We start from the raw sequence: 56,284 nt of genomic DNA, 5'->3' as shown, positions 1-56,284 counted from the left end.
TGTCAGAACCGATAGCAAGAACCAGCAGGCCGAACAGAATCGGCAACCAGATGGCAATACTTAAAATCGGATACGTGTGCATTGTGTGGTGTCCCCTCGCCTTCTCTTATTTGCCGCCAAGCGTTACAAACAGGGTCAGGAGCCCCAGCATGCCAATGATCATGGCAAACGCGTAGTGGTAGATGTAGCCCGACTGGAGGAAGCGGATCACCCCGGCAAACCAGCCGATAAAGCGCGCGCTGCCGTTGACGATACCGTCGATGACCACCACGTCGCCCTCTTTCCAAAGGCCCCGGCCGATTGCCACCGCGCCGCGCGCGAACACGACTTCGTTGATCTTGTCGAAGTAGTACTTGTTGTCGAGCAGCGTATAGATCGGGCCAAAGGCACGGCGGACAACCGCCGGCAGATCCGGACGCTGCAGATACAGGAACCACGAGACCACGATGCCGGCGAGCGCCAGCCAGACCGGCAGGCCCGACACCGAGTGCAGGCCCATCAGCGCCCAGCCCTGGAATTCTTCGGCCATCTCGGATACCGCCGGGTGGTTCGCGCCGATATAGATCACCTTGTCGAACACCACGCCGTGCGCGAAGAAGTCGCCGAACAGCAGCGGCCCGACCGCGATCGCACCGATGATGACCGACGGAATCGCCAGCAGCACCAGCGGCACCCACACCACCCACGGGCTTTCGTGCGGCTCGTGTGCATGGCCGTGATCGTCGTGGTCGTGACCGTGGTCGTCGTGACCGTGCGCGGCGTGAGCGGCGGCTTCGATCGCCATCGGCGATTCCGGATGCTTCGGCTTGCGGAAACGCTCCTCACCGTGGAACACCAGGAAGTACATACGGAACGAGTACAGCGCCGTGACGAACACGCTCGCCACCACCGCGAAGTACGCGAAGCCCGAACCCGGCAGATGCGACAGCTTCACTGCGTCGATGATCGAGTCTTTCGAGTAGAAGCCCGAGAAGAACGGCGTACCGATCAGCGCCAGCGAACCGATCAGCGACGTGATCCACGTGATCGGCATGTACTTGCGCAGGCCGCCCATGTTGCGCATGTCCTGATCGTGGTGCATGCCGATGATCACCGAACCCGCGCCGAGGAACAGTAGCGCCTTGAAGAACGCGTGCGTCATCAGGTGGAACATGGCGACCGGGTAAGCCGAAACGCCGAGTGCCACGGTCATGTAACCGAGCTGCGATAGCGTGGAATACGCCACCACCCGCTTGATGTCATTCTGGACAATCCCAAGGAAGCCCATGAACAGTGCGGTAATCGCACCGATGATCGTGACGAACGACAGCGCCGTATCCGACAGTTCGAACAGCGGCGACATGCGCGTGACCATGAAGATACCGGCCGTCACCATGGTTGCCGCGTGAATCAGTGCGGAGATCGGCGTCGGGCCTTCCATCGAATCGGGCAGCCAGACATGCAGCGGGAACTGCGCCGACTTACCCATCGCGCCGATGAACAGGCAAATACAGGCCACCGTCAGCAAGCCCCAGCTCGTGCCCGGGAAATTCATCGCAGCGAGTTCGTGGCTCTTGGCGAACACGTCGCCGTAGTTCAGCGAGCCGGCAAACGCCAGCAGGAGGCCGATACCGAGCAGGAAGCCGAAGTCGCCCACGCGGTTGACGATGAACGCTTTCATGTTCGCGTAGATCGCGCTTTCGCGGGTGAAGTAGAAGCCGATCAGCAGGTACGACACCAGGCCCACCGCTTCCCAGCCGAAGAACAACTGCAGCAGGTTGTTGCTCATCACGAGCATCAGCATCGAGAACGTGAACAGCGCGATGTACGAGAAGAAGCGCTGGTAACCGTCGTCGTCGGCCATGTAGCCGATCGTGTAGATGTGCACCATCAGCGACACGAAGGTCACCACGCACATCATCAGCGCCGTGAGCGAATCGACGAGGAAGCCGATTTCGAACTTCAACTTGCCGACCGACATCCACTCGTAGATCGTCGCGTTGAAGCTCGCGCCGTTCATCACGTCGAAGAAGACGATGGCCGAAAGAATGAACGAGATCGCGACGCCGAGAATCGTGACCGTGTGGGCTCCTGCGCGCCCTACCGCCTTGCCGAACAGCCCGGCAATCACGGAGCCGGCCAGCGGTGCAAGCGGTACCGCCAGCAACAGGTTTTCATTGAGTGTCGTTGACATAACAGTCTTGCCTCGAGATTAACCTTTGAGCTGATCGAGATCCTCGACATTGATCGTGTCGAGGCTACGGAACAGGGTCACCAGAATCGCCAGGCCGATTGCCGCTTCCGCTGCTGCAACCGTCAGCACGAAGAAGACGAAGATCTGGCCATGCACGTCGCCGAGGTAATGCGAAAACGCGACGAAATTGGTGTTCACCGCCAGCAGCATCAGCTCGATCGCCATCAGGATAATGATGACGTTGCGGCGGTTCAGGAAGATGCCCACAACGCTGATCGAAAACAGGATCGCGCCGAGCACAAGGTAATGAGCAAGGGTCAACATAATTTTTCTCCTGTCTCCTCTCAGCTATTTTTAGCCGTTGCGGCCGCTGCCGTTGCAGCTGCTGCGGCTTCTGCTGCAGCCGCCGCCTCTTCCGCCGCGATAGTAGCCGCGGTCTTTTCCGAAGGCATCTTCACCACACGCACGCGGTCTTGCGCGCGCACCTTGACCTGATCGCTCACGCGCTGGCGCTTGCTGTCCTTCGCGTGGCGCGTGGTCAGCGCAATGGCGGCGATGATCGCCACCAGCAGCACCAGACCCGCGACTTCGAACGCGAAGATGTAGTCGGTGTAGATCACTTTACCGATCAGGCGCGTATTCGACCAGCCCGCCATCGCGCTGCCGGCCGCAACCGTCGTGTCACGCAGCGGCGTGATCGTCGCGCCGTAGCCGTGCCAGAGGATCAGCGCGGTTTCGATCACGATGATCCCGCCCACTACCGTGGCCACCGGCACGAAGCGTTTGAAGTCGCGTCGCAGCACGTCGATGTTGATGTCCAGCATCATCACCACGAACAGGAACAGCACCATCACCGCGCCCACATACACCAGCACCAGCAGGATCGCGAGGAACTCCGCCTGCAGCAGCATCCAGATCGCCGCCGCGTTGAAGAACGCGAGCACCAGGAACAGCGCGGAGGCCACCGGGTTGCGCGAGGTGATCACCTTCAGCCCGGACACCACCAGGAGCAGAGCGAAGATGTAGAACAGTACGGTCGTGAATTCCATGATTACCGGTTCATCGTTAGGCCATCGTCAGGCATTGTTCTTTGGCGCAAACGCGCCACGCTACAGCGGTCAAGCAGCAGCCTACGGCCTGACTGCAGGCCGGTACAACCTAAAACGTCAAACTAAAGCGTATTCAACGGTACGGTGCATCGGCTGCCTTGTTCGCGGCGATCTCCGCTTCGTAGCGGTCGCCCACGGCCAGCAGCATGTCCTTCGTGAAATACAGATCGCCGCGCTTCTCGCCGTGATACTCGAGAATATGCGTCTCCACGATCGAGTCGACCGGGCAGCTTTCTTCGCAGAAACCGCAGAAGATGCACTTGGTCAGGTCGATGTCGTAACGCGTCGTGCGACGAGTGTTGTCTGCGCGCGTTTCCGATTCGATCGTAATGGCGAGTGCCGGGCACACCGCTTCGCACAGCTTGCAGGCGATACAGCGCTCCTCGCCGTTTTCATAGCGGCGCAGCGCGTGCAGCCCGCGAAAACGTGGCGAAATCGGCGTCTTCTCCTCGGGGAACTGCACCGTCACCTTGCGCTGGAACGTATAACGTCCGGTCAGCGCGAGGCCCTTGAGCAGCTCCGTCAGGAAGAAGGTCTTGAAAAAGTTTTGGATTGCGGTCATGAGTTCGTCCGCCCTTTATTTCCAGATATTCAACGGCGACATGATCCAGAAGCCGACCACCACCAGCCACACCACGCAGACCGGAATGAAGACCTTCCAGCCCAGACGCATGATCTGGTCGTAGCGGTAGCGTGGGAACGTGGCACGCGCCCAGATGAATACCGACAGCAGCAAGAACACTTTCAGCACCAGCCAGAAAATGCCCGGAATGAACGACAGGAAGCCGAACGGCGCACTCCAGCCGCCAAGGAACAGCGTTGATGCGAGCGCCGAGATGACGATCATGTTGATGTACTCGGCGAGGAAGAACAGCGCGAACGCCATCCCCGAGTAATCGATCATGTGACCCGCGACGATTTCCGACTCCCCTTCCACCACGTCGAACGGGTGGCGGTTCGTTTCGGCGATGCCCGAGATGAAGTAGACGACGAACATCGGCAGCAGCGGCAGCCAGTTCCACGAGAGGAAGTTCAGGCCGTAGCTGGCGAAAATGCCGCGCTCTTGCGACGTCACGATGTCCGACAGATTCAGGCTGCCCGAGGTCATCAGCACGACGACGAGCGCGAAGCCCATCGAGATTTCGTACGACACCATCTGCGCCGCGGCGCGCATGGCGCCGAGGAACGCGTACTTCGAGTTCGACGCCCAGCCGGCGAGAATCACGCCGTACACGCCGATCGACGAAATCGCGATCGCGTACAGCAGGCCCGCGTTGATGTCGCCGAGCACCGCGCCCGCCTGGAACGGAATCACCGCCCAGACCGCGAAGGCCGGCACCACCACCATGATCGGCGCAATCAGGTAGATCCAGCGGCTCGCCTGGGCCGGCTGAATCACTTCTTTCAGCAACAGTTTCAGCACGTCGGCAATCGGCTGCAGCAGACCTGCAGGGCCGACGCGGTTCGGCCCGAGACGCACATGCATCCAGCCGATCAGCTTACGTTCCCAAAGAATCAGGTAGGCCACGCACAGCAGGATCACGACGGCCACCACCAGGATGCGCACCAGCGCCCACACCGTGGGCCATGCCACACCGAGAAGTTGAGTGCCGCCCGAGTTGATCGATTCGAACATTTACGCCTTCTCCACCAGCAGTTCACCGAACAGGCTGCCCAGCGCTGCACCGGCAGGCGTGGCTGCCGATACGCGGACGACCGTCTCCGCAAGATTTGCATCGCGCACGGCCGGCAACTGGACCGAGTGCTCGCCCTGGCGCACGCGCACCGCGTCGCCGTCTTTCAGACCCAGCTTGTCGAACAGTGCAGCCGGCAGGCCGACCGTGTTCGCGGCGCGTGCGGCCGCCGTCAGATGCAGCGATTCCGCGCGACGCACCAGCGGGTCGGCGTGGTAGATCGGCACATCGGCGATACGCTCGAACGCGCCTTCGGCGGCCTTCGGCGCCGTACCGCGTGCGAACGCCACAGCCGTCTTGTTCGACAGGCGCGCACCCAGATCGCCGTCGCCCAGTGCCGCCGCGCGCACTTCTTCCGCGGTATCGAATTCGAAACCCGGTACGCCGAGCAGGCTGCCGAGTACGCGCAGCACCTTCCATGCCGGACGCGTATCGCCGAGCGGGCGCACCACACCGTTGAAAGTCTGCACCGTGCCTTCCGCACTGACGAAGGTGCCGGCCGTTTCCGTGAACGGTGCGATCGGCAGCAGCACGTCGGCGTATTCCGCACCGGTCTGGAACGGCGACAGCACCACGACCATTTCAGCCTGGTTCAGCGCGGCCAAGGCTTGCGTCGGATTGGCCGTGTCGAACTCCGGTTCGACGTTGAGCAGCACATAACCCTTGCGCGGCTGTTCGAACACTTCGCGAGCGTTCAAGCCACCCTCGGCCGGCAGCGCGCCGACGAGGTGTGCCCCCACCGTATTCGCGGCTTCCGTGAGGAAGCCGAGCGTTGCGCCGGTGGTGTCGGCAATCCATTGAGCCGCTGCATGAATACGGGCGAAGTCCGGATGACGAACCGCGCCGTTGCCGAGCAGTACGAGGCGCAGTTCGCCCGCTGCGAGCGACGCTGCGACCTGCTTGTGCGCGTCATTCGCCTGCGTGCCTGCGAAGGCTTCCGGCAAAGCTGCGCCGCGCGCTTCTGCGACCGCAGCCGCGATGCCGGCGATCTGTTCGAGCCATGCGGACGGCGCAGCGACCAGGCGCTGTGCTTGCGGGATCAGCGCGTCATCGTTGCTGGCTTGCACGAGGGTCAGCTCGGCGCCGTTCTTGGCAGCCTGACGCAGACGTGCAGCGAACAGCGGATGATCGCGGCGCAGATCCGAACCGACGATGAGCGCCGCGTCGACGTTCGACAGGTCGGCGATCTTCGTGCCGAGCCACGGCGCGCCATTCAGCGGCGCCGAGAAATCCGCCTGGCGCAGGCGGAAGTCGACGTTAGGCGTGCCGACCGCTTGCGCGAGTTGCTTGACGAGGAACAGTTCCTCGACCGTGCTGTGCGGGCTGGCAAGTGCGGCCAGCGCTTCTGCGCCGTGGTCGCCCTTGATACCCTTCAGGCCCTTGACGACGTAGTCGAGCGCGGTTTGCCAGTCGGTTTCGACCCACTTGCCGCCTTGCTTCAACATAGGCTGCGTGAGGCGTTCCGGGCTGTTCAGGCCTTCATACGAGAAACGGTCCTTGTCCGAGATCCAGCATTCGTTGATCGCTTCGTTCTCGAACGGCAGCACGCGCATCACGCGGTTGTTCTTGACCTGCACGACGAGATTCGCGCCGACCGAATCGTGCGGGCTCACCGACTTGCGGCGCGACAGTTCCCACGTCCGGGCGCTATAGCGGAACGGCTTGCTGGTCAGCGCGCCGACCGGGCACAGGTCGATCATGTTGCCCGACAGTTCGGAGTCGACCGTCTTGCCGACGAACGAGGTGATTTCCGAATGTTCGCCGCGACCCAGCATGCCCAGTTCCATCACGCCGGCCACTTCCTGGCCGAAGCGGACGCAACGCGTGCAGTGAATGCAGCGCGTCATTTCTTCCATCGAGATCAGCGGGCCGACGTTCTTGTGGAACACCACGCGCTTTTCTTCGCTGTAGCGCGAAGACGACTTGCCGTAGCCCACCGCCAGATCCTGCAACTGGCATTCGCCGCCCTGGTCGCAGATCGGGCAATCGAGCGGGTGGTTGATCAGCAGGAATTCCATCACGGCTTGCTGACCCTGCACGGCCTTCTCGGACTTGGTGCGCACGATCATGCCCGCCGACACCGGCGTGGCGCATGCAGGCACGGCCTTCGGCATCTTTTCGACATCGACCAGGCACATCCGGCAGTTGGCCGCAATCGACAGCTTCTTGTGATAGCAGAAGTGAGGAATGTACGTGTCGACCTTATGCGCAGCCTGGATCACCATGCTGCCTTCAGGCACCTCTACTTTCTTGCCGTCTATTTCAAGTTCAACCATGATGGTCAATCTTCCTTAACCTGTTACCGCTCAATCGTTCGCCCGTTCATTCGCCACATGGCGATGAATCCCGCGGTTGACGCTTCTGGTGTCTGGGCCGCTTATTGCTCTTTAAGCCGCCACCGTTTCCGAAGCCGTTGCTGCGCCGGCATGACCGCCTACGAGGCAGCGCTTGTTGGCGACGTGATATTCGAATTCATCCCAGTAGTGCTTGAGCATGCCGCGCACCGGCATGGCCGCAGCATCGCCGAGCGCGCAAATCGTGCGGCCCATGATGTTGCCAGCCACTGAGTTCAGCAGGTCCAGATCTTCCTGGCGGCCGAGGCCGTGCTCGATACGATGCACGACGCGATACAGCCAGCCGGTGCCTTCGCGGCACGGCGTGCACTGGCCGCAGGACTCTTCGTAATAGAAGTACGACAGACGCAGCAGCGAACGGACCATGCAGCGCGTCTCGTCCATGACGATCACCGCGCCCGAACCGAGCATCGATCCCGCCTTGGCGATCGAGTCATAGTCCATGTCGGTGTGCATCATCATCTCGCCCGGGATGACCGGCGCGGACGAGCCGCCAGGAATCACGGCCTTGATCTTCTTGCCGCCGCGCACACCGCCGGCGAGTTCCATCAGCGTCGCGAACGGCGTGCCGAGCGGAATTTCGTAGTTGCCCGGACGTTCGACGTCGCCCGAGACCGAGAAGATCTTGGTGCCGCCGTTGTTCGGCTTACCCATTTCCAGGTAAGTCTGCGGGCCGACCGTCAGCAGGAACGGCACGGCTGCGAACGTCTCGGTGTTGTTGATGGTGGTCGGCTTGCCGTACACGCCGAAGCTCGCCGGGAACGGCGGCTTGAAGCGCGGCTGGCCCTTCTTGCCTTCCAGCGACTCGAGCAGCGCGGTTTCTTCGCCGCAGATGTAGGCGCCGTAACCGTGGTGCGCATGGAGCTGGAACGAGAAGCCCGAGCCCATGATGTTGTCGCCGAGGAAACCCGCGCGGCGGGCCTCTTCCAGCGCCTGTTCGAAGCGTTGATACACTTCGAAGATTTCACCGTGGATGTAGTTGTAGCCGACCGTAATGCCCATCGCGTAGGCGCCGATCGCCATACCTTCGATCAGGGCATGCGGATTCCAGCGCAGGATGTCGCGGTCCTTGAACGTACCCGGTTCGCCTTCGTCCGAATTACAGACGAGGTACTTCTGCCCCGGGAACTGACGTGGCATGAAGCTCCACTTCAGCCCGGTCGGGAAACCTGCACCGCCCCGTCCACGCAGCCCCGACGCCTTGACGTCGGCAATCACCTGCTCGGGCGGAATCTTCTCTTCCAGAATACGGCGTAGCTGGACGTAACCGCCGCGCGACACGTAATCTTCAAGATGCCAGTTGTCACCGTTCAGGCCGGCGAGAATCAGCGGTTTGATGTGACGATCGTGGAGAGACGTCATTTCGAAAGTTCCTCGAGCAGCTGGTCGATCTTCGCGCGGCTCATGAAGCTGCACATGCGGTGGTTGTTCACCAGCAGTACCGGTGCGTCGCCGCACGCGCCCATGCATTCGCCTTCTTTCAAGGTGAACTTGCCGTCTGCCGTGGTTTCGCCGAAGTCGATGCCGAGCTTCTGCTTCAGGTACTCGGCAGCGCTTTCCGAGCCGCCGTCCGGACCGAGCTGGCACGGCAGGTTCGTGCAGAGCGTGATCTTGTGCTTGCCGACCGGCGCCGTCTCGTACATCGTGTAGAAGGTCGCGACCTCCTGCACGGCGACTGCGGGCATGCCGAGATAGTCCCCCACGAACTGCATCAGTTCGGGCGACAGCCAGCCATGCTCTTCCTGAGCCACGGCCAACGCCGCCATCACGGCGGACTGTTGCTGACCGGCGGGATACTTCGCGATCGCACGATCGATTTCTTTCAGGCCTTCAGCTGAGATCATTTTCAGACACGACTCTTTCAATTCCTACCGAACGAAAACCTGTCGCGTGCTGCAGGTTGCGACAGACCCGGCGTTCCTTTGCTTGACGCGCGCCCACAACGGCTGCGACGCGCACGCCACGATGAAAACCGCTCTTAACGATCGATTTCGCCGAACACGATGTCCTGTGTGCCGATAATCGTCACGGCATCCGCAATCATGTGACCGCGCGCCATTTCGTCGAGCGCGGACAGATGCGCATAACCCGGCGCGCGAATCTTCAGGCGATAAGGCTTGTTGGCGCCGTCCGAGATCAGATAGATGCCGAACTCGCCCTTCGGATGTTCGACAGCCGCGTACGCCTCGCCCTCCGGCACATGGAAGCCTTCCGTGAAGAGCTTGAAATGGTGAATCAGCTCTTCCATGTTCGACTTCATGCCGACGCGCGACGGCGGCGCAACCTTATGATTGTCGATCATTACGGGGCCCGGATTCTTACGCAACCATTCAATGCACTGTTTCGCGATCCGCGTCGATTGACGCATTTCTTCGACGCGAACCAGGTAGCGGTCGTAACAATCGCCGTTCACGCCAACCGGAATGTCGAAGTCCAGCTTGTCATAGACTTCATACGGCTGCTTCTTGCGCAGATCCCACTCGATGCCCGAACCACGCAACATTGCGCCGGTCATGCCCAGTTGCAGCGCGCGCTCCGGGCTGACCACACCAATGCCGACCAGACGCTGCTTCCAGATCCGGTTGTCGGTGAGGAGCGTTTCGTACTCGTCGACACAATGCGGGAAACGGGTGAAGAAATCATCGATGAAGTCGAGCAGCGAGCCCTGGCGTTGCTCGTTCATCTTCGACAATGCCTTCGCATTGCGAATCTTCGAAGCCTTGTACTGCGGCATGGCATCCGGCAGATCGCGATACACGCCGCCCGGACGGTAGTAAGCCGCGTGCATCCGGGCGCCGGACACCGCTTCGTACACGTCCATCAGGTCTTCGCGTTCGCGGAAGGCATACAGAAACACTGCCATCGCACCGACGTCGAGCGCATGCGAGCCGATCCACATCAGGTGGTTCAGCACGCGCGTGATTTCGTCGAACAGCACGCGAATGTATTGGGCGCGCACCGGCACGTCGATGCCGAGCAGCTTTTCGATGGCCAGCACATAGCCGTGCTCGTTGACCATCATCGACACGTAGTCGAGACGGTCCATGTACGGCACGGACTGGATGAAGGTCTTGTTTTCCGCGAGTTTTTCAGTCGCGCGGTGCAGGAGGCCGATGTGCGGGTCGGCGCGCTGGATCACTTCGCCGTCGAGTTCGAGCACGAGGCGCAGCACACCGTGCGCGGCCGGGTGCTGCGGGCCGAAGTTGAGCGTGTAGTTCTTGATCTCTGCCATGGCGTTCTCTTAGTGTTTCAGACCGCCATAGCGATCCTCGCGGATCACGCGCGGCGTGATTTCCCGCGGCTCGATCGTCACAGGCTGATAGACGACGCGCTTCTCTTCCGGGTCGTAACGCATTTCGACGTAGCCGGAGATCGGGAAATCCTTACGGAACGGGTGACCGATGAAACCGTAGTCGGTCAGGATACGGCGCAGGTCCGGGTGACCCTCGAAGACGATGCCGTACAGGTCGAAGGCTTCGCGCTCGTACCAGTTGGCCGAATTCCAGATCTCGACGACCGAGGGAATCAGCGGCACATCGTCATCGGGTGCGAACACGCGCACGCGCAGACGCCAGTTGTTCGACACCGACAGCAGATGCAGCACCGCCGCGAAACGCGGACCGTCGTACGCACCGTCGCCATAGGTCTGGTAGTCGACGCCGCACAGGTCGACCAGTTGCTCGAAGCGCAGCGACAAATCGTCGCGGAGCCGCGTCGCTACATCTTGATATTCTGTGGCACTCACGACGATCGTGAGCTCGCCGATTGCTTCGGTGACGCTCAGCAGGCGGCCGCCAAAGGCCGCCTCGAGGTTCGCTTTCAAGGTCTCGAGTTTGCTTGCCATATTGTGGGAGGAGGCTCTGGCCTTATTGACGGGCGATGGTGTTGGTACGGCGGATCTTCGCCTGTAGCTGGATCACGCCATAGACCAGCGCTTCTGCAGTCGGCGGACAACCCGGCACATAGACGTCGACCGGCACGATCCGGTCACAGCCGCGCACCACCGAATACGAGTAGTGATAGTAGCCGCCGCCGTTCGCGCACGAGCCCATCGAGATCACCCAGCGCGGTTCGGCCATCTGGTCGTAGACCTTGCGCAGAGCGGGCGCCATCTTGTTGCACAGCGTGCCGGCGACGATCATCACGTCCGACTGGCGCGGACTCGGACGAAACACAACGCCAAAACGGTCGAGATCATAACGGGCTGCACCCGCATGCATCATCTCGACCGCGCAACACGCAAGACCGAACGTCATCGGCCACAGGGAGCCGGTGCGCGTCCAGTTGATCAGCTTGTCAGCCGTGGTGGTGACAAACCCTTCCTTCAAGACCCCTTCGATACTCATTTGCTTTCCACTCCAGACGGGGCGGCTAGCGTTCGCCGCCCACGCAAACCGGCGATTAATCCATCATTCCCAGTCCAGGCCGCCTTTCTTCCAGATGTAGGCGAAGCCCAGCAGGAACTCGAGCAGGAAAATCATCATTGCCATGAAGCCGGGCCAGCCGATGTCGCGCAGGGCCACACCCCACGGGAACAGGAACGCGGTTTCAAGATCGAAAATGATGAAGAGAATGGCGACGAGATAGTAGCGCACATCGAATTTCATGCGCGCATCTTCGAATGCTTCGAAGCCGCACTCGTATGGTGCGTTCTTCTCGGTGTCCGGCCTGTTCGGACCGAGGATCTTGCCAATACTGACCAGTGCTACGCCTAAACCAGTGCCCACCAGGAGGAACAACAAGACGGGGTAATAGGCTGCGAGGTTCAAGACTATCCTCAATCGGTTGGTTCTGAGTGCCGCCAGGGACAGAATCACCCGGCACGAAATCACTTCGGCGCGCTTGACGCTGCAAGCTTAACGCAAACACCAAGCCAGAAGCGAAAATGCCAGCCGAAGCGAAGCAAGCGGCTGGCATTTAGATAACATTGGTGCCGACGGCGAGACTCGAACTCGCACAGCTTTCGCCACTACCCCCTCAAGATAGCGTGTCTACCAATTTCACCACGTCGGCACTACTGCAATCCGGGAAATCAACTTGTAAAACCCGCGAATCGCTTCAAGACTTGAATTGTAACTTGTTTAAACAGCTTGTTCAACGCACCGCAGCACTTTTCCCGAAAATTTATTTCGGCACGTCCTGGCCCGGCGTCGATGCGGCGACAGCCGGCACGGCAGCGGACGACGCGCCAGCCGGTGCTGCTGCGGACGACGCCACAACCGGAGCAGTCGCTACCGCGCCGAGCAAGCCCGCAGAAGGCTTGGCGCGATACGAACCGAGATAAGTCAGCGCCAGCGTGGTGACAAAAAAGATCGCAGCGAGCACCGCGGTGGTACGCGACAGGAAGTTCGCCGAACCCGTCGCACCGAACAGACTACCCGACGCGCCGCTGCCAAAAGCAGCGCCCATGTCGGCGCCCTTACCGTGCTGCAGCAACACCAGGCCGATGACCCCAAGCGCCGACATCAACTGAACGACGATAATCAATGTTTTCAAAACCAGCATCACACTCACCTGAGTCTTTGTTTAATCACGCGGTGCAAGAGGCGCCGCGCGCAATGGGTCTTCCTCACCCAGACACCCTGCCTACTGCGTGACGCTCACCGCGCCAGCGGCCTTGCAGATTGCCAGGAAATCCTGCTCCTTCAACGACGCGCCGCCAATCAGGCCGCCGTCGATGTCCGGCTGGCGGAACAACTCTTCCGCATTCTCCGGCTTCACACTGCCGCCATACAACAGTGGTATCTCGGCGACCGCAGCGCCTTTCGCTGCAAGACGCGCACGCAGGAACGCATGAACCTCCTGCGCCTGTTGCGACGTGGCGCTCTTGCCGGTGCCGATCGCCCAAACCGGCTCATAAGCAACGACGATACGCGCCGCTTCTTCGGGCGACAACTTCGCCAGCACTTCATTCAGTTGCGCGCCGACCACCTGCTCGGTCTCGCCCGCTTCGCGCTCTTCAAGCGTTTCGCCGACGCAGACGATCGGCGTCAAACCCGCTTCGAGCACACGCTGCGTCTTGACGGCGACCAGCTCCGAGCTTTCGCGATGATAGGCGCGGCGCTCCGAGTGCCCGACGATCGCGAGCGACGCAGCGAAATCCACCACCATCGGCGCCGCGACCTCACCTGTGTAGGCGCCGCTCGTGAAGGCGGATACATCCTGCACGCCCCACACGACCCGGCTGCCGTCCAGCAGTGCCTGGGCCTGCGCGAGATACGGACCCGGCACGCAGACACCGACCTGTACGTGCTCCGGCAATGCGCCGGCGCCGTACGCCACCGCCTCGAGCAGAACCGCGTTCCCGGCAAGCCGCCCGTGCATCTTCCAGTTACCGACTACCAGTTTCGCTCGTTGTTTCGGCATCGTCTCGTCTTGTCTTGGCGGCGAACTCGGGTTGCGCCGAGAAATTCAAGTTCCGCTTGTTCCGTTTGCAACCTTACTGCCCGCCTTTCGAATTCATGCGGCGCACGCAAAACGCGCAATTTTACTGTGACCAGGCGGATCGGGTCAAACTGCCCGTATCAAACCGACCTTGTCAAGCTGGCCCAGCCAAGCGCGCACCAGCGCCTGCGGCTCTCACCCAGGCGGCCTCGCGGCCGCCGCTACGCCGTCAGCCGGCGGGCTGCGCCGCGCCCCAATCCAGCATGATCTTGCCGACGTGCGTACTGCTTTCCATCAGCGCGTGCGCTTCGGCGGCCTGCGCAGCCGGAAACACCTGATAGATCACCGGCTTGATGCGGCCGTCCTCAAGATGCGGCCACACGTGCGCCTTGAGCTGAGCGGCGATCCTCGCCTTGAACTCCACCGGCCGTGGGCGCAGCGTCGAGCCGGTCACCGTCAGGCGGCGGCGCAGGATCTCGTGCAAATTCAGCTCCGCCTTCGCGCCGCCCAGCGTCGCGATCAGCACGATCCGGCCGCCGTCGGCGAGCGCGCTCAGCTCGCGCGGCACATAGCTGCCCGCCACCATATCGAGGATCACGTCGACACCGCGATCGTTCGTCAGCGACTTGAGGACTTCGACGAAGTCTTCGGTTTTGTAGTTGATCGCACGCTCGGCGCCGAGCTGCTCGCAGGCACGGCACTTGTCGTCCGACCCCGCGGTGGCGAACACGCGAAAGCCCAACGCATGGGCAATCTGGATCGCCGTCACGCCAATGCCGCTCGAACCGCCCTGCACCAGCAGGGTTTCATTCGCCCCGCCCTCGCCCGCGCCCAGTTGCGCGCGCTCGAACACATTGCTCCACACGGTAAAGAAGGTTTCCGGCAACGAAGCCGCTTCGATATCCGAGAGCCCCTTCGGCACCGGCAGACATTGCGCGAGCGGCGCCACCGCGTACTCGGCGTAACCGCCGCCGGCCAGCAACGCGCAGACACGATCGCCGAGTTTCAGGCCGAACGGGTTGTGCTTCTCCTCAATCACCCCGCCGACAATCTCCCCAGCCACTTCCAGCCCCGGCAGGTCCGACGCGCCCGGCGGCGGCGCGTAGCCGCCCTTGCGCTGGAATACGTCCGGACGATTCACGCCCGAGGCAGCCACCTTGATCAGCACTTCGCCCGCTTTCGGCTGCGGCGTAGGCCGCTCAGCGAGCTTCAAGACTTCCGGCGCACCGAATTCAGTAATTTCGATCGCTTTCATCTGCCTCACCTCCAAGGTTTGGATTGCGTTGCACACCCGCGATTCGCGCGGTTTGCAAGGCAATCCACCCTCTCAAGAAAACGCTGGGTCACCCCAGGTTTCTCGCCTCGCAGGAAGTCCCCCTGTGGGATTGCCCCCCTCGGGGGCCTGACGCGTAAGCGGCAGGCCTGGGGGCGCTCATAAGAAACGGCCGGCGCGCATTCACGCTACCGGCCGTTGTCTACCTTACCGCATTACTGCGGAGTCGGTTCGCTTTGCGGCGCACCCGACGCGCCGTCGTTCAGCAACGCCTTCGCCGACAAACGCACGCGGCCCTTCTCGTCCGTCTGGATGACCTTGACCTTCACTTGCTGGCCGTCCTTCAGATAGTCGTTGATGTCCTTGATGCGCTCGTTGGCGATCTCGGAGATGTGCAGCAGACCGTCCTTGCCCGGCAGGATGTTCACGATCGCGCCGAAATCGAGCAGCTTGAGCACGGTGCCTTCATAAACCTGGCCCACTTCGACTTCCAGCGTAATGTTCTCGATACGCTTCTTCGCTTCGGCCATGCCTTCGCTGCTGGTGCTGGCGATGGTAACGACGCCGTCGTCCGAAATATCGATGGTCGTGCCGGTTTCTTCGGTCAGCGCGCGGATCACCGAACCGCCCTTGCCGATCACGTCGCGGATCTTTTCCGGATTGATCTTGATGGTGATCATGCGCGGTGCGAATTCCGACAGTTGCGTGTTCGCACCCGCAACCGCCGAGGTCATCTTGCCGAGAATATGCAGACGGCCTTCCTTCGCCTGAGCGAGGGCGACCTGCATGATTTCCTTGGTGATGCCCTGGATCTTGATGTCCATCTGCAGCGCGGTCACGCCTTGCTCGGTACCCGCCACCTTGAAGTCCATGTCGCCGAGGTGATCTTCGTCGCCGAGGATGTCGGTCAGCACGGCAAACTTGTTGCCTTCGAGAATCAGGCCCATCGCGATGCCGGCGACGTGCGCCTTCATCGGCACGCCGGCGTCCATCAGGGCGAGGCAGCCGCCGCACACCGAAGCCATCGACGACGAACCGTTCGATTCGGTGATTTCCGACACCACGCGGATCGAGTAGCCGAATTCGTCGGCGCTCGGCAGGCACGCAGCCAGCGCGCGCTTCGCGAGACGGCCGTGACCGATTTCACGGCGCTTCGGCGAACCGACGCGACCCGTTTCGCCGGTCGCGAACGGAGGCATGTTGTAGTGGAGCATGAAGCGTTCGCGGTATTCGCCTTCGAGCGCGTCGATGCTCTGCTCGTCGCCCTTGGTGCCGAGCGTGGCCACCACCAGCGCCTGGGTTTCGCCACGCGTGAACAGCGCCGAACCGTGGGTACGCGGCAGCACGCCGGTGCGGATTTCGATCGGGCGCACGGTGCGCGTGTCGCGGCCGTCGATACGCGGCTCGCCGTTCAGGATCTGGCTACGGACGATCTTCGCTTCGATGTCGAACAGCACGTTGCCGACCGTCGCCTTGTCGGCTGCGACGCCACCCGCTGCAGCAGCTTCTTCTTCCAGCCTGGCCGAGGTCGCTGCGTAGACTTCCTTCAGCTTGGTCGAACGCGCCTGCTTGTCGCGGATCTGGTACGCGGCGAGCAGGTCGGCTTGCGCCAGCTCCGTCACGCGAGCGATCAGTGGCTCGTTCTTGGCGGCCGGTTGCCAATCCCACTCCGGCTTGCCGCCTTCGCGCACCAGTTCATGAATCGCGTCGATCGCGATCTGCATTTGCTCGTGACCGTACACGACTGCGCCGAGCATCACCTCTTCGCTCAGTTGCTGCGCTTCCGATTCGACCATCAGCACGGCACGCTCGGTACCGGCGACGACCAGGTCGAGCGCCGAATCCTTCATCTGGGCGCGCGTCGGGTTCAGGACGTATTCGTTGTTGAGGTAGGCCACGCGTGCCGCACCGACCGGGCCGTTGAACGGCAGACCCGACACGGCGAGCGCCGCCGACGCGCCGATCAGCGCGGGAATGTCAGCGGGAATTTCCGGATTCAGCGACAGGACGTGGATCACGACCTGCACTTCGTTGTAAAAGCCTTCCGGGAACAGCGGGCGCAGCGGACGGTCGATCAGGCGCGAAATCAGCGTTTCGCCTTCCGACGGACGGCCTTCGCGGCGGAAGAAGCCACCGGGGATCTTGCCGGCTGCGTAGGTCTTTTCGAGGTAGTCGACCGTCAGCGGGAAGAAGTCCTGGCCCGGCTTGGCGGTCTTGGCGCCGACCACGGTGGCCAGCACAACGGTATCTTCGACGTCGACAATCACAGCACCACTTGCCTGACGAGCGATTTCGCCCGTTTCGAGGCGAACGTTATGTTGTCCCCACTTAAATTCTTTGACGATCTTATTGAACATAGTCATTTTGTCACTCCATCGTTATGCCGCGCGGACCAGAAGCGGCGCGGCAACGCCAGGACCGGCGCCCCATGGGAAGAGGAGTGTTATTTATGCCATTCCAGAGAACCGCGCTTGAGTACGCGAACCGCTGGAATGACACAAAGCTCTGCCCTGAAGCCCGGTTGTGTTGGGTGTTGCCCGCTGCATGAACCGTCACGCTACTGCGGACAACTATCGGTGCACCTCACATGAAGCGCACCGTTCAAAAACAAAATGCCTGTATCAGCGAAACTGACACAGGCATCTTGCTGAGAGCGCCTTACTGCGCGCCCAATTACTTACGCAGACCCAGCTTCTCGATCAGTGCGCGGTAGCGGTCCGCGTCCTTACCCTTCAGGTAGTCGAGCAGCTTACGACGACGGCTCACCATGCGCAGCAGACCGCGGCGGCTGTGGTGGTCCTTCGTGTGTGCCTTGAAGTGAGTGGTCAGTTCATTGATGCGGGTGGTCAGCAGAGCGACCTGAACTTCGGGGGAGCCGGTATCGTTAGCAGCGCGTGCAAATTGCGCAACGACTTCGGACTTCTTGCTTGCTTCAACTGCGGACATATCAATTTCCTTGAGAACTAGACAGGCGGTCACGGAAGAAAGGCCGTGCCGTGGATTACAACGAGGGGCGTATTGTAGCACAGCCTGAACAGGCCGCGAACCCGCCTGTGGCGGAGCGGATTCGCGGGCGCCGGATCAGGGCGGCTTGGGGCTTCAATCAGCCCACGGCAGCGCCTGACCCAAGGCAGCGGGCCAAAAGACGGCAACCTAGGGCAGCCCGCTCAACGCTGCGCCTCAGGGCCGCGTCATACGGCAGGTCGTGGCCGGCACGGTCCGCTCCGGCGGCAGCGCCAGCACCGTGCGGAAGCCATAGCCGGAGCCTTCGTTGTCAAAACGCACACCCGGCGTGCCGGCCTTGTCCATCTCCATCACATAAAGGGGCTGCATCATTTGATGGTCGTCCGCCCGCATCCAGGAAGCGTGAAAGCCGTTGTCGAACTTCATCCCCTCCAGCGCCTTCGCGACTGCCTCGGGCTGGGCGCTGCCCGCCTTGTCGATGGCCGCGGCGAGCATCTCCACCAGCAGCTCCATGCGCAGCACCGGGTAGTCGTCCTGGGCGGCCGGATAGCGGGCGCGGAACGCCTTGTACCACGCGTCCGAGGCGGCGCCGCCCGCATTGGGATGCCAGTCGGCCACCGCGAGCACGCGTTTCACGCCGGCGTCGCCGAGCGCAGCCGGTGCGCCGAGGCTATTGCCATAGAAGGTGTAGAACCTGGTGTCGAGGCCCTGCTCGCGCGCGGCCTTGACCAGCAACGTCAGGTCGTTGCCCCAGTTACCTGTAATGACCGCATCCGCGCCGCTCGCGCGGATTTTGGCGATATACGGCGCGAAATCCTTGACGCGGCCAATCGGGTGAAATTCATCGCCGACGATCGCGATGTCCGGGCGCCTCGTCACCAGCGCCGAGCGCGCCAGCGCGCTGACGTCATGGCCGAAGCTGTAGTCCTGGTTCAGCAGGTAGACCTTCCTGACCGACGGGTCGTGCTCGATCACGTCGGCGAGCGCGGCCATGCGCATGCCGGCGTTCGCGTCGAAGCGGAAATGCCAGAAGCTGCAGGCGGAATTGGTCAGCGCGGGATCGTCGGCGGAATAGTTGAGGAACACTTCCTGGTTGCCGGGCTCGCGGCCGTTCTGCTTCTCGATCGCGCCGATCAGCGCCGCCGCCACCGCCGAGCTATTGCCCTGCAGGATGTAGCCGATATGGCGATCCGCCGCCGCGCGCAACTGCACCAGCGCCTCCTCGGTGCTGCCCTTGCTGTCCAGCACGACCAGTTCGAGCGGATGCGCGCCGTCGGCCAGCTTGACGCCGCCGCGTGCGTTCACCTGTTCGACGCCGAAGCGCAAATTGCGCTCCACCGCCGCCCCGGCGTTCGCGAATGGGCCCGACATGCCTTCGATCAACGCCAACTGAACCGGTTTGCCGGCGGGCGCCGGACTCGCCGGTGCGCCCTGCTGATCCGCCGCCTGCACTGCGGTCATTGCCAGCGCCGCCAGCGTCGCAGCCGCCACACGTCCCCACTTCGCCGCCATGCGCAGCTCCTCTGAATCGTCCGAAGCGCGGATCATAGGGTGCACGGCGTGGAATAAGCAAGCACGCCCCCTCTTATCGCATGATGCTCACAATCTTTTGCTGCCCCGCGTGTCAAAATATTGCGTCTCGATGATAAAAACCGCCATCTAATGCCATCGGAGGAATTCATGCTTACCCGCCACATATCCAGCTTTGCGACGACCGGCGCGTCGGCACGGCGGCGCGGGAATCTGCGGCGCGCTGCGCTAGCGAGTCTCGCGGCCCTGTTGCTCGCCGGCTGCGTCCAGCCGTGGCAGCAGTTCCAGCAGGGCGCGGACGAATCCACCATCGTCGCGAAACTCGGCGCTCCTCGCGAAGTCTACGATCTGCCCAACGGCGGCAAACGCCTGATGTGGCCGACCCAGCCCATGGGCGAAACCACCACCGTCGCGGACATCGACGGCTCCGGCAAGATCGTCAGCGTGCGCCAGGTGCTGCAGCCCAACGAGTTCTATAAGGCTGAAATCGGCAAGTGGACCAAGAGCGACGTGCTGGTCAATTTCGGCCGTCCGGAGGAGACCTCGTACTTCCCGTTGATGAAGCGCGAGGTCTGGACCTATCGCTACCTGGAAGACAACGTCTGGTACATGATGTACAGCTTCTATTTCGACGATCAGGGCCTGCTGAGGACCACGCAGAAATCCCCCGATCCGCTGCACGATCCGGATCGGCGCAATTTCTTCTGAACCTCTGGCCGCGCGAGTCGCGCGTGAGTCCGGCAACCGGTTTTTCCGCCAAGCCGCCTTTTCGGGCGGCCTGTTCATTTATGGCGTAGGGCGAGGATTTTTGTAGCGCCGATTTTTGTTCGCACAGCAGGATTGTTTTCTGATAGAAAGGCAATCGTAAGGATAAGCGACGCTGCATCATGCTGCCTGCATCCCTTCGAGGCGAGCGTAACGGCAACGTCGAACTTGCTTGACTTCCGGAGCCGCTATCGATGAACCGCCCCAAACGCCTGCTGGTCGCCAATGTTGCCTGGGCTCATGAAACCGCCGCCCGCAACCCTGAGTTCTTTCGCGAGCTCGCGCGAGGTCAGAATCCCCATGTGCTGTGGATCGGCTGCTCGGACAGCCGCGTGCCCGCCGAAACGGTCACGCACTGCGAGCCGGGCGATCTGTTCGTACACCGCAATATCGCCAACCTCTTTCATCCCGACGACGACAACTCGACGAGCGTTCTCGAATACGCGGTACGGGTGCTCGAGGTCGGGCATGTGATCGTCTGCGGACACTACGGTTGCGGCGGGGTGCGCGCCGCGTTGCTGCCGCCCGAACCGGGTCTCAAACACGTGAATCGCCGCATCGCGCCGTTATGCGCGTTGGCCGTGCGTCATCGCGCCGAACTCGATGGTCATGACAATGAGCCCGCGCGCGTCAATCGCCTCGCCGAGCTAAACGTGCTCGAGCAGGTGCGCCAGTTGCGTGCGAGTCCGATCGTGCGGGAGGCGGATGCGCCACCGCTCGTGCACGGCTGGATCTTCTCGCTCGAGGACGGCCGCATCAAGGTGCTGACCTCCGGCTACCAGGCAGACGACGCCATGACCTGTACGGCGAGCGCACACAGCGCCGCGTAGCGCCGCGACGGGTTTCAACCGGTCCCGCTTTCTTCGCGTTCCTCGCACGCGCCGCATTCCACCCACCTGCACAATCAACATGAATCTTCGATCTTTCTTCAACACGTTTCAGCGCGATCTGCTGGCGGGCACAGTCGTATTTCTCGTAGCGCTGCCGCTGTGCCTCGGCATTGCCAATGCTTCGGGCGTCGCGCCGTTTGCAGGCCTCGTGTCCGGCATCGTCGGCGGACTGGTGGTGGCTGTGCTGAGCGGCTCACGGCTGAGCGTAAGCGGACCGGCGGCGGGTCTCGTCGTGATCGTCGTCGACGGGATCGCGCAACTCGGCAGCTTCGCGGCCTTCCTGCTCGCGGTGCTGCTGTCGGGCGTCATCCAGTTCGGTTTCGGCATGCTCAAGGCCGGGCGCTTTGCGGCCTATGTGCCGTCACCGGTCATCAAGGGCATGCTGGCGGCAATCGGCGTGCTGCTGATCGTCAAGCAATTACCGCTTGCGCTCGGCATGGCGGCCCCGCATACAGCGCCAGCCGCTGCGCAGTCCGCGGCGGCGATCGCGACGCCGCTCGGCTCGATCTCCGTGACTGCCGCCGCGGTCACCTTGCTGTCGATGGCCATTCTGATCGGCTGGGAAACCCGCGCGCTGCGCCGCTTCGCGCTGGTGCGGCTGATACCGGCGCCGCTGGCCGTGGTCTTGCTGGGCATCGGCTCGACGTTACTGCTAGGTCTGTTGACGCCCGCACTCGCACCACCCGCCGAACATCGCGTCGCACTGCCGCCGCTCGAATCGTTCGCGGCCTTGCAAGTGGCGCTGAAATGGGTCGACTTCGGCCCTCACTGCGCGCAACTTCTGAATCCCGACGTCTGGCGCGTGGCCATTACGCTGGCAATCGTTGCGAGTCTCGAAACGCTGCTGAGTCTCGAAGCGGTCGAGCAGATCGATCCACAGCGCCGGGCCGCACCGCCGGATCGCGAACTCAAGGCACAAGGGGTAGGCAATCTGATCGCAGGCGCAATCGGCGGCCTGCCCATCACCTCGGTGATCGTGCGCAGCTCCGCCAACGTTCATGCGGGCGCGCAGAGCCGGCTGTCGGCCATCATCCACGGCGTGCTGCTGCTCGTCAGCGTGTTCGCGCTCACCAGCGTCATCAATCTGATCCCGCTCGCCTGTCTCGCAGCGATCCTGATCTTCACCGGGTTCAAGCTGGCCAAGCCGTCGTTGCTCGTCGCCATCGCGCGGCAGGGCTTCGCGCCGTTTACACCCTTCATCGTCACGCTGGTGGGCGTGCTGGCGACCGATCTGCTGATCGGCATCGTACTCGGCATACTGTGCAGCGTGTTGCTCGCGCTCTATGCAAACCTGCGCAGCCCGATCATGCTCGCGCAGCACGGCGATCACTATCTGCTGTCGTTTCGCAAAGACGTGTCGTTTCTCGGCAAAGTGCCGCTCAAGCACTATCTGCAACAGATCCCGGACGGAGCGACGTTGATCGTCGATGCGACGCGAGCCGATTTCGTCGATCACGACGTACGCGAGTTGCTCGACACGTTTGTGGCCGATGCGCCGCGGCGCCAGATCGCCGTCGACGTGCGGCATCAGGTTCGGGCCCAGGCCCGCGCGGCCCGTGGCTGGTCGATGCGCCGGCCGGTGGCGGAGTAGCTGTGAAGCAGGCAAGCCGCAACTGGATCAGACGCTCGCAGTAAAAAAAGCCCTGTGCTTTTCACGGCACAGGGCTTCGTCTCGGTTCACAGCAGCAGATCAGGGCACCCTGCTTACACGCCTTCCGAGCGTTGCGGATTCAGCTTGTCGACGTTCGAATACAGCTTGTTGAGCGCCGAGATATAAGCCTTCGCGGATGCCGCGACGATATCCGGATCGGTGCCCACGCCGTTGACGATGCGCCCGCTCTTCGACAGCCGCACCGTCACTTCGCCCTGCGCCTGAGTGCCGGTGGTGATCGCGTTGACCGAATACAGCAGCAGCTCCGAGCCGCTGCCAACTTCCGTTTCAATCGCGTTGAGCGTCGCATCCACCGGGCCGTTGCCGCGCGCTTCGCCGGTCACTTCCTTGCCCTCGACCGTGAACACGATGCGGGCATGCGGTTGTTCGCCGGTTTCCGAATGCTGCGACAGCGACAGGAATTTGTAGTGCTCTTTTTCCTGCGCCTCTGCGGATTCTTCGGTGACGATCGCAATGATGTCTTCGTCGAAAATCTCCGCCTTACGATCGGCCAATTCCTTGAAGCGGGCAAACGCCGCGTTCAATTCGCCTTCGCTGTCAAGCGACACGCCGAGTTCCTGCAGGCGCTGCTTGAACGCATTGCGGCCCGACAGCTTGCCGAGCACGATCTTGTTCGCGCTCCAGCCCACATCTTCGGCACGCATGATTTCATACGTGTCGCGCGCCTTCAGCACGCCGTCCTGGTGAATGCCCGAGGCGTGCGCAAAGGCATTCGCACCGACCACGGCCTTGTTCGGCTGCACCACGAAACCGGTGATCTGCGAGACGAGCTTCGAGGCCGGCACGATCTGCGTCGTATCGATGCCGAGGTCGAGGCCGAAGTAGTCCTTACGGGTCTTCACCGCCATGACGATTTCTTCAAGCGAAGTATTGCCCGCGCGCTCGCCGAGACCGTTAATCGTGCACTCCACCTGACGCGCGCCGCCGATCTGCACGCCGGCGAGCGAGTTCGCCACCGCCATGCCGAGGTCGTTATGGCAGTGCACGGAGAACACCGCCTTGTCCGAATTCGGAATCCTCTCGCGCAGCGTCTTGACGAGCTGGCCATACAGTTCCGGCACGCCGTAGCCGACCGTATCCGCGATATTGATGGTCGTCGCACCTTCGGCGATCACGGCTTCCAGCACGCGGCACAGGAAATCCATATCCGAACGGCTGCCGTCTTCCGGCGAAAATTCAACGTCGTTGGTGAACTTGCGCGCAAAACGCACCGCCAGCTTCGCTTGCTCGAGCACCTGCTCCGGCGTCATGCGCAGCTTCTTTTCCATGTGCAACGGCGACGTCGCAATGAACGTGTGGATGCGGAAATGATCGGCCGGTTTCAGCGCGTCAGCGGCGCGCTGGATGTCCTTGTCGTTGGCGCGGGCGAGCGAACAGACGGTGCTGTCCTTGATCATCGAGGCAATCGTGTGGATTGCGTCGAAGTCGCCGTTCGAGCTGGCCGCGAAGCCGGCTTCGATGATGTCCACCTTCATGCGCTCCAACTGCTTGGCGATGCGGATTTTTTCTTCCTTCGTCATCGACGCACCGGGCGATTGCTCGCCATCGCGCAACGTCGTGTCGAAAATGATCAGTTTGTCTGCCATCTCGGGTCTCCTGGGAGGATTCGGTCAAATAAGGGGATCGAAAAACGGAATTCGGGTGTTTGCGCCACCGCTGGCGACGCCAAACAACGAACGAGGCAGACGGGGGGCGAAAACGATCAGCGCGGTAGGCGCGCTAGCGCTAGCACGCATAGCAGCGCGCCGGCTTGAAGAGACAGGAAGGGGAACTGGGAAGTAACCATCCGGTGACTATAGCGGCATTCGGAAAATCGCGCAATTGGCTCGACTCCTGCCCCAAAGCTGGGCAGGACGGCGTGCGCCAGGAAAAACGGCAGCCCGGGGGCTGCCGCTTCGCTCCTCCCCGCCCCTGCCGGCAAGCCACGCTCTGCGGGCCAGCAAACAGGACGGCGCGTCAGCGTTCGCGCTCTACCGAGCGGGCCGGATTGGCTCTGCCGCGCAATGTCTGATAGCCCCAGAACACATAGCCCGACAGGCCATACAGGACGAACAGGCCGAACAGCATCAGCGGCGGATCCGAGGACACCAGCACGAATGCCATCACCACCAGCAAGATCACGCCGAACGGCACCCGGTGCCGTACGTCGAGCGCCTTGCCGCTGTAGAACGGCGCGTTCGACACCATCGTCACACCGGCGTAGATGGTCAGCACGAAGGCGACCCACGGCAGCCAGACCAGCTTGACCGGCACACGGTTGTCGGTGGCGAGCCAGACGAAACCGGCGATCAGCGCGGCGGCGGCCGGGCTCGGCATACCCTGGAAGAAGCGCTTGTCGACCACGCCGATATTGGTGTTGAAACGCGCCAGACGCAGCGCCGCCCCCGAGCAGTAGACGAACGCTGCGAGCCAACCCCAGCGGCCCAGATCTTTCAGCACCCACTCGTACATGACAAGTGCCGGCGCGACGCCGAACGACACCATGTCCGAGAGGCTGTCGAACTGTTCGCCGAACGCGCTTTGCGTATGGGTCATCCGCGCGACACGGCCGTCCATGCCGTCGAGCACCATGGCGACGAAAATCGCGATCGCGGCGACCTCGAAGCGCACGTTCATGGCCTGCACCACCGCGAAGAAGCCGCAGAACAGCGCGGCGGTGGTAAACGAGTTGGGCAGCAGGTAAATACCGCGCTTCCTCAGAAACTGCTGGCGCGCAGCACGACGGTTGTCGAGCGGCAGCGCTTCCTGCACCATCGGCTTGTTGCGGCGAAACGGCCGCGGCTGCGGAGCAGCGTTGTTACGGGGACGACGCTTGAATGCGGCCATCGGAAAACCTCCTTTGCGCCGCTTTACAGTTCGAGTTCAGCCAGAATCGTCGACGACGCCGAAACCTTCTCGCCAATCGACACGCGCGGCCGGCTGCCCACCGGCAGATACACGTCGACGCGTGAACCGAAGCGAATGAAGCCGTAGCGCTGACCGCGCGTGAGCGGCTCGCCGGCTCGCACGTAGCAAAGAATGCGGCGGGCGATCAGGCCGGCAATCTGCACCGAGGTCACGGTATGGCCGCTGGCGGTTTCGATCACCAGCGCGTTACGCTCGTTTTCGGTGGACGCCTTGTCGACGGCGGCGTTCAGATACGCGCCCGGGAAGTATTCGACCTTCGAAATCGCGCCGTCCACCGGCGAGCGTTGCGAGTGGACGTTGAACACGTTCATGAACACGCTGATTTTCAGCGCTTCACGATTGGCGTACGGATCGTGTGCCGTTTCGACGGCCACGATGCGGCCATCGGCCGGGCACAGCACGGCGTTGGCTTGCGAGGGAATGGGGCGAGCCGGATCGCGGAAGAACTGCACGACGAAGATCAGCAGCAGCCAGAACGGCCAGGCAAAGCCGAATCCCGCGAAGGCATGGATCAACAACGCAACGACGGCCGCGATGGCGATAAACGGCCAGCCTTCGCGCGCGATGATCGGATGAGGGTAATTCATGGATGGATGAGCTTCTGTATTTTTGTAAAACCGTAGGATAGCAAAAGCCGCCCAGGGTTCAGCACCCTTGGGCGGCTTTTTGACATGCCAGGCGCGCGCGGCAGTCCGCCGCGCCGGACAAGAGTGAAGACCGGCTTAGTTCTTCGACTGGTCGACCAGCTTGTTCTTGGCGATCCACGGCATCATCGCGCGCAGCTTCGAACCGACCTGTTCGATCTGGTGCTCGGCCGTCAGGCGGCGGCGCGATTGCAGCGTCGGTGCGCCGGCCTTGTTTTCGATGATGAAGCTCTTCGCGTACTCGCCCGTCTGAATGTCGGTCAGCACCTGCTTCATCGCCTTCTTCGTTTCAGCCGTCACGATCTTCGGACCCGTCACGTACTCGCCGTATTCGGCGTTGTTCGAGATCGAGTAGTTCATGTTGGCGATGCCGCCTTCGTAGATCAGGTCGACGATCAGCTTCAGTTCGTGCAGGCACTCGAAGTACGCCATTTCCGGCGCGTAGCCCGCTTCCACCAGCGTTTCGAAGCCGGCCTTGATCAGGTCGACGGTACCGCCGCACAGCACGGCTTGCTCGCCGAACAGGTCGGTTTCGGTTTCTTCGCGGAAGTTGGTTTCGATGATGCCGGCACGGCCGCCGCCGTTCGCCGCTGCGTACGACAACGCGATGTCACGTGCTGCGCCCGACTTGTCTTGCGCGACGGCGATCAGGTGCGGCACGCCGCCACCTTGCGAGTACGTACCGCGAACCGTATGGCCCGGCGCCTTCGGTGCGATCATGATGACGTCCAGATCCGCGCGCGGAATCACCTGGCCGTAGTGAACGTTGAAGCCGTGTGCGAAGGCCAGCGCTGCGCCTTGCTTGATGTTGGCATGCACTTCCTTGGCGTAGACGTCGGCGATCTGCTCGTCCGGCAGCAGCATCATGACGACGTCCGCGCCTTTCACGGCTTCCGCCACTTCCTTGACCTGCAGGCCGGCGTTCTCAGCCTTGCTCCACGATGCGCCGCCCTTGCGCAGGCCGACCGTCACCTTCACGCCGCTTTCGCTCAGGTTCAGTGCGTGCGCATGGCCTTGCGAGCCATAGCCGATGATGGTGACCTGCTTGCCCTTGATGAGGGAGAGGTCGGCGTCCTTGTCGTAGAAAACTTTCATGTCTGTTCCTTGGCTAAATTCGGTGAAATCGATGAAATTCAAATTGCGTGGGTGCTGCATGGCCGGGTGAGTGCAGGCACTGCCCGGCCTCGATCGTCAAGAAAACGCCGGGCCGCCCCAAGTTTTCTTGACCCCCTCGGGGGGCCTGTCGCGTCGCGACAGGTTTGGGGGCGCTCTCCATCCGGCGTCAAACCTTCAGAATGCGTTCGCCGCGACCAATCCCCGAACTGCCCGTGCGGACCGTTTCGAGAATCGCGGTGGCGTCGAGCCCTTCAATGAAGGCATCGAGCTTGTCGCTCGCGCCTGTCAGTTCGATCGTATAGGTCTTTTCGGTGACGTCGATGATACGGCCGCGGAAGATATCCGACATCCGCTTCATCTCCTCACGTTCCTTGCCGACCGCCCTTACCTTGATCAACATCAGCTCGCGCTCGATGTGGGCGCCCTCGGTCAGGTCGACCACTTTCACCACCTCGATCAGGCGGTTCAAATGCTTCGTGATCTGTTCGATCACGTCATCCGAGCCAATGGAAACGATGGTCATGCGCGACAGCGAATGGTCTTCGGTCGGGGCCACCGTCAAGGTTTCAATGTTGTACCCGCGTGCGGAAAAGAGGCCGACCACGCGCGAGAGCGCACCCGGTTCGTTTTCCAGCAGGACGGAAATAATGTGTCTCATGATTTCGCTTCTTCCAGATGTTTTGTCGACGTATGCGAGCCGGTTCGCGCCGCTTCGTCCGCCCTCGCCTTTTGTGAAGGCGCGCAGGACGCAGCCGGCGCTACAGAACCGTCGTTATAGATCTTCCGAACCGAGCAGCATCTCCGTGATGCCCTTGCCGGCCTGAACCATCGGCCAGACGTTTTCGGTCGGATCGGTCTGGAAGTCGAGAAACACCGTGCGATCCTTCAGGCGCAGCGCTTCCTTCAGCGCCGGCTCGACGTCCGCGGTCTTTTCGATGCGCATGCCGACATGGCCGTATGCCTCGGCGAGCTTCACGAAGTCCGGCAGCGCATCCATATACGAATGCGAATAGCGCTTGCTGTATTCGATCTGCTGCCACTGGCGCACCATGCCCAGGTAGCGGTTGTTCAGCGAAATGATCTTGATGGGCGTCTCGTACTGCTTGCAGGTCGAGAGTTCCTGAATGCACATCTGGATCGAGCCTTCGCCCGTGATACAGAGCACGTCGTCGTCCGGGTGCGCCATCTTCACGCCCATCGCCGCCGGCAGGCCGAAGCCCATCGTGCCGAGGCCACCGGAATTGATCCAGCGGCGCGGCTTGTTGAAGCGATAGAACTGCGCCGCCCACATCTGGTGCTGGCCGACGTCCGAACACACGAAGGCATTGCCGTCGGTCAGTTCGTACGCCTTTTCCACCACGTACTGCGGCTTGATGATGTCGCTCTTGCGGTCGAACTTCAGGCAGTCTTTGGCGCGCCAGGCTTCGATGTCCTTCCACCAGTCGGCGAGCGCCGCGGTGTCCGGGCCGTGCTCGGCCGTCTGCAACTGCTCGATCAGCTCTTTCAGCACTTCCTTGACGTCGCCGACGATCGGAATGTCGACCTTGACGCGCTTGGAAATGGAGGACGGATCGATGTCGATATGGATGATCTTGCGCGGCCGCGACGCGAAGTGCGCCGGATCGCCGATCACACGGTCGTCGAAGCGCGCACCGATGGCGATCAGCACATCGCAGTGCTGCATCGCCATGTTGGCTTCGTATGTGCCGTGCATGCCGAGCATGCCGAGGAATTTCTTGTCGCTCGCGCGATAGCCGCCCAGACCCATCAACGTGTTGGTGACGGGGTAGCCGAGCAGATCGGCGAACTGGTTCAGCTCACGCGCTGCATCCGCGAGGATGATGCCGCCGCCGGTGTAGATATACGGACGCTTCGCGCCGAGCAGCAAGGACACGGCCTTGCGGATCTGGCCAGAGTGGCCCTTCGTCACCGGGTTGTAGGAACGCAGCGAAATGGTCTTGAGCGGTTCGTACTGGCAAGGCGTCTTCGACACGTCTTTCGGAATGTCGATCAGCACCGGGCCGGGCCGGCCGGTGCGGGCGATATAGAACGCTTTTTTGACCGTTGCGGCGAGGTCGCGCACGTCCTTCACGAGGAAGTTGTGCTTCACGCAGGGACGCGTAATGCCGACCGTATCGCACTCCTGGAACGCATCCTGGCCGATCGCGGCGGTAGGCACCTGGCCGCTGATCACCACCAGCGGAATCGAATCCATGTAGGCGGTGGCGATGCCGGTCACCGCATTGGTGACGCCGGGGCCGGAAGTCACGAGACAGACGCCGACCTTGCCGGTGGAACGCGCATAGGCGTCGGCGGCATGGACTGCGGCTTGTTCGTGGCGCACGAGGACGTGCTGGAATTTGTCCTGCTTGTACAGCTCGTCGTAGATGTAGAGTACCGAGCCGCCAGGATAGCCCCAGACAAACTCGACGTCTTCGTCCGCCAATGCGCGCATGAGCACGGTGGCGCCGATAGAGTCAGTTTCGCGATGGGAAGTCGTATCCGACGTGGAGAATTCCGCGCTGGGCATATTCATCATTCACCTTTCGAATTTTCGGCAAAAAATTGATCGGGTGCTCTCTGCCGGGCTTGTGGCTCGGGTTCAAGCGGCGCGTCCACTTTGACAGGTGAGCTTCTTGGGCCACACCTCAAATGAGACAAGTCACTTATGTTGCGAACCGTCGAAGATATCTGTTGACGGCGGGCTGGTCAAGAAAATATTTCCGCGCTGCCTGCAACGATGTCGCGGAAAGGGTCGAAAAATTGCCATAAATTATCAATACGGCTGCGCGTTTTACCCCAGCGGGTCGAAAGTTTGTTAGCATCCGCCAGTTTTACGACAATTTCGATCGATTACGCGCACGCTCGCTGCGCCGACCCCCAACGGATGGCATCAGACAAGGAACTCGCCGATTTTCTGGCGGGCGTCGAAAGGCGCGCGTTCAAGCAGACGGTCTACGCCGTGCGGGACGACGACGCCTCGCTCGACATCGTGCAAGACGCGATGATCAAGCTCGCCGAAAAGTATGGCGACCGTCCAGCAGCCGAACTTCCGCTGCTGTTTCAGCGTATTCTGCAGAATGCGACACACGACTATTTTCGTCGGCAAAAAGTGCGCAATACCTGGGTCAGCCTGTTCTCGTCGCTCGGCAACGCCGAGGACGAAGAATTCGACCCTTTGGAGACATTCGAAGCACAAGAAGGCTCGGTAGGCGCCGAGAGTAGCGAGCAGCGGCTGGAGCGCGAACAAGTCTTACAGTTGATTGACGACGAGATCCAAAAATTACCGGCACGTCAACGGGAGGCGTTTCTCATGCGTTATTGGGAAGATATGGATGTCGCCGAGACTGCCGCCGCAATGGGCTGCTCCGAAGGCAGTGTGAAGACACACTGTTCGCGGGCCACTCATACGCTGGCGCAAGCGCTCAAGGCCAAAGGAATCACGCTATGAGCTCCTCTCTCGATACTAAAGAACTCGAGTTTGCAACGCAGATCCGCCGCGCGCTCGATGAAAACACTGCCAGCATTTCCCCCGCCGCCGTTGACCGGCTCGCCAAGGCACGCCGTACCGCGCTCGCCCGCAAAAAGTCCGAGCGGGTTGCCGCACCCGTCTTCGTGCCGGCCTTTGCCGGCGCCGCCGGGGTCCTGTCCGGCATGCCGCAGGCCGAAGCCCCGCAACGCCGTCGTTCGCCGCTGCGCCGCTTCGCGCTCGCCTGGCCGCTGGCCGCGCTGGTCGTCAGCCTGGTGGCGATCGCCTACTGGGAAGACCAGCAACGCACCGCTGAACTCGCCGATATTGACGCGGCCATGCTGAGCGACGACCTGCCGCTCAATGCCTATCTCGATCACGGCTTCAACGCGTATCTGTCGCGCGCGCACTGAGCGGGAGACTCTTCGGGTGAGTTACAAGCGCGGCCTCGCCGTTGTTTTCGGGTGCGCAATCGCGGCCCTGGTGTCGTTTGCCGCCACCTATCCACGCTTCTACCCGAGCGCCGCGAGCGTCGCCGCACCCAGTGCAAGCGCGCCTGCCAAGACCGTCGCGCCGGCCTTGGGCGTCGATCTGCCGGGCCTGCCTAGCACCAGCCCGCTGTCGTGGGCACGGCTCACCAACGCCGAGCGTGTTGCGCTGGCGCCGTTCGCCGGGGAGTGGGACAACTTCAGCGACGAACGTAAGCGCAAATGGATCAAGATCGCGTCGCGTTACTCGAAGTTGACGCCTGAACAGCAAAAAGGCCTGCAGGAGCGCATGACCGAGTGGGTTCGTCTGACGCCGGATCAGCGTCGTGTCGCACGCGAAAATTATCAGGTCTCGAAGGAACTGTCGCGCGAAGCCCGCGAGAAGGCTTGGAAGGCCTACCAGCAACTGCCGCCGGAACAGAAAGAGCGGCTCGCCGCCACCGAACGCAAGCGCCGGCCCACGGTCGTCAGCGCGCCGCCGTCGGGTAAAAGCGAGCTGAAGGACATCGAGCGCCTCGTCAACGAGCGCGAGCATGCGGCAAGCGGCGTCGTCGCCGCCAACGTGGCATCGGGCGCCGGCGCAGCCGTGCCGGTCGCACCGGCGCTTCCTACCACCGGCAGCTTTGTCCCCGCCACGCCGGTGCCGGTCTCGCCGCGCGAAGCGCCATCGATTTTCAACGGTTCGTAAGCACGGTGCGCCCGGCCCGCCGTCCTCCTATCGTGCCCTCCGCGCCCACCGTGCCGCCTTCGCTCACCCCACCCACGTCGCCCGCCCCCGCGCTGCCCGCCACGCCTTCGGTGCGCCGCCGGCTCGCGACGATGCTCTACGAAGCCGTGATCCTGTTCGGCGTGGTGTTCCTCGCCGGATATCTTTTCAGCACGCTCACGCAGCAACGCAACGGTCTGACGCATCACAATCTGCTGGCCGGCTGGATCGGTTTCGTGGTCGGCCTGTACTTTGTGTGGTTTTGGACCCACAGTGGCCAGACCTTGCCGATGAAAACCTGGCGGCTGCGGGTCGTCGCCGCAGACGGCTCGCCGCTCTCCGCGCCGCGGGCGATCCTGCGCTACCTGCTGGCCTGGCTATGGTTCCTGCCGCCACTGGCGCTGCATCCCCTTTTCGGCCTGTCGCTGCCGTACACGCTCGCGCTGGCGGCCGTATGGTTCGTGCTGTGGGCCGCTACTGGCCGGCTCGGCGCCAGCCGCCAGTTTCTGCATGACCGGCTCGCCGGCACACGCATCGTCGCCGTCAGCGCCCCTTCCGCGTAATAAGAACTTCTCGTGACTGTCACGGCACAGTCATGTGCGGATGGCGCAATACGGGCACTGCAACTCGACGCGTGAGCCATGGACCCCAACACGTCCGCGACTTCCTTGTTCCGCCAGACTGGCCCGAGCGTCGACCCCGTCGCTTTCCGGCCGGATTCCGCCTCTTTCGGCGCCGGCCTGCCGCTCCCGCTGCCGCCGCTCTCCTCGGACCCGCAACCCGGCCGTCACGACGACGATCACGAGGAACCGCACCGCTACCGGACGATCTGGCTGTCGGACATCCATCTGGGTTCGAGCGGCTGCCAGGCTTCGTATCTGCTCGACTTTCTGCGCCACAACGACTCGGAATATCTGTACCTGGTCGGCGACATCATCGACGGCTGGCAATTGAAGAAAGGCTGGTACTGGCCGCAGGCTCACAACGACGTCGTGCAGAAGATCCTGCGCAAGGCCCGCAAGGGCACCCAGGTGGTCTACATCCCGGGCAACCACGACGAAGCGGCGCGCCAGTTCTGCGATCTCGCCTTCGGCGACATCCACGTGCGCGGCGAGGCGTTCCACACCACGCTGGCCGGCAAGCGCCTGTGGATCGTGCACGGCGACCTGTTCGACGGCGTGATCCAGCACGCCAAATGGCTCGCCTATCTCGGCGACACGCTCTACACGCTGATCCTCGTGCTGAACCGCTGGTTCAACCGCATCCGCAGCCGCCTCGGCTTTCAGTACTGGTCGCTGTCGCAGTACCTCAAGCACCAGGTGAAGAATGCGGTGAACTTCATCTCCTCGTTCGAACGCGTGATGACCGACGAAGCGCGCCGCCGCGGTTGCGACGGCGTGGTCTGCGGCCATATCCACAAAGCCGAGATTCGCGACATCGACGGCGTACTCTATTGCAACGACGGCGACTGGGTCGAAAGCCTGTCGGCGCTCGTCGAAACCTTCGAAGGTGAGCTCAAGGTGATCTACTGGACCGTGATGCGCGCGCCCGAAGTCCGGCCGCAAAAGGCCCGGGCGACCGCGTAGGGGCCATGTAGCACCCGCAGTCCTCTCTTAACTTCTATTGGGCCAAAACCGATGAAGATCATGATCGTCACCGATGCATGGGAGCCGCAGGTCAACGGCGTGGTACGCACGCTGAAGAACACGACCCGCGAACTCACCGCGCTTGGCCACCGCGTCGACCTGTTGACGCCGCTCGAATTCAAGACGATCCCCTGCCCGACCTACCCCGAGATCCGCCTTTCGCTGTTCCCGAAGCGCAAGCTGCGCGAGCGCATCGATGCATTCGCACCGGACGCGCTGCACATCGCCACCGAAGGCCCGCTCGGCATGGCTGCGCGCGCCTATGCGATCCAGCACAAGCTGCCGTTCACGACGGCCTACCACACGCGCTTTCCGGAATACGTGCAGGCGCGCTTCGGCATTCCGCTCTCCGCCACCTACAAGTTTCTGCACTGGTTCCACAAGGCATCGCTGGCGGTGATGGCGCCGACGCCGGTCGTCAAGGCCGACCTCGAAAAATTCGGCTTCACGAATGTGGTGCTGTGGACGCGCGGTGTCGACCTCGAGATCTTCCACCAGATGGATTCCAAGGTACTCAACACGGCACGCCCGATCTTCCTGTACGTCGGGCGCGTGGCGGTGGAAAAGAACGTCGAAGCGTTCCTCAAGCTCGATCTGCCCGGTTCGAAATGGGTCGCCGGCGAAGGCCCGGCGCTGGCCGAGCTGAAGTCGCGCTATCCGCAGGCGAACTATCTGGGCGTGCTGACCCAGGCCGAACTCGCCAAGGTGTACGCCGCCGCTGACGTGTTCGTGTTCCCGAGCCGCACCGACACCTTCGGCCTCGTGCTGCTCGAAGCGCTCGCCTGCGGCACGCCGGTTGCGGCGTATCCGGTCACCGGCCCGATCGACGTGCTGGGCGACGGCGGCGCCGGCGCGATGAACGAAGACCTGCGCGAAGCCTGCCTCGAAGCGCTGAAGATCGACCGCGCCCATGCGCGCGCATGGGCCGAGCGCTTCTCGTGGAAGGCCGCTTCCGAGCAGTTTGCCAACCATCTGAAGCCGCTGCCGCGGCCCTCGTTCAGCGAGGAGAGTGCGGCCGCGTGACCCGCCCCGCCAAGCCGCCCATGCGAGCAAGAGCCTCCAGCGTCCGGCGCACGCCGCACCGCGCGCTGCGTTCCGTCGACACCGAAGCGACCGGCATCGATCCGTTCGACGACGTGCACGAACACGGCGCGCCGCCCGCGGCGGACGGTACGTTCGACAGCGTGCGGCGTGCCCGCCCGCTGTCGCACGACACCTCCCCGGCCTCGGCTGCTAACCACACAGACCCGGCTCACCATCACGACGCCCACGAGCCGCTCGGCCCCGACGATCCCCTCGCACCGCTGCCGTTCAATCCCTATAAGGGCAATCGCGGCATCACGCGCGCGTGGCATGCGATGAAAAATTCGCTGGCGGGCTTTCAGGTGGCGATCCGCGAGGAAAGCGCGTTCCGCCAGGAGCTGACGCTCGCGGCCATCCTCGTGCCGTGTGGCCTGATCGTGCCGGTCGATCCGGCGGGACGCGTGCTGCTGCTCGGCTCGGTCCTGCTGGTGCTGATCGTCGAACTGTTAAATTCGAGCGTCGAAGCCGCGATCGACCGCATCTCGCTCGAGCGGCACGAGTTGTCGCGGCGCGCCAAGGACCTCGGCAGCGCAGCCGTGATGGTGGCGCTCGGCATGTGCGTGATGACGTGGGCGCTGATTGTCGGCCCTCTTGTGGTGCATTGGATCAAAGCGTGGCTGTAGCACCGGCAGCAGGCTGATAGTCCAGGCAAGAAGGCACGTGCGAACCGTCACGGCGTGAAAACCCTGAGTTCGGCCTGGGTATGAGAACGGTCGGTTTATAATCGACCGATACACTTACATACCAACCGCGTCAGGGTGGACCACGCAGTCGCGCGGCCAACCCGGCGCTATCTCAGGGCCGGACGACATGGAAGCCAAACCTCCCCGCCGCACCCGCGAACGGATTCTCGAACTGTCGTTGAAGCTTTTCAACGAGATCGGCGAGCCGAACGTCACGACGACGACGATCGCCGAGGAAATGGAAATCAGTCCGGGCAACCTGTACTACCACTTCCGCAACAAAGACGACATCATCAACAGCATCTTCAGCCAGTTCGAGCAGGAGATCGAAAAACGTCTGCGCTTTCCGGACGATCACCGCGCGACGATCGACGAGATGTGGTCCTACCTGCAGTACATGGTCGATTTCACGTGGCGCTACCGTTTCCTGTACCGCGACCTGAACGATCTGCTGGCGCGTAACCGCACGCTGGAGACGCACTTCAAGCAGATCATCAGCCACAAGGTGCGCTTCGCGAGCCAGTTCTGCGACCAGTTGGTCGCAGACGGCGAAATGGTGGCGACGCCCGACGAGCTGCACGTGATTGCGACCAATGTCGGCGTGATCGGCACGTACTGGCTGTCGTACCAGTTCGTGATGAATCCGCGCAAGTACAACGAACAGGAAGCGATCCGCGCCGAACTGCATCAGGTCAGCGTACAGATCGTTTCGCTGATGGCGCCGTACCTGCGCGGCCGTTCGCGGCAGATCTTCGACGACCTCATTTCGGGCAAGCTGCCCAAGCGCGAGTTCTACGACTACCTGCCGCCCAAGGAAGGCGCGGCGCCGCGCAACGAACCGAAGGACGTCTGAACATGAAGTCGGTGTGCGTGTACTGCGGCTCCTCCGACGGGGCCAAACCGCTCTACGCGGAAGCCGCGCGCGGCTTCGGCCGTGCGCTCGTCGAGGCCGGTCTGGCGCTCGTCTACGGCGGCGGCAGGGTCGGCCTGATGGGCGTGATCGCCGACGAGGTGATGGCCGCGGGCGGCCGTGCGATCGGCGTGATTCCCGAGTTGCTCGTCAACAAGGAAGTCGGCCACAACGGCTTGACCGAATTGCATGTGGTGCCCGACATGCACCAGCGCAAGAAAATGATGGCGGACCTCTCGGACGCGTTCGTCGCGATGCCCGGCGGCGCCGGCACGCTCGAAGAGCTGTTCGAGGCCTACACGTGGGCGCAACTCGGCTATCACCAGAAACCGGTGGCGCTCCTCAATATCGACGGCTACTTCGATCCGCTGATCTCCATGCTCGAACATACGGTGCAGGAAGGCTTCATGCGCCGGACCTACTTCGACATCCTGCAGATCGATGCCGACCCGGCAGGCCTGATCGCCAGATTGCGGGCCTATCGGCCGCCGCCGAAAGACAAATGGGCCGATAACCGCGACGCGAATTGAGCATCGCCCAGGATCGCCCTGCAAGGTACGGCGCTGCGCCGCGCTGAGCAACCGGTTACACGACAGAAGGCAACCATGACAAAAGTCGTTCTGATTACGGGCGCAAGCCGCGGCATCGGCCGCGCGACGGCGCGTTTGCTGGGCGCACGCGGCTGGTCGGTCGGCGTGAACTATGCGCACAACGAAGCCGCTGCGCAGGAAACCGCCGCCGAAGTGGGACGCGCCGGCGGGCATGCCCGCGTGATCCAGGGCGACGTGGCGCAGGAAGCGGACGTGATCGCCATGTTCGACGCCGTGGAGCACGCCTTCGGGCGGCTCGACGCGCTGGTGAACAACGCCGGCATCGTCGCCCCGTCCATGCCGCTCGCCGAGATGGACGCCGCACGCCTGAAGCGCCTGTTCGACGTCAACGTGCTGGGCGCCTATCTGTGTGCCCGTGAAGCCGCGCGGCGCATGTCGAAAGACCGGGGCGGCGAAGGCGGCGCGATCGTCAATCTGTCGTCGGCGGCGTCGCGCCTCGGCTCGCCGAACGAATATGTCGACTACGCGGGCTCGAAAGGCGCCATCGATACCCTGACCATCGGTCTTGCCAAGGAACTCGGCCCGCAAGGCGTGCGGGTCAACGCGGTGCGGCCGGGTCTGATCGACACCGAGATTCACGCGAGCGGCGGCCGTCCCGACCGTGCGGCGGTGCTCGGCTCGCAAACGCCGCTGGGCCGCCCAGGCAGTGCCGAGGAAGTCGCCGAGACCGTCGTCTGGCTGCTGAGCGATGCTGCCTCGTACGTGAACGGCGCGCTTCTCGACGTGAGCGGCGGCCGGTAGGCGGTGGCGCGGAGCCTATAACGGGACACGCGCTGACGGGAGGATCTGGACCGGCATGACGGCGCGGCACGGCCGCCGTTCAGAACGTCGAACCCGGCTTGCTCAGAAACGCGCACTCTTCCTCAGTGGAGGGCCGCCCGAGCAACGCGTTGCGATGTGGAAATCGCCCGAAGCGCTCGATCACCGCCGCATGCCTGAGCGCCGAGCGGTAATAGCTCGCACCCGCCGGCTCGGCTTCGAACGGTTTGAACAAACGCAGCGAGTCGTGCTGGCTAGCCGGCGTTTCATCGTGTTCGAACGGCAGATACGCGAAGGCACGATGAAACAGGTCGGGCAGCAAAAGATCCGCGCCGCTTGCGATCATTTGCCTGGCGATCCTCAAGGCATGCGCGTCGGCCGCAAACGCGCGTGCAGCGCCGCGATAGAGATTGCGCGAGAACTGGTCGAGCACGATGACGAGCGCCAGTGCACCCAGCGGTGTGCAAGTCCACGTGTCCAAAGCGCCCTGCACCGCCGCCGCGTGCAGCGCGCCGAAGCGCTCGCGCAACATGGCGTCGAACGCGGCATCGCGCTTGAACCATGCCTTTCTGTCCTGCCCATAGGTTGCGGAACCGGGCGCGCCGAACCAGCAGTCGAGCACCGCTCGGGCGGGCGCGTCGAGTGCGGCGTAGTCCGTTGCCGCGTCGTAGGTTACGGGATCGGATGAACCTGCATCGTCGCTACCCGGTGCACGCGTCTTCATCGTTCAAGCCCCATTCTCGCTTCCGGTCTGCTGCAAAAAGTCATTGCGACGGCAGCACTCTTCCCGTCAATCCGGCCGGTTGCGCATCCAGTCAGCCGTTTCGAAGAACGAGTGCAGCAGGCGTTCGCGCAGCGGCTCCGAAAGTCCCACGTCTTCCATCGCCCACGCCATGCAGCGCAGCCACTGGTCGCGCTCGCTCGACGCAATCGGAAACGGCAGGTGCCGCGCGCGCAGCCTCGGGTGGCCGAAGCGGCTGATGTAGTGATCCGGCCCGCCTAACCAGCCGCACAGAAACCAGAAGAATTTGTCGCGCGAACCCTCGAGGCTCGGCGGATGCAGGGCGCGAATGCCCGCGAATTCAGGCTCAAGGTCCATCAGGTCATAAAAACGGTCGATGAGTTCGCGCACGCGCGCCTCGCCGCCCACCAGTTCGAAGGCCGTCGGTTGGGCCGGCGCTTCGTCGATCGGATCGGTCATACGATTAACTGCAATCTGCAAAAGGAATCAAAAGAAGGAACGCAGTGACGTTCCGGCTGTAGCGCCGCTGATGTGCCCCGCTCATGGGCCGCGAACGTGCTGCTCAGGCGTCGCGCAGCGACTGCAGCGCGGGCCGCGCCAGCACGTGACGCAAGCTCAGCCAGCCGCCCACCCCCGCGCAAGCAATCCCTGCCGCGATGCCGGCCGGCAGCAGCCATGGGTCGAAGTTCAGGTAGAAGAAAAACACCCGGGTGGCCAGTTGCCAGCCGATCACCTGCGCACCCACCGCGGCCATCAGCCCAGCCAGCGCCCCCACCGCAACGAACTCCGCCACCTGCACGGCGCGCACTTGCTGGTGCGAGGCGCCGAGCGCGCGCAGCAGCGCGGATTCTCGCATACGCTCGTCACGCGTGCCGGCGAGAGCCGCGTACAGCACCAGCACGCCGGCTGCGAGCGTGAAGGCAAACAGGAACTGCACCGCGCCGATCACCTGCTCGAGCATGCGCTGCATCTGCGCGAGAATCGGGCCGACGTCGATCACGGTGAGGTTCGGATAGGCGGCGATCAAGCCGTCGATGGTCGTGCTCTTCTGCGGCGGCAGGTGAAAACTCGTGATGAAGCTGGCCGGGAAATCCTGCAGCGCGGCGGGCGGCATCAGCACGAAAAAGTTGACCTTGAACGAACCCCAGTCGAGCTTGCGCACGCTGGTCACGGGCGCGTCGATCTGCAAGCCGGTCACGTCGAAGCGCAGCGTGTCGCCGGGCTTCACATGAACCAGTTTGGCGAGACCTTCCTCGATCGAGATCTGCGGCGTCTTCGTATCGCCGTACCAGTCGCCCGCCACGATGCGGTTGTCATCGGGCAGGCTCGTCGTATAAGACAGGTTGAATTCGCGGTCGACAAGGCGCTTCGCGTCGTCGCTCTTGTACTGGTCGGGATTGACGGGCTTGCCGTTGATGGAGAGCAGGCGGGCGCGCACCATCGGCGCGAGCGCGACGTCCGGCACGCCGTGGGTCGTCAGGTACTGCGTGACGCCCGCGCGCTGATCAGGCTGGATGTCGATGATGAACTGGTTCGGCGCATCGGGCGGCGTCGATTTACGCCAGCCGTCCACCAGATCGTTGCGGGTCATCGCGATCAGCAACAGGCACATCAGGCCGATCCCGAGCGCGGTGATCTGCAGCGCGCTCGCGCTGCTGCGCCGCTCGAGCGAAGCCAACGCGTAACGCCAGCCAATGCCCAGATTGAAGCGCTCGCTGCGCACGATGCGCGAGCCGCCCCACAGCGCGACCCGGGCGAGCGCGGCGAACACCAGCATCCCGCCGGCAAAGCCGCCGGCCACGATTCCGCCCAGTTTCAGTTCGCCGGCTGCCACGATCAGAAGCCCCGCGAACAGCACGATCCCAAGAGCGTACGCGGCCCAGGCCGTGCGCGCTTCGTCGCCCCACTCGCGGCGCAGCACACGGACCGGCGGCACGCGCGTCAACGGCAACAGCGGCGGCAAGGCGAAACCCAGCAGCAGCACCAGTCCGGCCGCGATGCCTTCGAGCGCGGGCCACACCGTGGGGTACGGCAGCACCACGTCGATCAGGTTGCCGAGCCAGCTCAGCAAGGCCAGATGGCCGGCATAGCCGAGCAGCACGCCGAGCGCTCCGCCAATCAGACCCAGGCCAACGAACTCCAGCAGGAACAGCGAACGCAGCGTGCGCTGGCTGACGCCCAGACAGCGCATCGCCGCACAGCCGTCCAGATGGCGTCGCATGTAGCGGTGGGCCGCCATCGCAATCGCGACGGCCGCCAGCATCGCCGTCAGCAGCGAGACGAGCGTCAGGAAATGTCCGGCCCGGTCGAGCGTCTCGCGCACCTGCGGCTGGCCGTCCTTCAGCGATTCGAGCGCGACGCCGCGCATCTTGCCGTCGTCGACGCGGGCGTGCGCGAAGGCGGCGAACTTCTCGACCGGCGCGCGGGGACCGGCCACCAGCAGCCGGTAGGTGACGCGGCTGCCGAACACGATCAGGCCGGTCGAAGCGACTTCGTCTTCACGCAGCATCAGACGCGGCGAGAAATTGACGAAACCGAAGCCTCGATCCAGTTCGCGCGTGATGATCGCACCGACCGTGAACGCGCGGTTGCCGACCTTCACGCTATCGCCGACATGCACTTTCAGCGCATCGAGCAGCGCCTGGTCCACCCAGACCGTGCCGGGTGCGGGAATGCCCTGGGCCGGATGATCGGGTGCGCCGGGCGCCGTCGTGATGCGCAACGCCCCGCGCAGCGGATACGCCGGCGACACCGCCTTGAGCGCAGCCAGCCGCGAGACCGGCTGCGCGCTGGTGCTGCTGATCATGCTGGGGAAGATGGCGGTGGTCGCCATTTGCAGACCGAGCGCTTTGGCTTCGGCGCTGAATTGCGGATCGACGGGGTGATCGGCGCGCACGATGAAATCGGCGCCGATCATACGCCGGGCATCCCGTTCGAGCCCCTGATGCAGGCGGTCGGCGAGGAAACCGACGCTCGAAAGAGCGGCCACCGCCAGCACCAGCGCGAGCAGCAGCATCGTCAGTTCGCCGGCGCGCCAGTCGCGCCCGGCCATGCGCGCCGCCTGACGGAACAGATCGGCCCAGCTAAAACGCCGCTTCGGCGCAACCCGCCCAACCGGCATTGCCGGCGCCGACGAAACCCTTACCTGATCGCTCAATCGTGCCGGCTCCTGACGAGACGCGAGACCATGTGCGTCGCCATGCCCCGAAAGCCGCCCTGCACGCCGCGCCACAGACGCGGCAGCGCCCAGCTCGCGAGCACGAGAAAGCCGACCAGCAGCAGCAGGAACAGCACGGGCACGAAGAGCGCCAGCAGCAGGCCGCCGAACACGAGTCCATCCTCGGCCGTCGAGGTGACCACATTCGACACCGGTTCAGGCGACAGATTGATCAGTGCACGCGTGCCGGCCTTGGCCAGATGCGCGGTGCCGGCCAGCGTGCCGCCTGCGAGCGCGGCCACGGTCAGGAGCGCCGGATCGGCATGGCCGAGCGCACCGGCGGCCAGCACGGCGCCGGCGGGAATACGGATAAAGGTATGGATGGCGTCCCACAGCGAATCGAACGCAGGAATCTTGTCGGCCAGAAATTCGGTCACGGTCAGCGCGCCGGCGACCCCGATCACCCACGGCGAAGCGAGCACGGACAAGGTATCGGGCAAGTGGATCAGGCCGAGTCGCGCAAACACGCCGGCGACCAGGACCGTGAGATAGAGGCGCAGGCCGCTGCCCCAGGACAGGCCCGCTGCAAGCGAAAGTGGTTCAAGCATGGCCGCCTCCAGGCGCGCTGCGCGTGCCGCGCGCTTCGACCTTCGGAGCACGCCCCTGCGCCGAAGCCGCCAGACCCGCGCCAAGCCGGACGCGGGACAAGTTCAAATTGAGATTGACTTGATTATAGCCACGTTAATTCGCAGACCGCAGAGCAGACTGCAATTTGAGGCTCTAATACGCCAATGACGTCAGTGGCCGGAAGAAAGTTTCAGTCCGATCAGGCCGACCACGATCAGCGCCGCGCTCGCCACCCGCGCCGCCGTCAACGCTTCACCCATTATGACGATGCCAAAAATAAACGCGCCCACTGCGCCGATCCCGGTCCAGACGGCGTAGGCGGTGCCGAGCGGCAACTGGCGCATCGCCATGGCGAGCAGCACGAAGCTGCCGAGCGCGGTCACCACGGTGAACACGGACGGCCACAGACGGGTAAAGCCTTCGGAAGTTTTGAGACCGGCGGCCCACGCGACTTCGAGCAAACCGGCAATCAGCAGAAGAATCCAGGACATGAGACGACTCCATGGGTTAGATGGGGCCGTCCCCGTTCGATGCGAATGCGTAAGGTCGTCCTTACGTTCTGTAATTATATCAAGATAAGGCGGTGCTCAGGACGCCCCGACCAGCCGGTATCCAACCCCCGTTTCGGTCACGATATGCTCCGGCTGCGCCGGATCGCGTTCCAGCTTCTGCCGCAAATGCGCCATGTAGATGCGCAGGTAGTGGTGACTTTCCACATGCGACGGTCCCCACACGTCGCGCAGCAACTGGCGGTGTGTCAGCACGCGGCCCGCATGCCGCACGAGGGTGGCGAGCAGCCGGTACTCGATCGGCGTCAGATGGACCGGCGCGCCCTCGCGGCTCACCTGGCGCAGCGCCAGGTCGACCGTCACCGCGCCGAAATGCACCTGCGGCGATTCGTTGGCGCCACCCTGGTTGCGGCGGCGCATGTGGGCGCGAATCCGCGCCATCAATTCCGAGACGCCGAACGGCTTGGTCAGGTAGTCGTCGGCGCCGGCGTCGAGCGCGGCCACCTTCTCGGTCTCCTGGGTACGCGCCGACAGCACGATGACCGGCAGATCGCTCCAGCCGCGCAGTTCGCGGATCACGTCGAGTCCGTCGGTGTCGGGCAAGCCCAGATCGACGATCACGAGATCGGGTTTGCGGGTGGCGGCTTCGACGAGCCCCTGCTTGCCGGTCTCGGCGTCGTGGACGACGATGCCCTCGCCTTCCAGCGAGGCACGCACGAAACGGCGAATCTGTTTTTCGTCTTCGATCAGGACGACGGTGATGCTCGGGTCACTCATGGATGGGCTTCGAAGTCTGCTTAGGGGACAACTCGGGTGTCGAATCAAGTGACGACTCAGGCGCCAGCTTAGGTGACAATTCGGGCGACGTCTCAGGGATCAAGCCGGGCACCGCCGCGCCAGCCGGTTCATCCTGCGCGGCGACGGGAGCAGCAACTGCACGCGCTTCATGCGGACCATGCGGCAGCATCTCGTCTGCATCATCGATCTCGGACTCGTCTTCCAGCACTTCAGGCGCGGGCGGCGGGGTTTCCACCGGCAGGTCGAACCAGAAGCGCGCGCCCTCGACATGGCCGTCGCGCGTCATCCGGTTCAGTGCGCCAATGGTACCGCCATGCGCTTCGACAATGGCGCGGCAAATCGCGAGGCCCAAACCGATACCCGGCTTGGCCGACTCTTTCTCGCCCCGGGTAAATTTCTCGAACACCCGCGCTTCCATGCCGACCGGCAGCCCCGGACCGGTATCGTCGACGGTGACACGCACGAACGGCTTGCCGTCCTCCTCGATCACCTCCGCACCGATCGTGAGCGGCGTATCGGCCGGCGTGTACTTGGCCGCGTTCTCGAACAGGTTCGAGAAGAGCCGCTCCATCAGCACCGCGTCGAGTTGCAGCAGCGGCAAGTCAGGCGACAGTTTCACCTGCACCGGATGCTGGGCAAGCACCCGCCGGCAGGCGCGCAGCGCGGCGCCCACCGTCTCCTCGAGCAGCGACCACTGGCGGTTCAGTTGCAGGCCGCCGGCCTGCAGGCGCGCCATGTCGAGCAGGTTGGTGACGATGCCGGTCATGCGCAGCGCCTCTTCGTGGATCGCCTCGACGAGATCGTCGCCGGGCTGCTTGACCGCCTGGCCTTCGCGGCTCTGCGCGAGCATCGACGAGAAGCCCACAATCGTCGTGAGCGGCGTGCGCAGGTCATGCGAAATCGCCGACAGCAGCGAATTGCGCAAGCGCTCCGACTCCATGTTGACGAGTGCGTCGCGCGCGATGTCGACGTAGTGCACCCGCTCCACGGCAAGCGCAATCTGGGCGGCAAACGCGTCGAGCATGCGCTGCTGCTCCGGCACGTCGAGTTCGTGCTTGTCGCGCATCACCACCGCCAGCACGCCGCGCGTGCGCATCGGCGCCTTCAGCGGCAGATACAGCGCCGCGGCGGCAGGCAGCGTGTCGGTACCATGGCCGGCCGGCTTCTGCTGGTCGTAGACCCATTGGCCCACGTCGATATCGAGCGCTTCGCCTTCCAGCGTGATCGCCGCGTCCGGGTCCTCGATCTTCTGCTTCACCTGATCCGCGCTATCCGGCAGCAGGATCGCCACGCGCGCGCCGAACACCTCGCTCACATGACGGCTGCCGATACCGACGATCTGTTCCATCGTCAACGCCGCGGCCAGTTCGCGCGCCATCGCATACATCGCGCCGGTGCGCTGCTCGCGGCGCCGCGCCACGCTCGCCTCGCGGCGCAGGCTTGAGGTCAGATGGCTGATCACGAGCGAGGTGAGCAGCATGCTGAAGAAGGTCAACAGATACTGCGTGTCCGACACCGAGAACGACATGCGCGGCGGCACGAAGAAGTAATCGAAGGCCGCCACGCTCACAAACGACTGCACCACCCCCGGTCCGCGCCCCAGCTTCACGGCGGTGAAAATCACCCCGAGCAGGTACAGCATCACCAGGTTGGTCAGATCGATATGGGCGAACAACTGGCTGGCCACCACCGTGATGCCCAGGCAGATGGTCAGCGCCCAGCCGTATGCGCCCGGCGGCGAGCGGCGTTCGCGCGCCGCGGTCAGCGCCTCGCGCCAGGCGTTCGCGCCTTCGTCGCGGGTGGTGCGGCGCTCGAGGCCGTCGCGCTCCGAGGTCGCGCGAATCAAGGTCAGATCGAGGTCGCCCGCGCGTTCGGCGATGCGGTCGCCGAGCGGGCGGCGCAGCAGGCGCGCGAGGCCGGTGCGGGACGAAGCGCCCGCCACCAGCTTCGAGACGTTGCGCACCCGGGCGTAGCCGATCAGCGCCGCGACGGCGTCGGCGCCCGCCAGCGTAGCCGTTTCCGCACCGAGTTCGGCCGCGAGCCGCAAGGCATTCAGCGTGCGCTCGCGGCGCGCGTCGGGCAGGCGTTGCAGCTTCGGCGTTTCGACATACACCGCGAGCCAGTCGGCTTTCAGGCTGGCGGCAAGACGTGCCGCCGCACGCACCAGGATCGGCGCTTCCGGACCCGGCCCGATGCAGACCAGCAAGCGCTCGCGCGCCTGCCAGATGCGCTGGATCGAACGGTCGGCGCGGTACTCGCGCATCTGCGCATCGACGCGGTCGGCGGTGCGGCGCAACGCCAGCTCGCGCAGCGCGATCAGGTTGCCCTTGCGAAAGAAGTTGCGTACCGCGCGCTCGGCCTGCTGCGCCATGTAGACCTTGCCGTCGCGCATGCGATCGAGCAGTTCCTCGGCCGGCAAGTCGACCAGCGTGACTTCGTCGGCGCGATCGAACACGCGGTCAGGCACGGTCTCCCACACGCGGATGCCGGTGATCTGCCCGACCACGTCGTTGAGGCTCTCGAGGTGCTGGACGTTGACTGTGGTGTAGACGTCGATGCCCGCATCGAGCAGCTCGTAGACGTCCTGCCAGCGCTTCAGATGGCGTGCGCCCTGCACGTTCGAATGCGCGAGTTCGTCGACGAGGATCAGTTGCGGCTTGCGGGCCAAGGCGGCGTCGAGATCGAACTCGGCAAGCTTGCGGCCACGGTATTCGAAATGCGCGAGCGGCAGCACATCGAGACCTTCGAGCAGCGCCGCGGTTTCGCTGCGGCCGTGTGTCTCGGCAATCCCGACCACCACATCCACGCCTTCGTCGCTGCGCCGCCTGGCGGCCTGCAGCATCGCGTACGTCTTGCCCACTCCGGCCGACGCACCGAAGAATATCTTCAGCTTGCCGCGCTGGCGTTTTTCTTCGTCGCGTTGCAGCTTGTCGAGCAACTCGTCTGGATCGGGTCGATTCATGCGTTGTGGTTAAGATTCTGTTCGATGTCAGCCTCAGTGGGACCACGAGACTGCATCTGGTACATGGTGGCACGGTAGCGGCTGCGCCGCAAATGGCAGCCACCGCGATGGCGGTCACCGCAAACGGTGGCCCGCGCAACACCGCGTCACAAATGGCAAGGACGGCGCCACCCCGGGCGCCGTCCTTGCCCTCCCTCACTCGCCTAGCCTTGATGCGCGGCGTCGAGTGTGAGATTCAGTTGCAACACGTTGACGCGTGCTTCACCGAACACGCCGAACTGACGACCGCTCGTGTAGCGGTCGACCAGCGCCTGCACATCATTCGGCGACATCTTGCGCGCCTTGGCCACGCGTTCGACCTGGTAAGCCGCCGCAGCCGGGGTGATCTCCGGATCGAGGCCGCTAGCCGACGAGGTCACGAGGTCGACCGGCACCGGCTTCGACATGTCGGTACCCGCCGCCTTCAACGCATCGATACGGCCTTTGATTTCATCGGCCAGTGCCGGGTTGGTCGGCCCGAGGTTCGAGCCGCCCGAGTTCGCGGCGTTGTACGGATTCGGGCTGGTGGCCGACAAACGACCCCAGAAGTACTGCGGCGCGTCGAACTGCTGGCCGATCAGCTTCGAGCCGACCGCCTTGCCGTTCTGTTCGATGATGCTGCCGTTGGCCTGATCGTGGAACGCGGTCTGGCCGACGGCCGTTATCACGGCCGGATAAGCGAGTCCTGTGATGGCTGCCAGTACGGCAAAGATCACGATAAGCGGACGAAAAAGTTTCATGATTGGCAATCCTTTTAGACGCGTCCGGCAGGCAACGCTGCCGGACGCAGCCTGTTAAACCCAGCCGAACGCGGCCAGCACCATGTCGATCAGCTTGATGCCGATAAACGGCACGATGATCCCGCCGAGGCCATACACCAGCAGATTGCGGCGCAGCAGGATCGAGGCGCCGAGCGGCCGGTACTTCACGCCCTTCAGGGCCAGCGGAATCAGCAGCACGATGATCAGTGCGTTGAAGATCACCGCCGACATGATCGCCGAGGCCGGCGTCGCCAGATGCATCACGTTCAGCGCGTTCAGGGCCGGATACGTCGTAGCGAACGCAGCCGGAATGATCGCGAAGTACTTGGCGACGTCGTTGGCGATCGAGAAGGTCGTGAGCGAGCCGCGCGTCATCAGCATCTGCTTGCCGATCTCGACGATCTCGATCAGCTTGGTCGGGTTCGAATCGAGGTCGACCATGTTGCCGGCTTCCTTCGCCGCCTGCGTGCCGGTGTTCATCGCCACGGCCACGTCGGCTTGCGCCAGCGCCGGTGCGTCGTTGGTGCCGTCACCGGTCATCGCCACCAGACGGCCTTCGGCCTGGTGGCCGCGGATCGTCGTCAGCTTGGCTTCCGGGGTGGCTTCCGCGAGGAAGTCGTCCACGCCGGCTTCCGCTGCAATCGCGGCTGCCGTGAGGCGGTTGTCGCCGGTCACCATGATGGTCTTGATGCCCATCTTGCGCAGTTCTGCGAAACGTTCCTTGATGCCGCCCTTGACGATGTCCTTCAGTTCGATCACGCCAAGCACGCGTGCGCCCTGCTCGCCCTTCTCGGCTACCACCAGCGGTGTGCTGCCGCGACGCGCCACTTCGGTGACGGCGTTGTTCACTTCCGCCGGATAGCGGCCACCGTTCGCTTCGACGTAGTGCTTGACCGCATCGGCGGCGCCCTTGCGGATCTCGCGGCCCGGAAGGTCCACGCCACTCATCCGCGTTTGGGCGGTGAAGGCGAGGAAGACTGCGTGCAGCGAAGCCATGTCGCGAGCACGGATGTTGAAGCGCTGCTTGGCGAGCACCACGATACTGCGGCCTTCCGGCGTTTCGTCCGACAGCGACGACAGTTGCGCGGCATCGGCGAGCATTTCTTCGGTCACGCCCGGCGCCGGCACGAACATCGAAGCCTGGCGGTTACCGAGCGTGATCGTGCCGGTCTTGTCGAGCAGCAGCACGTCGACGTCGCCGGCCGCTTCCACTGCGCGGCCCGAGGTCGCAATTACGTTGGCCTGCATCATGCGGCTCATCCCCGCCACGCCGATGGCCGACAGCAGGCCGCCGATGGTGGTCGGAATCAGGCACACCAGCAGCGCCACCAGCGCGGTGATCGTCACCACGTGACCGGCCTTGGCCGCTTCGACGGAGAAGATCGAGAACGGCAGCAGCGTCGCGGTAGCGAGCAGCATCACGATCGTCAGCGCAACCAGCAGGATCGTCAGCGCGATTTCGTTCGGCGTCTTCTGACGCTTCGCGCCTTCGACCATCGCAATCATGCGGTCGAGGAACGCTTCGCCCGGATTGGCCGTCACGCGCACCACGATCCAGTCCGACAGCACGCGCGTGCCGCCGGTCACCGAAGAAAAGTCGCCACCCGATTCGCGGATCACCGGTGCGGATTCGCCGGTGATGGCCGACTCGTCCACCGACGCGACGCCGTCGATCACTTCGCCGTCGGCCGGGATCACGTCGCCGGTCTCGACCAGCACGACGTCGCCCTTGCGCAGATCGGTCGCCGTCATGATGCGGATCGGCGCCTTCGGATGCGGCTCGTTGAGCTTCTTGGCCATCACGTCTTTCTTCGCACTGCGCAGCGACGCAGCCTGGGCCTTGGAGCGGCCTTCAGCGAGCGCTTCCGCGAAGTTGGCGAACAGCACGGTGAACCACAGCCACAGCGTGACCGCGAGGATGAACCCCGCAGGCGCTTCGGCCTGGCCGCCCAGCGCGGCGATCCACAGGATCGTCGTGAGGATGCTGCCGACGTACACGCAGAACATCACCGGGTTACGGAACTGCGTGCGTGGTGTGAGTTTCTTGAATGAGTCCACGATCGCCGGACGCACTAGCGCCGGATCGAACATGGACCGCGTTGCATTATGTTCAGTCATTGAATCCTCGTTTTTCCCGAATCGCCCGTCTCAGTTGCCAGGCATCAATGGCCGGCGATCATCATCAGATGTTCGACGCCGGGGCCGAGAGCGAGCGCAGGCACGTACGTCAGTGCGCCGACGAGCAGCACGGTGCCGAGCAGCAGCACGACAAACAGCGGACCATGCGTGGGCAGCGTGCCGCCGGTGACGGCCAGGCGCTTCTTGCCTGCCAGCGAGCCGGCGATCGCCAGCACCGGCACGATCGTGCCGAAACGGCCAAACCACATCGCAATCGCGGTCAACCAGTTGTAGAACGGCGTGCTCACCGTCAGACCGGCAAACGCACTACCGTTGTTGTTCGCAGCCGAGCTGAATGCGTAGAGAATTTCCGAGAAGCCGTGCGCACCGGGGTTGGCGATACCCGCCTTGCCCGCATCGGTCAGCACCGCAATCGAGGTACCCACGAGCACCAGCAGCGGCGTGAGCAGCACCACGATCGACACCATCTTCATCTCATACGCTTCGATCTTCTTGCCGACGTATTCCGGCGTGCGGCCGATCATCAGGCCGGCCACAAACACGGCGAGCAGCGCGAACACGAGCATCCCGTACATGCCGGAGCCCACCCCGCCGAAGATCACTTCGCCCAACTGGATCAGCAGCATCGGGTAGAGGCCGCCGAGCGGGGTCAGCGAATCGTGCATCGCATCGACTGCACCGCACGAAGCCGCCGTCGTGGCGACCGTGAAGATCCCCGTCTGGGCGATCCCGAAGCGGGTTTCCTTGCCTTCCATGTTGCCGCCCGGCTGCAGTGCACCGGCGGACTGGTCGACGTGCAGCGCGGTCAAGGTCGGGTTACCGGCTTGCTCGGCGTTGATTTCGCCCACCACGCACGCGGTGAACGCAATCGTCATCACAGCGAGGACCGCGATACCCTGCTTGTTGTCCGCAATCATCCGCCCGAACACCAGGCATAGCGATGCCGGAATGATCAGGATCGAGAGAATCTGCAGGAAGTTGCTGAACGGCGTCGGGTTCTCGTACGGGTGTGCCGAGTTGGCGTTGAAGAAGCCGCCACCATTGGTGCCGAGCATCTTGATCGCTTCCTGCGACGCCACCGGGCCCATCGCGATGGTCTGCGTCGTCACCTTGGTGTCGACCGTCACCGCGTTACCCTTCGCATCCTTCACCGGGTTGCCTTGCGCATCGAGCTTCGGCGCCGCATAGGTCGTGGTTTGCAGCGTCGGCACGTCCTGATACGACTTGAAGTTCTGAATCACGCCCTGGCTCATCAGCAAGGCGGCGATGATGGCGGCCATCGGCACCAGCACATACAGCGTCGCACGCGTAATGTCGACCCAGAAGTTGCCGATGGTCTGCGCCGAATGGCGCGCGAAGCCACGGATCAACGCGACCACGACTGCGATCGCGGTAGCGGCGGACAGGAAGTTCTGCACCGTGAAGCCGAGCATCTGCGCCAGATAGCCGGTGGTCTGTTCAGGCGTGTAATCCTGCCAGTTCGTGTTGGTCACGAAGCTCACAGCGGTATTGAAGGCGCTGTCCACCGACATCGGACCGAATTGCTGCGGATTGCCAGGCAGCCAGCCTTGAATACGCAACAGCAGGTACAGGAACAGCGTGCCGAGCACGTTCAACGCGATCGTAGCAATCGCGTAGTGCTTCCAGCCCATCTCGGCCGACGCATCGACGCCCGCGATGCGATAGAGGAGCCGCTCGAGCGGCCCACCGAAGCGGACTACCCGGGAGGTGCCGTCCATCACACGCGTGATATAGCGCGAGACCGGCACGGCGAGCGCAAGCAGCACGACCACATAAATGACCGTCTGCAGGACATTGTTGGCGTTCATTCAATGTCCTCCGCGCGCAGCAGCGCATAGACGAGGTAGGCGAACAGCAGCGCGGTAGCCGCGCCCGATAACCACAGAATCCAGCTCATGAGCGCGCTCCCTGGCCACGCCGGAACTGCATCAACTTCTCGCAGCCGGCAATCAAAGCAAAGGTCAGCGCGGCAAAAAGCACTATCCCCCCGACGTACAGCACATCCATTTTGTGTTCTCCAGTTGCGGACTTTGGATGGGTAGAACGTTATGCCGAACTGCGTAAAGGCCTGGTCAAAGATGGCAAGGACGATATAAAAAACGCGTAAACGAAAAAGGCCGCTCCGCATGGTGCGGAACGGCCTCAGGCTTGTCAGGGCTGGCGTGGCGGGAAACGACGGGGAACCGCGCCGGCCCTGGTGCAGCGCGGAATTTTTATGGATCCGCTATGGCGCGATTACGGCAACAGGATCGTCGAACCGGTGGTGCGGCGCGCTTCGAGTTCGGTATGCGCGCGGGCCACATCGGCGAGCGCGTAGCGCTGGTTGATGCTGGTCCTGACCTTGCCCGAGACCAGCATCTCGAACAGTTCCGCCGCCATCGCTTCGTAGTCGCTGCGTTTGGCGATATAGGTAAACAGCGTCGGCCGGGTGAAGAACAGCGAGCCGCGTCCGGCGAACTCGGAGGAATCGAGCGGCGGAAGCGGGCCCGATGCGTTGCCGAAGCTCACGAACATGCCGAGCGGCGCGAGGCAGTCGAGCGAGGCCGTAAACGTGTCCTTGCCGATCGAGTCGTACACCACCGGCACGCCGGCGCCGTTGGTGATCTCGCGGACGCGCTTGGTGAAATTCTCGCGGGTGTAGACGATCGTATGGTCGCAGCCATGCGCCTTGGCGATTTCCGCCTTCTCGTCCGAACCGACCGTGCCGATCACCGTGGCGCCGAGCGCCTTGGCCCACTGACAGGCCAGCAGGCCGACGCCGCCGGCCGCGGCCTGGATCAGGATCGTGTCGCCCGCTTTCACCGGGTAGGTCCGGCGCAGCAGATACTGCGCGGTCAGCCCCTGCAGCATCGCCGAAGCGGCGTCTTCGTAGCTCACTGCATCGGGCAGTCTGACGACCTGGGCGGCCGACAGCACGCGTTCCTGGCTATAGGCGCCGGGCGGGCGCGCCACATAGGCGACGCGCTCGCCCACCTGCAGGCCGGTGACGCCCGCACCGACCGCCGTGACCTCGCCGGCCGCTTCCATGCCCAGTCCTCCCGGCAGCGGCTGCTTGTACAGGCCGGTGCGGAAATAGACGTCGATGTAGTTCAGCCCCACCGCATGCTGCTTGACACGGATCTCGCCGTTGCCCGGCTCGCCTGTGTCCACGTCGACCCACTTCATCACCTCGGGGTCGCCGGTCTTGTCGTAACGAATTGCCTTGACCATCACGTCTCCTCTCCTCTCCTCTTGTCCGATGCGTTATTGCGTTATTGCCTGAATTTGCGTGGTTCACTCCGGGCGCGGCGCAGAGCCGGCTCATGCTTTCTCCGCGAACCTCAGCGTCAGCACTTCGAGAATCATCCGTGCGGTCGAGATGTTGGTCGCACACGGCACGTTATGCACGTCGCATGCGCGCACCAGCGCGTTGATGTCCGGTTCATGCGGCTGCGGCGTCATCGGGTCGCGCAGGAAGATCACCATATCGACGTGACCTTCGGCGAGTTGCGCGCCGATCTGCAGGTCGCCGCCGTGCGGGCCGGAGAGCATGCGTTCGACGTTCAGCCCATGCGCTTGCGCAATTCGCGAGCCGGTCGTGCCGGTGGCGACGATGTCGCAACGCCTGAGCGTATCGGCGTATTCGCCGGCGAGCCGGACGATGTCGTCCTTCTTATGATCGTGCGCGATCAGCGCGATGCGGGTGGTCATTGACGTAAGACTCCAGATATCTGAGATGTTGTTGTGGTTATCGGGATGATGCCGCAGCCGAACGGTGCGTTCAGAACGTTCCAGGATAAGCGCCGCCGTCGATCAGCCAGTTCTGCCCGGTGATGTATCCGGCATGCGCGCTGCACAGAAACGCGCAAGCGCGGCCGAATTCATCGCGGTTGCCGAAGCGGCCCGCCGGAATCGTCGCCATGCGCCGCTTGCGCGCTTCGTCGACGGAGATCTGCTGCGCCTTGGCCTGAGCGTCGAAGGTCGTGGCGATGCGGTCGGTGTCGAACAGTCCGGGCAGCAGGTTGTTGACCGTCACGCCCTCGCGCGCCACCTTGCGGGCAAGGCCCGCGACAAAACCGGTCAGTCCCGAGCGCGCGCCGTTCGAGAGGCCCAGCACGTCGATCGGCGCTTTCACCGCCGAACTGGTGATATTGACGATCCGGCCGAACCCTTGCGCGCTCATGTGATCGATGGTCGAGCGGATCAGCTCGATCGGCGTCAGCATGTTGGCTTCGAGCGCGCGGATCCAGTCGTCATGGGTGAAGTTGCGGAAGTCGCCCGGCGGCGGCCCGCCCGCGTTGTTGACGAGGATGTCGGGTTGCGGACAGGCGGCGAGCGCCGCCGCACGGCCTTCCGGCGTGGTGATGTCGCAGGCCACGGTCTTGACCTCGACGCCGCTTTGCGCGCGGATCGCGGCGGCGGTCGCTTCGAGCGTCTCAGCCGTGCGCGCGACGATCACCAGATTCACGCCCTCGGCGGCCAGCGCCTCCGCGCAGCCGCGGCCCAGCCCCTTGCTCGCCGCGCAGACCAGTGCGGTGCGTCCTGCGATTCCCATGTCCATGTGTTTGTCCTTGGTTTGTCATTTCCTGTTGCGACCGTGCTCGCGCTGGCCCGGAGTGGCCCGCGCGAACCATTTCCCCCGATTCTAGAAGAATCGGTGCCCGATTGCCGCCGGCCTCGCCGCAATCTCCGGTATCTTCGGGCGGCACTTTCGGTAAACTTGCAGCCGTGGCGCACCTGCCTGCCGGTTGTTCCGGCCGGGCGGGCCGCCGACCGATTCCTCTTGCCGCCGCTCGCGACCCCGCCATGACACAGGACAGCCGTTTCCCCAATCTTTTCATCCTCGATCACCCGCTGATCCAGCACAAGCTGTCGCATATGCGCGACCGGGACACCTCGACGCGCACGTTCCGCGAACTGCTGCGCGAGATCACGCTGCTGATGGGCTATGAAATCACCCGCAACCTGCCGATGACCACGCGCCGCGTCACCACCCCGCTCGTCGAGATCGACGCGCCGGTGATCGCCGGCAAGAAACTGGCGATCGTGCCGGTGCTGCGGGCCGGCGTCGGCATGTCGGACGGGCTGCTCGAGCTGATTCCGTCGGCGCGCGTCGGTCATATCGGCGTGTACCGCGCGGACGACCACCGGCCGGTCGAGTATCTGGTGCGGTTGCCGGACCTGGAAGATCGCATCTTCATCCTGTGCGATCCGATGGTGGCGACCGGCTACTCGGCGGTGCACGCGGTGGACGTCCTCAAGCGCCGCGGCGTGCCGGGCGAAAACATCCTGTTCCTCGCGCTGGTGGCCGCCCCGGAGGGCGTCCAGGTGTTCCAGGACGCGCATCCGGACGTCAAACTGTACGTGGCGTCGCTCGATTCGCATCTGAACGATCACGCGTATATCGTGCCGGGCCTCGGCGATGCCGGCGACCGGCTGTTCGGAACCAAGAACTGAGATTGCGGGGCGCTGCGGCGCATGAAAACCGCGCCGCAGCGCCGACAGACACGTTCTTTCCCCGTCCCACCCCACTGCTGCGGCCCCGCGGCATGATAAAATTCGCATCCGCTCATCGAGCGGCTCAACTTGCACAATCGCCCGGCGCATCGCGCCTTTGCGGGGCCGCGCAAGCCGGCATGGCGCTTTTCGCGCGCAGGCGCCGGCAGCGCTCCCCCGCCCCAACCGCGCGGCAGGCGCGCCGTTGGCGGTCAGCAGTCCGCGGGACCCAGTCCAGACCGGTCCGGTCCCGATTGCCGGGCGCTACAGGTTCAAGGTGGGAACGGTCTAACACCGCAGTCCGATATCGCGGTCTGACATCGAGGCGCGCCTTCTCAAGCGCCCGACATCGCAACGACAATTACACTATGCGTGCGCCCCACTGGCGCGCGCGATGGAGAAAGGTATGGCGGGTCATTCGAAATGGGCCAACATCAAGCATAAAAAAGCAGCGGCCGATGCCAAGCGCGGCAAGGTCTGGACACGGCTCATCAAGGAAATTCAGGTAGCCGCCCGCATGGGCGGAGGCGATATCGACTCGAACCCGCGTCTGCGGCTCGCCGTCGAAAAGGCGTATGACGCCAATATGCCGAAGGACAACGTCAACCGCGCGATCCAGCGTGGCGTGGGCGGCGTCGACGGCGCAAGCTACGAAGAAATCCGCTACGAAGGCTACGGCATCGGCGGCGCCGCGGTGATCGTCGACACGATGACGGACAACCGCACCCGCACCGTTGCCGAAGTGCGTCACGCGTTCTCGAAGAACGGCGGCAACATGGGCACGGACGGCTCGGTGTCGTTCATGTTCGATCACGTCGGCCAGTTCCTGTTTGCGCCGGGCACGGCGGAAGACAAGCTGATGGAAGCGGCGCTCGAAGCCGGCGCCGACGACGTGGTGACGAACGAGGACGGCAGTATCGAAGTGCTCTGCCCGCCGAACGATTTCCCGAAGGTGAAGTCCGCGCTCGAGGCCGCCGGTTTCAAGGCGGAACTGGCTGAGGTGACGATGAAACCTCAGACGGAAGTGGAATTCACCGGCGACGACGCGGTGAAGATGCAAAAGCTGCTCGACGCGCTCGAAAATCTGGACGACGTGCAGGAAGTCTATACAAACGCTGCCATCGCCGACCAGTAAGCCGCGCGGGCGCGCCCAAGGGGCAGCGCCCGCAGGCCCTCGCGGCGGTAGCGCGTCGCTTGCATGCGGTCCGTTGCAAGTGCGCTTGC

General features: G+C 63.5%; 55 protein-coding genes and 1 tRNA gene (1 of these 56 running past the window's edge). 15 read left to right on the top strand and 41 right to left on the bottom strand.

All coding sequences use genetic code 11. The features are described from left to right. The 20 genes from AC1ECK_RS27880 to AC1ECK_RS27785 form a co-directional block, all read right to left on the bottom strand. On the bottom strand, positions 1-82 hold the 5' portion of the coding sequence (locus AC1ECK_RS27880; protein WP_480324930.1) for an NADH-quinone oxidoreductase subunit M. The gene continues 1,409 nt to the left of window position 1, outside the view; only the first 82 of its 1,491 coding nucleotides appear in the window; the start codon lies at positions 80-82; the stop codon falls past the left edge of the window. Positions 83-106: 24 nt separating this feature from the next. Then, the gene (gene nuoL, locus AC1ECK_RS27875) at positions 107-2,173 is read right to left on the bottom strand and encodes an NADH-quinone oxidoreductase subunit L (RefSeq protein ID WP_480324928.1); all 2,067 of its coding nucleotides are present in this window, start codon (positions 2,171-2,173) and stop codon (positions 107-109) included. An 18-nt stretch (positions 2,174-2,191) separates the two neighbouring features. Next, the gene (nuoK, locus tag AC1ECK_RS27870) at positions 2,192-2,497 is read right to left on the bottom strand and encodes an NADH-quinone oxidoreductase subunit NuoK (RefSeq protein ID WP_090687962.1); all 306 of its coding nucleotides are present in this window, start codon (positions 2,495-2,497) and stop codon (positions 2,192-2,194) included. A 20-nt stretch (positions 2,498-2,517) separates the two neighbouring features. Then, the gene (locus AC1ECK_RS27865; protein WP_480324926.1) at positions 2,518-3,222 is read right to left on the bottom strand and encodes an NADH-quinone oxidoreductase subunit J; all 705 of its coding nucleotides are present in this window, start codon (positions 3,220-3,222) and stop codon (positions 2,518-2,520) included. A 133-nt stretch (positions 3,223-3,355) separates the two neighbouring features. Further along, the gene (gene nuoI, locus AC1ECK_RS27860; protein ID WP_012432383.1) at positions 3,356-3,844 is read right to left on the bottom strand and encodes an NADH-quinone oxidoreductase subunit NuoI; all 489 of its coding nucleotides are present in this window, start codon (positions 3,842-3,844) and stop codon (positions 3,356-3,358) included. A 15-nt stretch (positions 3,845-3,859) separates the two neighbouring features. Further along, positions 3,860-4,918 (bottom strand): NADH-quinone oxidoreductase subunit NuoH, encoded by a 1,059-nt coding sequence (nuoH, locus tag AC1ECK_RS27855; RefSeq protein ID WP_480324924.1) that lies wholly within the window; start codon positions 4,916-4,918, stop codon positions 3,860-3,862. Continuing rightward, positions 4,919-7,252: an NADH-quinone oxidoreductase subunit NuoG gene (gene nuoG / locus AC1ECK_RS27850; RefSeq protein WP_480324922.1), complete on the bottom strand. Its 2,334-nt coding sequence runs from the start codon at positions 7,250-7,252 to the stop codon at positions 4,919-4,921. Between the two features lie 111 nt (positions 7,253-7,363). Continuing rightward, a complete protein-coding gene (nuoF, locus tag AC1ECK_RS27845) occupies positions 7,364-8,692 on the bottom strand; it encodes an NADH-quinone oxidoreductase subunit NuoF (protein WP_480324920.1) in 1,329 nt (442 codons plus the stop codon). After that, entirely contained in the window at positions 8,689-9,174 is a 486-nt protein-coding gene (gene nuoE, locus AC1ECK_RS27840; protein WP_137954534.1) for an NADH-quinone oxidoreductase subunit NuoE, read from the bottom strand. The genes nuoF and nuoE overlap by 4 nt, the downstream gene beginning before the upstream one ends. Positions 9,175-9,308: 134 nt before the next feature. Continuing rightward, complete coding sequence (locus AC1ECK_RS27835; protein WP_480324918.1) at positions 9,309-10,562, bottom strand: NADH-quinone oxidoreductase subunit D; 1,254 nt, start codon at positions 10,560-10,562, stop codon at positions 9,309-9,311. Positions 10,563-10,571: 9 nt separating this feature from the next. Continuing rightward, on the bottom strand, positions 10,572-11,174 hold the full coding sequence (locus tag AC1ECK_RS27830) for an NADH-quinone oxidoreductase subunit C (protein ID WP_480324916.1): 603 nt from the start codon (positions 11,172-11,174) through the stop codon (positions 10,572-10,574). 22 nt (positions 11,175-11,196) lie between these two features. Then, positions 11,197-11,676 (bottom strand): NuoB/complex I 20 kDa subunit family protein, encoded by a 480-nt coding sequence (locus AC1ECK_RS27825; RefSeq protein WP_006052903.1) that lies wholly within the window; start codon positions 11,674-11,676, stop codon positions 11,197-11,199. 63 nt (positions 11,677-11,739) lie between these two features. Further along, on the bottom strand, positions 11,740-12,099 hold the full coding sequence (locus AC1ECK_RS27820; protein ID WP_074265311.1) for an NADH-quinone oxidoreductase subunit A: 360 nt from the start codon (positions 12,097-12,099) through the stop codon (positions 11,740-11,742). A gap of 159 nt (positions 12,100-12,258) precedes the next feature. After that, positions 12,259-12,343: transfer RNA gene (locus AC1ECK_RS27815), tRNA-Leu, on the bottom strand. A 111-nt stretch (positions 12,344-12,454) separates the two neighbouring features. Next, positions 12,455-12,835 carry a preprotein translocase subunit SecG gene (gene secG, locus AC1ECK_RS27810; protein WP_480324914.1) on the bottom strand — a complete coding sequence of 127 codons (381 nt, stop codon included), beginning with the start codon at positions 12,833-12,835 and terminating at the stop codon, positions 12,455-12,457. Positions 12,836-12,916: 81 nt separating this feature from the next. Next, positions 12,917-13,696 carry a triose-phosphate isomerase gene (tpiA, locus tag AC1ECK_RS27805; RefSeq protein WP_480324912.1) on the bottom strand — a complete coding sequence of 260 codons (780 nt, stop codon included), beginning with the start codon at positions 13,694-13,696 and terminating at the stop codon, positions 12,917-12,919. Positions 13,697-13,943: 247 nt separating this feature from the next. Beyond that, entirely contained in the window at positions 13,944-14,969 is a 1,026-nt protein-coding gene (locus tag AC1ECK_RS27800) for an NAD(P)H-quinone oxidoreductase (RefSeq protein ID WP_480324910.1), read from the bottom strand. 233 nt (positions 14,970-15,202) lie between these two features. After that, positions 15,203-17,350 (bottom strand): polyribonucleotide nucleotidyltransferase, encoded by a 2,148-nt coding sequence (gene pnp / locus AC1ECK_RS27795; protein WP_480324908.1) that lies wholly within the window; start codon positions 17,348-17,350, stop codon positions 15,203-15,205. 310 nt (positions 17,351-17,660) lie between these two features. Then, entirely contained in the window at positions 17,661-17,933 is a 273-nt protein-coding gene (rpsO, locus tag AC1ECK_RS27790) for a 30S ribosomal protein S15 (RefSeq protein ID WP_480324906.1), read from the bottom strand. Positions 17,934-18,167: 234 nt separating this feature from the next. Next, positions 18,168-19,463, bottom strand: coding sequence for a branched-chain amino acid ABC transporter substrate-binding protein (locus AC1ECK_RS27785; protein ID WP_480324904.1), 1,296 nt, complete (start codon positions 19,461-19,463; stop codon positions 18,168-18,170). 168 nt (positions 19,464-19,631) lie between these two features. Here AC1ECK_RS27785 and AC1ECK_RS27780 point away from each other — a divergent pair, with 168 nt between their 5' ends. From AC1ECK_RS27780 to AC1ECK_RS27770, 3 genes are all read left to right on the top strand, one after another. Further along, positions 19,632-20,189 carry a hypothetical protein gene (locus tag AC1ECK_RS27780; RefSeq protein ID WP_480324902.1) on the top strand — a complete coding sequence of 186 codons (558 nt, stop codon included), beginning with the start codon at positions 19,632-19,634 and terminating at the stop codon, positions 20,187-20,189. Between the two features lie 251 nt (positions 20,190-20,440). Beyond that, positions 20,441-21,076, top strand: coding sequence for a carbonic anhydrase (locus tag AC1ECK_RS27775; protein ID WP_480324900.1), 636 nt, complete (start codon positions 20,441-20,443; stop codon positions 21,074-21,076). A 79-nt stretch (positions 21,077-21,155) separates the two neighbouring features. Continuing rightward, positions 21,156-22,727 (top strand): SulP family inorganic anion transporter, encoded by a 1,572-nt coding sequence (locus AC1ECK_RS27770; RefSeq protein WP_480324898.1) that lies wholly within the window; start codon positions 21,156-21,158, stop codon positions 22,725-22,727. Positions 22,728-22,840: 113 nt separating this feature from the next. Here the strand turns inward: AC1ECK_RS27770 and AC1ECK_RS27765 are convergent, their stop codons facing one another. The 6 genes from AC1ECK_RS27765 to AC1ECK_RS27740 all read right to left on the bottom strand — a co-directional run bounded on the left by AC1ECK_RS27765 (position 22,841) and on the right by AC1ECK_RS27740 (position 30,011). Beyond that, positions 22,841-24,394, bottom strand: a complete 1,554-nt coding sequence (locus AC1ECK_RS27765) for a 2-isopropylmalate synthase (protein ID WP_480324896.1) — start codon at positions 24,392-24,394, stop codon at positions 22,841-22,843. 370 nt (positions 24,395-24,764) lie between these two features. After that, positions 24,765-25,634: a CDP-diacylglycerol--serine O-phosphatidyltransferase gene (gene pssA, locus AC1ECK_RS27760; protein WP_480324894.1), complete on the bottom strand. Its 870-nt coding sequence runs from the start codon at positions 25,632-25,634 to the stop codon at positions 24,765-24,767. 23 nt (positions 25,635-25,657) lie between these two features. Continuing rightward, positions 25,658-26,302: a phosphatidylserine decarboxylase gene (locus AC1ECK_RS27755; protein ID WP_137954523.1), complete on the bottom strand. Its 645-nt coding sequence runs from the start codon at positions 26,300-26,302 to the stop codon at positions 25,658-25,660. 135 nt (positions 26,303-26,437) lie between these two features. Next, positions 26,438-27,454, bottom strand: coding sequence for a ketol-acid reductoisomerase (gene ilvC / locus AC1ECK_RS27750; protein WP_480324892.1), 1,017 nt, complete (start codon positions 27,452-27,454; stop codon positions 26,438-26,440). 187 nt (positions 27,455-27,641) lie between these two features. After that, positions 27,642-28,133 carry an acetolactate synthase small subunit gene (gene ilvN, locus AC1ECK_RS27745; RefSeq protein WP_074301882.1) on the bottom strand — a complete coding sequence of 164 codons (492 nt, stop codon included), beginning with the start codon at positions 28,131-28,133 and terminating at the stop codon, positions 27,642-27,644. A gap of 114 nt (positions 28,134-28,247) precedes the next feature. Then, complete coding sequence (locus AC1ECK_RS27740; protein ID WP_480324988.1) at positions 28,248-30,011, bottom strand: acetolactate synthase 3 catalytic subunit; 1,764 nt, start codon at positions 30,009-30,011, stop codon at positions 28,248-28,250. A gap of 351 nt (positions 30,012-30,362) precedes the next feature. On the opposite strand from AC1ECK_RS27740, the gene AC1ECK_RS27735 reads away from it, so the two are divergent. From AC1ECK_RS27735 to AC1ECK_RS27690, 10 genes are all read left to right on the top strand, one after another. Next, entirely contained in the window at positions 30,363-30,926 is a 564-nt protein-coding gene (locus AC1ECK_RS27735) for an RNA polymerase sigma factor (protein ID WP_480324890.1), read from the top strand. Continuing rightward, on the top strand, positions 30,923-31,357 hold the full coding sequence (locus AC1ECK_RS27730; RefSeq protein WP_480324888.1) for a DUF3619 family protein: 435 nt from the start codon (positions 30,923-30,925) through the stop codon (positions 31,355-31,357). Before AC1ECK_RS27735 ends, AC1ECK_RS27730 begins: the two co-directional genes overlap by 4 nt. Positions 31,358-31,373: 16 nt before the next feature. Continuing rightward, positions 31,374-32,120, top strand: coding sequence for a DUF3106 domain-containing protein (locus AC1ECK_RS27725; RefSeq protein ID WP_480324886.1), 747 nt, complete (start codon positions 31,374-31,376; stop codon positions 32,118-32,120). Between the two features lie 50 nt (positions 32,121-32,170). Further along, positions 32,171-32,701 carry an RDD family protein gene (locus AC1ECK_RS27720; RefSeq protein WP_480324884.1) on the top strand — a complete coding sequence of 177 codons (531 nt, stop codon included), beginning with the start codon at positions 32,171-32,173 and terminating at the stop codon, positions 32,699-32,701. Between the two features lie 78 nt (positions 32,702-32,779). Further along, complete coding sequence (locus AC1ECK_RS27715) at positions 32,780-33,724, top strand: UDP-2,3-diacylglucosamine diphosphatase (RefSeq protein ID WP_480324882.1); 945 nt, start codon at positions 32,780-32,782, stop codon at positions 33,722-33,724. Positions 33,725-33,775: 51 nt separating this feature from the next. Continuing rightward, positions 33,776-34,807: a glycosyltransferase family 4 protein gene (locus tag AC1ECK_RS27710; protein WP_480324880.1), complete on the top strand. Its 1,032-nt coding sequence runs from the start codon at positions 33,776-33,778 to the stop codon at positions 34,805-34,807. 20 nt (positions 34,808-34,827) lie between these two features. Next, complete coding sequence (locus tag AC1ECK_RS27705) at positions 34,828-35,490, top strand: diacylglycerol kinase (RefSeq protein ID WP_480324878.1); 663 nt, start codon at positions 34,828-34,830, stop codon at positions 35,488-35,490. A gap of 187 nt (positions 35,491-35,677) precedes the next feature. After that, positions 35,678-36,403 carry a TetR/AcrR family transcriptional regulator gene (locus tag AC1ECK_RS27700; protein WP_137954512.1) on the top strand — a complete coding sequence of 242 codons (726 nt, stop codon included), beginning with the start codon at positions 35,678-35,680 and terminating at the stop codon, positions 36,401-36,403. Positions 36,404-36,405: 2 nt separating this feature from the next. Further along, entirely contained in the window at positions 36,406-36,990 is a 585-nt protein-coding gene (locus tag AC1ECK_RS27695) for an LOG family protein (protein WP_480324876.1), read from the top strand. A gap of 75 nt (positions 36,991-37,065) precedes the next feature. Beyond that, a complete protein-coding gene (locus AC1ECK_RS27690) occupies positions 37,066-37,812 on the top strand; it encodes an SDR family oxidoreductase (RefSeq protein ID WP_480324874.1) in 747 nt (248 codons plus the stop codon). 79 nt (positions 37,813-37,891) lie between these two features. On the opposite strand, the gene AC1ECK_RS27685 is transcribed toward AC1ECK_RS27690, so the two are convergent. The 15 genes from AC1ECK_RS27685 to AC1ECK_RS27615 all read right to left on the bottom strand — a co-directional run bounded on the left by AC1ECK_RS27685 (position 37,892) and on the right by AC1ECK_RS27615 (position 54,125). Next, positions 37,892-38,554, bottom strand: a complete 663-nt coding sequence (locus AC1ECK_RS27685; RefSeq protein ID WP_480324872.1) for a DUF924 family protein — start codon at positions 38,552-38,554, stop codon at positions 37,892-37,894. Between the two features lie 66 nt (positions 38,555-38,620). Next, a complete protein-coding gene (locus AC1ECK_RS27680) occupies positions 38,621-39,031 on the bottom strand; it encodes a group II truncated hemoglobin (RefSeq protein WP_480324870.1) in 411 nt (136 codons plus the stop codon). 103 nt (positions 39,032-39,134) lie between these two features. Further along, entirely contained in the window at positions 39,135-41,693 is a 2,559-nt protein-coding gene (locus AC1ECK_RS27675) for an ABC transporter permease (protein WP_480324986.1), read from the bottom strand. Positions 41,694-41,725: 32 nt separating this feature from the next. After that, positions 41,726-42,337 (bottom strand): DUF4126 domain-containing protein, encoded by a 612-nt coding sequence (locus tag AC1ECK_RS27670; RefSeq protein WP_480324868.1) that lies wholly within the window; start codon positions 42,335-42,337, stop codon positions 41,726-41,728. A gap of 189 nt (positions 42,338-42,526) precedes the next feature. Beyond that, entirely contained in the window at positions 42,527-42,847 is a 321-nt protein-coding gene (gene sugE, locus AC1ECK_RS27665) for a quaternary ammonium compound efflux SMR transporter SugE (protein ID WP_074301897.1), read from the bottom strand. A gap of 96 nt (positions 42,848-42,943) precedes the next feature. Further along, the gene (gene kdpE / locus AC1ECK_RS27660) at positions 42,944-43,642 is read right to left on the bottom strand and encodes a two-component system response regulator KdpE (protein WP_480324866.1); all 699 of its coding nucleotides are present in this window, start codon (positions 43,640-43,642) and stop codon (positions 42,944-42,946) included. Further along, positions 43,635-46,625 carry a DUF4118 domain-containing protein gene (locus AC1ECK_RS27655; protein WP_480324864.1) on the bottom strand — a complete coding sequence of 997 codons (2,991 nt, stop codon included), beginning with the start codon at positions 46,623-46,625 and terminating at the stop codon, positions 43,635-43,637. Before AC1ECK_RS27655 ends, kdpE begins: the two co-directional genes overlap by 8 nt. Positions 46,626-46,828: 203 nt before the next feature. Continuing rightward, a complete protein-coding gene (kdpC, locus tag AC1ECK_RS27650; protein ID WP_480324984.1) occupies positions 46,829-47,407 on the bottom strand; it encodes a potassium-transporting ATPase subunit KdpC in 579 nt (192 codons plus the stop codon). 51 nt (positions 47,408-47,458) lie between these two features. Then, entirely contained in the window at positions 47,459-49,543 is a 2,085-nt protein-coding gene (gene kdpB / locus AC1ECK_RS27645; protein WP_480324862.1) for a potassium-transporting ATPase subunit KdpB, read from the bottom strand. A 44-nt stretch (positions 49,544-49,587) separates the two neighbouring features. Beyond that, positions 49,588-51,393 carry a potassium-transporting ATPase subunit KdpA gene (gene kdpA, locus AC1ECK_RS27640; protein ID WP_480324860.1) on the bottom strand — a complete coding sequence of 602 codons (1,806 nt, stop codon included), beginning with the start codon at positions 51,391-51,393 and terminating at the stop codon, positions 49,588-49,590. Continuing rightward, on the bottom strand, positions 51,390-51,482 hold the full coding sequence (kdpF, locus tag AC1ECK_RS27635) for a K(+)-transporting ATPase subunit F (protein ID WP_133660324.1): 93 nt from the start codon (positions 51,480-51,482) through the stop codon (positions 51,390-51,392). Before kdpF ends, kdpA begins: the two co-directional genes overlap by 4 nt. Continuing rightward, positions 51,479-51,592 (bottom strand): potassium ABC transporter ATPase, encoded by a 114-nt coding sequence (locus AC1ECK_RS27630; RefSeq protein ID WP_424067034.1) that lies wholly within the window; start codon positions 51,590-51,592, stop codon positions 51,479-51,481. The genes kdpF and AC1ECK_RS27630 overlap by 4 nt, the downstream gene beginning before the upstream one ends. 228 nt (positions 51,593-51,820) lie before the next feature. Beyond that, positions 51,821-52,795 (bottom strand): quinone oxidoreductase family protein, encoded by a 975-nt coding sequence (locus AC1ECK_RS27625; RefSeq protein ID WP_480324857.1) that lies wholly within the window; start codon positions 52,793-52,795, stop codon positions 51,821-51,823. Positions 52,796-52,885: 90 nt separating this feature from the next. Beyond that, complete coding sequence (locus AC1ECK_RS27620; protein WP_480324855.1) at positions 52,886-53,275, bottom strand: methylglyoxal synthase; 390 nt, start codon at positions 53,273-53,275, stop codon at positions 52,886-52,888. 70 nt (positions 53,276-53,345) lie between these two features. Beyond that, positions 53,346-54,125, bottom strand: coding sequence for an SDR family oxidoreductase (locus AC1ECK_RS27615; RefSeq protein WP_480324853.1), 780 nt, complete (start codon positions 54,123-54,125; stop codon positions 53,346-53,348). 245 nt (positions 54,126-54,370) lie between these two features. On the opposite strand from AC1ECK_RS27615, the gene upp reads away from it, so the two are divergent. Continuing rightward, positions 54,371-55,021: a uracil phosphoribosyltransferase gene (upp, locus tag AC1ECK_RS27610; RefSeq protein WP_480324851.1), complete on the top strand. Its 651-nt coding sequence runs from the start codon at positions 54,371-54,373 to the stop codon at positions 55,019-55,021. A gap of 445 nt (positions 55,022-55,466) precedes the next feature. Further along, entirely contained in the window at positions 55,467-56,195 is a 729-nt protein-coding gene (locus AC1ECK_RS27605) for a YebC/PmpR family DNA-binding transcriptional regulator (RefSeq protein ID WP_480324849.1), read from the top strand. Positions 56,196-56,284: the final 89 nt, after the last annotated feature.

The organism is Paraburkholderia sp. SSBN10T (assembly GCF_056619545.1).
This window is presented reverse-complemented; position numbering and strand designations above follow the sequence as displayed.

What these genes read in the sequence shown, in the direction of transcription:
- nuoL (WP_480324928.1), bottom strand. Translation starts at nt 2,173, where the DNA reads ATGTCAACGACACTCAATGAAAACCTGTTGCTGGCGGTACCGCTTGCA.
- nuoK (WP_090687962.1), bottom strand. Translation starts at nt 2,497, where the DNA reads ATGTTGACCCTTGCTCATTACCTTGTGCTCGGCGCGATCCTGTTTTCG.
- AC1ECK_RS27865 (WP_480324926.1), bottom strand. Translation starts at nt 3,222, where the DNA reads ATGGAATTCACGACCGTACTGTTCTACATCTTCGCTCTGCTCCTGGTG.
- nuoI (WP_012432383.1), bottom strand. Translation starts at nt 3,844, where the DNA reads ATGACCGCAATCCAAAACTTTTTCAAGACCTTCTTCCTGACGGAGCTG.
- nuoH (WP_480324924.1), bottom strand. Translation starts at nt 4,918, where the DNA reads ATGTTCGAATCGATCAACTCGGGCGGCACTCAACTTCTCGGTGTGGCA.
- nuoG (WP_480324922.1), bottom strand. Translation starts at nt 7,252, where the DNA reads ATGGTTGAACTTGAAATAGACGGCAAGAAAGTAGAGGTGCCTGAAGGC.
- nuoF (WP_480324920.1), bottom strand. Translation starts at nt 8,692, where the DNA reads ATGACGTCTCTCCACGATCGTCACATCAAACCGCTGATTCTCGCCGGC.
- nuoE (WP_137954534.1), bottom strand. Translation starts at nt 9,174, where the DNA reads ATGATCTCAGCTGAAGGCCTGAAAGAAATCGATCGTGCGATCGCGAAG.
- AC1ECK_RS27835 (WP_480324918.1), bottom strand. Translation starts at nt 10,562, where the DNA reads ATGGCAGAGATCAAGAACTACACGCTCAACTTCGGCCCGCAGCACCCG.
- AC1ECK_RS27830 (WP_480324916.1), bottom strand. Translation starts at nt 11,174, where the DNA reads ATGGCAAGCAAACTCGAGACCTTGAAAGCGAACCTCGAGGCGGCCTTT.
- AC1ECK_RS27825 (WP_006052903.1), bottom strand. Translation starts at nt 11,676, where the DNA reads ATGAGTATCGAAGGGGTCTTGAAGGAAGGGTTTGTCACCACCACGGCT.
- secG (WP_480324914.1), bottom strand. Translation starts at nt 12,835, where the DNA reads ATGCTGGTTTTGAAAACATTGATTATCGTCGTTCAGTTGATGTCGGCG.
- tpiA (WP_480324912.1), bottom strand. Translation starts at nt 13,696, where the DNA reads ATGCCGAAACAACGAGCGAAACTGGTAGTCGGTAACTGGAAGATGCAC.
- AC1ECK_RS27800 (WP_480324910.1), bottom strand. Translation starts at nt 14,969, where the DNA reads ATGAAAGCGATCGAAATTACTGAATTCGGTGCGCCGGAAGTCTTGAAG.
- pnp (WP_480324908.1), bottom strand. Translation starts at nt 17,350, where the DNA reads ATGACTATGTTCAATAAGATCGTCAAAGAATTTAAGTGGGGACAACAT.
- rpsO (WP_480324906.1), bottom strand. Translation starts at nt 17,933, where the DNA reads ATGTCCGCAGTTGAAGCAAGCAAGAAGTCCGAAGTCGTTGCGCAATTT.
- AC1ECK_RS27785 (WP_480324904.1), bottom strand. Translation starts at nt 19,463, where the DNA reads ATGGCGGCGAAGTGGGGACGTGTGGCGGCTGCGACGCTGGCGGCGCTG.
- AC1ECK_RS27780 (WP_480324902.1), top strand. Translation starts at nt 19,632, where the DNA reads ATGCTTACCCGCCACATATCCAGCTTTGCGACGACCGGCGCGTCGGCA.
- AC1ECK_RS27775 (WP_480324900.1), top strand. Translation starts at nt 20,441, where the DNA reads ATGAACCGCCCCAAACGCCTGCTGGTCGCCAATGTTGCCTGGGCTCAT.
- AC1ECK_RS27770 (WP_480324898.1), top strand. Translation starts at nt 21,156, where the DNA reads ATGAATCTTCGATCTTTCTTCAACACGTTTCAGCGCGATCTGCTGGCG.
- AC1ECK_RS27765 (WP_480324896.1), bottom strand. Translation starts at nt 24,394, where the DNA reads ATGGCAGACAAACTGATCATTTTCGACACGACGTTGCGCGATGGCGAG.
- pssA (WP_480324894.1), bottom strand. Translation starts at nt 25,634, where the DNA reads ATGGCCGCATTCAAGCGTCGTCCCCGTAACAACGCTGCTCCGCAGCCG.
- AC1ECK_RS27755 (WP_137954523.1), bottom strand. Translation starts at nt 26,302, where the DNA reads ATGAATTACCCTCATCCGATCATCGCGCGCGAAGGCTGGCCGTTTATC.
- ilvC (WP_480324892.1), bottom strand. Translation starts at nt 27,454, where the DNA reads ATGAAAGTTTTCTACGACAAGGACGCCGACCTCTCCCTCATCAAGGGC.
- ilvN (WP_074301882.1), bottom strand. Translation starts at nt 28,133, where the DNA reads ATGAGACACATTATTTCCGTCCTGCTGGAAAACGAACCGGGTGCGCTC.
- AC1ECK_RS27740 (WP_480324988.1), bottom strand. Translation starts at nt 30,011, where the DNA reads ATGAATATGCCCAGCGCGGAATTCTCCACGTCGGATACGACTTCCCAT.
- AC1ECK_RS27735 (WP_480324890.1), top strand. Translation starts at nt 30,363, where the DNA reads ATGGCATCAGACAAGGAACTCGCCGATTTTCTGGCGGGCGTCGAAAGG.
- AC1ECK_RS27730 (WP_480324888.1), top strand. Translation starts at nt 30,923, where the DNA reads ATGAGCTCCTCTCTCGATACTAAAGAACTCGAGTTTGCAACGCAGATC.
- AC1ECK_RS27715 (WP_480324882.1), top strand. Translation starts at nt 32,780, where the DNA reads ATGGACCCCAACACGTCCGCGACTTCCTTGTTCCGCCAGACTGGCCCG.
- AC1ECK_RS27710 (WP_480324880.1), top strand. Translation starts at nt 33,776, where the DNA reads ATGAAGATCATGATCGTCACCGATGCATGGGAGCCGCAGGTCAACGGC.
- AC1ECK_RS27705 (WP_480324878.1), top strand. Translation starts at nt 34,828, where the DNA reads ATGCGAGCAAGAGCCTCCAGCGTCCGGCGCACGCCGCACCGCGCGCTG.
- AC1ECK_RS27700 (WP_137954512.1), top strand. Translation starts at nt 35,678, where the DNA reads ATGGAAGCCAAACCTCCCCGCCGCACCCGCGAACGGATTCTCGAACTG.
- AC1ECK_RS27695 (WP_480324876.1), top strand. Translation starts at nt 36,406, where the DNA reads ATGAAGTCGGTGTGCGTGTACTGCGGCTCCTCCGACGGGGCCAAACCG.
- AC1ECK_RS27690 (WP_480324874.1), top strand. Translation starts at nt 37,066, where the DNA reads ATGACAAAAGTCGTTCTGATTACGGGCGCAAGCCGCGGCATCGGCCGC.
- AC1ECK_RS27685 (WP_480324872.1), bottom strand. Translation starts at nt 38,554, where the DNA reads ATGAAGACGCGTGCACCGGGTAGCGACGATGCAGGTTCATCCGATCCC.
- AC1ECK_RS27680 (WP_480324870.1), bottom strand. Translation starts at nt 39,031, where the DNA reads ATGACCGATCCGATCGACGAAGCGCCGGCCCAACCGACGGCCTTCGAA.
- AC1ECK_RS27675 (WP_480324986.1), bottom strand. Translation starts at nt 41,693, where the DNA reads ATGCCGGTTGGGCGGGTTGCGCCGAAGCGGCGTTTTAGCTGGGCCGAT.
- AC1ECK_RS27670 (WP_480324868.1), bottom strand. Translation starts at nt 42,337, where the DNA reads ATGCTTGAACCACTTTCGCTTGCAGCGGGCCTGTCCTGGGGCAGCGGC.
- sugE (WP_074301897.1), bottom strand. Translation starts at nt 42,847, where the DNA reads ATGTCCTGGATTCTTCTGCTGATTGCCGGTTTGCTCGAAGTCGCGTGG.
- kdpE (WP_480324866.1), bottom strand. Translation starts at nt 43,642, where the DNA reads ATGAGTGACCCGAGCATCACCGTCGTCCTGATCGAAGACGAAAAACAG.
- AC1ECK_RS27655 (WP_480324864.1), bottom strand. Translation starts at nt 46,625, where the DNA reads ATGAATCGACCCGATCCAGACGAGTTGCTCGACAAGCTGCAACGCGAC.
- kdpB (WP_480324862.1), bottom strand. Translation starts at nt 49,543, where the DNA reads ATGACTGAACATAATGCAACGCGGTCCATGTTCGATCCGGCGCTAGTG.
- kdpA (WP_480324860.1), bottom strand. Translation starts at nt 51,393, where the DNA reads ATGAACGCCAACAATGTCCTGCAGACGGTCATTTATGTGGTCGTGCTG.
- kdpF (WP_133660324.1), bottom strand. Translation starts at nt 51,482, where the DNA reads ATGAGCTGGATTCTGTGGTTATCGGGCGCGGCTACCGCGCTGCTGTTC.
- AC1ECK_RS27630 (WP_424067034.1), bottom strand. Translation starts at nt 51,592, where the DNA reads ATGGATGTGCTGTACGTCGGGGGGATAGTGCTTTTTGCCGCGCTGACC.
- AC1ECK_RS27625 (WP_480324857.1), bottom strand. Translation starts at nt 52,795, where the DNA reads ATGGTCAAGGCAATTCGTTACGACAAGACCGGCGACCCCGAGGTGATG.
- AC1ECK_RS27620 (WP_480324855.1), bottom strand. Translation starts at nt 53,275, where the DNA reads ATGACCACCCGCATCGCGCTGATCGCGCACGATCATAAGAAGGACGAC.
- AC1ECK_RS27615 (WP_480324853.1), bottom strand. Translation starts at nt 54,125, where the DNA reads ATGGACATGGGAATCGCAGGACGCACCGCACTGGTCTGCGCGGCGAGC.
- upp (WP_480324851.1), top strand. Translation starts at nt 54,371, where the DNA reads ATGACACAGGACAGCCGTTTCCCCAATCTTTTCATCCTCGATCACCCG.
- AC1ECK_RS27605 (WP_480324849.1), top strand. Translation starts at nt 55,467, where the DNA reads ATGGCGGGTCATTCGAAATGGGCCAACATCAAGCATAAAAAAGCAGCG.